General features: G+C 64.3%; 30 protein-coding genes (2 of these 30 running past the window's edge). 11 read left to right on the forward strand and 19 right to left on the reverse strand.

Features of this window, described 5'->3' with window-relative positions:
• The 5 genes from TRP66_RS02690 to TRP66_RS02710 all read right to left on the reverse strand — a co-directional run.
• Positions 1 to 6,136 carry the 5' portion of an amino acid adenylation domain-containing protein gene (locus TRP66_RS02690; RefSeq protein WP_333399771.1) on the reverse strand. It extends 2,540 nt beyond the left edge of the window, so the window shows 6,136 of its 8,676 coding nt (coding positions 1-6,136); its start codon is at positions 6,134 to 6,136; its stop codon lies off the left edge, out of view.
• A gap of 1 nt (position 6,137) precedes the next feature.
• Positions 6,138 to 12,614, reverse strand: a complete 6,477-nt coding sequence (locus TRP66_RS02695) for an amino acid adenylation domain-containing protein (RefSeq protein WP_333399772.1) — start codon at positions 12,612 to 12,614, stop codon at positions 6,138 to 6,140.
• A gap of 14 nt (positions 12,615 to 12,628) precedes the next feature.
• Positions 12,629 to 20,446, reverse strand: a complete 7,818-nt coding sequence (locus tag TRP66_RS02700; RefSeq protein ID WP_333399773.1) for an amino acid adenylation domain-containing protein — start codon at positions 20,444 to 20,446, stop codon at positions 12,629 to 12,631.
• On the reverse strand, positions 20,443 to 23,835 hold the full coding sequence (locus tag TRP66_RS02705) for an amino acid adenylation domain-containing protein (protein WP_333399774.1): 3,393 nt from the start codon (positions 23,833 to 23,835) through the stop codon (positions 20,443 to 20,445). Before TRP66_RS02705 ends, TRP66_RS02700 begins: the two co-directional genes overlap by 4 nt.
• A 201-nt stretch (positions 23,836 to 24,036) precedes the next feature.
• Positions 24,037 to 25,020, reverse strand: a complete 984-nt coding sequence (locus tag TRP66_RS02710; protein WP_333399775.1) for a TauD/TfdA family dioxygenase — start codon at positions 25,018 to 25,020, stop codon at positions 24,037 to 24,039.
• Between the two features lie 320 nt (positions 25,021 to 25,340).
• Here TRP66_RS02710 and TRP66_RS02715 point away from each other — a divergent pair, with 320 nt between their 5' ends.
• The 9 genes from TRP66_RS02715 to TRP66_RS02755 all read left to right on the forward strand — a co-directional run bounded on the left by TRP66_RS02715 (position 25,341) and on the right by TRP66_RS02755 (position 32,187).
• The gene (locus tag TRP66_RS02715) at positions 25,341 to 26,552 is read left to right on the forward strand and encodes a PepSY-associated TM helix domain-containing protein (protein ID WP_333399776.1); all 1,212 of its coding nucleotides are present in this window, start codon (positions 25,341 to 25,343) and stop codon (positions 26,550 to 26,552) included.
• Positions 26,549 to 27,091 carry a thiamine pyrophosphate-binding protein gene (locus TRP66_RS02720; RefSeq protein ID WP_333399777.1) on the forward strand — a complete coding sequence of 181 codons (543 nt, stop codon included), beginning with the start codon at positions 26,549 to 26,551 and terminating at the stop codon, positions 27,089 to 27,091. The genes TRP66_RS02715 and TRP66_RS02720 overlap by 4 nt, the downstream gene beginning before the upstream one ends.
• On the forward strand, positions 27,088 to 27,426 hold the full coding sequence (locus TRP66_RS02725) for a hypothetical protein (protein ID WP_333399778.1): 339 nt from the start codon (positions 27,088 to 27,090) through the stop codon (positions 27,424 to 27,426). The genes TRP66_RS02720 and TRP66_RS02725 overlap by 4 nt, the downstream gene beginning before the upstream one ends.
• Positions 27,423 to 27,995 (forward strand): DUF6162 family protein, encoded by a 573-nt coding sequence (locus TRP66_RS02730; protein ID WP_333399779.1) that lies wholly within the window; start codon positions 27,423 to 27,425, stop codon positions 27,993 to 27,995. The genes TRP66_RS02725 and TRP66_RS02730 overlap by 4 nt, the downstream gene beginning before the upstream one ends.
• Before the next feature lie 30 nt (positions 27,996 to 28,025).
• Complete coding sequence (locus tag TRP66_RS02735; protein ID WP_333399780.1) at positions 28,026 to 28,955, forward strand: metal ABC transporter substrate-binding protein; 930 nt, start codon at positions 28,026 to 28,028, stop codon at positions 28,953 to 28,955.
• Positions 28,952 to 29,716: a metal ABC transporter ATP-binding protein gene (locus TRP66_RS02740; protein WP_333399781.1), complete on the forward strand. Its 765-nt coding sequence runs from the start codon at positions 28,952 to 28,954 to the stop codon at positions 29,714 to 29,716. Before TRP66_RS02735 ends, TRP66_RS02740 begins: the two co-directional genes overlap by 4 nt.
• Positions 29,716 to 30,615 (forward strand): metal ABC transporter permease, encoded by a 900-nt coding sequence (locus TRP66_RS02745; protein WP_333399782.1) that lies wholly within the window; start codon positions 29,716 to 29,718, stop codon positions 30,613 to 30,615. Before TRP66_RS02740 ends, TRP66_RS02745 begins: the two co-directional genes overlap by 1 nt.
• Positions 30,616 to 31,530, forward strand: a complete 915-nt coding sequence (locus tag TRP66_RS02750) for a metal ABC transporter substrate-binding protein (protein WP_333399783.1) — start codon at positions 30,616 to 30,618, stop codon at positions 31,528 to 31,530.
• A gap of 198 nt (positions 31,531 to 31,728) precedes the next feature.
• Positions 31,729 to 32,187, forward strand: coding sequence for an REP-associated tyrosine transposase (locus tag TRP66_RS02755; RefSeq protein WP_333399784.1), 459 nt, complete (start codon positions 31,729 to 31,731; stop codon positions 32,185 to 32,187).
• A 170-nt stretch (positions 32,188 to 32,357) separates the two neighbouring features.
• Here TRP66_RS02755 and TRP66_RS02760 read toward each other — a convergent pair whose 3' ends face one another.
• The 4 genes from TRP66_RS02760 to TRP66_RS02775 all read right to left on the reverse strand — a co-directional run bounded on the left by TRP66_RS02760 (position 32,358) and on the right by TRP66_RS02775 (position 48,022).
• Positions 32,358 to 32,579 (reverse strand): MbtH family protein, encoded by a 222-nt coding sequence (locus TRP66_RS02760; protein ID WP_333399785.1) that lies wholly within the window; start codon positions 32,577 to 32,579, stop codon positions 32,358 to 32,360.
• Between the two features lie 63 nt (positions 32,580 to 32,642).
• Complete coding sequence (locus TRP66_RS02765) at positions 32,643 to 34,055, reverse strand: aspartate aminotransferase family protein (protein WP_333399786.1); 1,413 nt, start codon at positions 34,053 to 34,055, stop codon at positions 32,643 to 32,645.
• A 144-nt stretch (positions 34,056 to 34,199) separates the two neighbouring features.
• Entirely contained in the window at positions 34,200 to 47,177 is a 12,978-nt protein-coding gene (locus tag TRP66_RS02770; RefSeq protein ID WP_333399787.1) for a non-ribosomal peptide synthetase, read from the reverse strand.
• A gap of 86 nt (positions 47,178 to 47,263) precedes the next feature.
• The gene (locus tag TRP66_RS02775; RefSeq protein ID WP_333399788.1) at positions 47,264 to 48,022 is read right to left on the reverse strand and encodes a thioesterase II family protein; all 759 of its coding nucleotides are present in this window, start codon (positions 48,020 to 48,022) and stop codon (positions 47,264 to 47,266) included.
• A gap of 317 nt (positions 48,023 to 48,339) precedes the next feature.
• Here TRP66_RS02775 and TRP66_RS02780 point away from each other — a divergent pair, with 317 nt between their 5' ends.
• A complete protein-coding gene (locus tag TRP66_RS02780; RefSeq protein WP_333399789.1) occupies positions 48,340 to 48,870 on the forward strand; it encodes an RNA polymerase factor sigma-70 in 531 nt (176 codons plus the stop codon).
• A 9-nt stretch (positions 48,871 to 48,879) separates the two neighbouring features.
• Here the strand turns inward: TRP66_RS02780 and TRP66_RS02785 are convergent, their stop codons facing one another.
• Together TRP66_RS02785 and dusA are read right to left on the reverse strand one after the other, a co-directional pair.
• Positions 48,880 to 49,311, reverse strand: a complete 432-nt coding sequence (locus TRP66_RS02785; RefSeq protein WP_333399790.1) for a universal stress protein — start codon at positions 49,309 to 49,311, stop codon at positions 48,880 to 48,882.
• A 104-nt stretch (positions 49,312 to 49,415) separates the two neighbouring features.
• A complete protein-coding gene (dusA, locus tag TRP66_RS02790; protein WP_333399791.1) occupies positions 49,416 to 50,426 on the reverse strand; it encodes a tRNA dihydrouridine(20/20a) synthase DusA in 1,011 nt (336 codons plus the stop codon).
• A 97-nt stretch (positions 50,427 to 50,523) separates the two neighbouring features.
• On the opposite strand from dusA, the gene TRP66_RS02795 reads away from it, so the two are divergent.
• Positions 50,524 to 51,624, forward strand: coding sequence for a tyrosine-type recombinase/integrase (locus TRP66_RS02795; RefSeq protein ID WP_333399792.1), 1,101 nt, complete (start codon positions 50,524 to 50,526; stop codon positions 51,622 to 51,624).
• A 123-nt stretch (positions 51,625 to 51,747) separates the two neighbouring features.
• Here the strand turns inward: TRP66_RS02795 and TRP66_RS02800 are convergent, their stop codons facing one another.
• The 8 genes from TRP66_RS02800 to TRP66_RS02835 form a co-directional block, all read right to left on the reverse strand.
• On the reverse strand, positions 51,748 to 52,041 hold the full coding sequence (locus tag TRP66_RS02800) for a hypothetical protein (protein ID WP_333399793.1): 294 nt from the start codon (positions 52,039 to 52,041) through the stop codon (positions 51,748 to 51,750).
• A 54-nt stretch (positions 52,042 to 52,095) separates the two neighbouring features.
• On the reverse strand, positions 52,096 to 52,620 hold the full coding sequence (locus TRP66_RS02805; protein ID WP_333399794.1) for a DUF2514 family protein: 525 nt from the start codon (positions 52,618 to 52,620) through the stop codon (positions 52,096 to 52,098).
• Positions 52,617 to 53,105, reverse strand: coding sequence for a glycoside hydrolase family 24 protein (locus TRP66_RS02810; RefSeq protein WP_333399795.1), 489 nt, complete (start codon positions 53,103 to 53,105; stop codon positions 52,617 to 52,619). Before TRP66_RS02810 ends, TRP66_RS02805 begins: the two co-directional genes overlap by 4 nt.
• A gap of 58 nt (positions 53,106 to 53,163) precedes the next feature.
• Positions 53,164 to 53,442 carry a tail fiber assembly protein gene (locus tag TRP66_RS02815; RefSeq protein WP_333399796.1) on the reverse strand — a complete coding sequence of 93 codons (279 nt, stop codon included), beginning with the start codon at positions 53,440 to 53,442 and terminating at the stop codon, positions 53,164 to 53,166.
• Positions 53,435 to 53,791, reverse strand: coding sequence for a hypothetical protein (locus TRP66_RS02820; RefSeq protein WP_333399797.1), 357 nt, complete (start codon positions 53,789 to 53,791; stop codon positions 53,435 to 53,437). Before TRP66_RS02820 ends, TRP66_RS02815 begins: the two co-directional genes overlap by 8 nt.
• Positions 53,791 to 54,903 carry a phage tail protein gene (locus TRP66_RS02825; RefSeq protein ID WP_333399798.1) on the reverse strand — a complete coding sequence of 371 codons (1,113 nt, stop codon included), beginning with the start codon at positions 54,901 to 54,903 and terminating at the stop codon, positions 53,791 to 53,793. Before TRP66_RS02825 ends, TRP66_RS02820 begins: the two co-directional genes overlap by 1 nt.
• A gap of 36 nt (positions 54,904 to 54,939) precedes the next feature.
• On the reverse strand, positions 54,940 to 55,605 hold the full coding sequence (locus TRP66_RS02830) for a hypothetical protein (RefSeq protein ID WP_333399799.1): 666 nt from the start codon (positions 55,603 to 55,605) through the stop codon (positions 54,940 to 54,942).
• 319 nt (positions 55,606 to 55,924) lie between these two features.
• A protein-coding gene (locus tag TRP66_RS02835; RefSeq protein ID WP_333399800.1) for a phage tail protein crosses the window boundary here: on the reverse strand, positions 55,925 to 57,671 show its end. The gene runs 1,862 nt beyond the window's last position; only the last 1,747 of its 3,609 coding nucleotides appear in the window; the start codon falls outside the window, past its right edge; the stop codon is at positions 55,925 to 55,927.

Here is a 57,671-nt window from a genome sequence, read left to right on the forward strand (position 1 = left end):
CGTCCGGGCCGACGCCGGCGGCACGCAGCCCATGGGCAAGCCTGTTGGCGCGGGCGTTCAACTGACAGTAACTCAGCGACGCATTGCCGAACACCAGGGCGGGCGCGTCCGGCGTCGCTCGCACCTGATCCTCGATGAGGCTATGGATGCTCCGGTCGTCCGGGAAAGCGGCCTCGGTGTCGTTCCAGTCGTCGAGCAGCCGCTTTTCCTGGGCCGGTTCCAGCATCCCCAGCTCGCCGATGGCTGCATTGGAGTCCTGGACCATTGCGTGCAACAGCGTCTGGAAGTGCCCGGCCAGCCGGGCGATGACGTCCTGGTCATAGCATTGGCGGTCATAGCTCAAGCGCAGCGACAGGGCCTCGCCCAGATTGACCACCACGGTCAGCGGATAGTGAGTCTGCTCCCGGTTCTCCAACGCGCCGAACACCACACCTTGCGGGGCCGTCTGGCGCAAGGCGTCGGACACCGGATAGTTCTCGAACACCAGAATGTTGTCGAACAGCGCTTCGCCCGCGCTGCCGGCCCAGCGTTGAATCTCGTACAGGGGCGTGTGTTCGTGCTCGCGCAGGGCCACGTTGAGCGCCTGCACCTGTTGTACCCACTCGGCCACCGACTGCTCGACCCGCGGGCTGGCGATGACCGGCAAGGTGTTAATGAACAGCCCCAGTTGTTCCTCGATGCCCGGCAGATCCGCCGGCCGCCCCGCCACCGTGGCGCCGAAGGCCACGCTGGCCTGACCGGTGCAACGTTGCAACAGCAACAGCCAGGCGGACTGCACCAGCGTGTTGACGGTTACCCGCTGTTCGCGGGCGAACTCGCCAAGCTGTCGGGTCAGGGTCGCGTCGAGGGTATGCAGGTGTTCGCCATGCCCCGGCTGGCCGACGCTCCTGAAGGCCTGCGCCAGCCGGGTCGGCGCATCGAGCGCGGCCAGTTGCCCGCGCCATAAGGCTTCGCTGGCGCCTGCGTCTCTGCCTTGCAGCCATTCGATGTAGTCGCGATAGCGGCCGCCGCGCTGCGCCGGCGTCTCCCCGCTGTAGCGTTGCAGTACCTCGCCCAACAGGCGCGAACTGCTCCAGCCGTCCATGAGGATGTGATGACTGGTGTAGATCACTTGATGCGTTTGTTCCCCGGTCCGCAACACGGTCAGCCGCAGCAAAGGCGCGCTGGACAGGTCGAAGCCGCGCTCGCGTTCGGTCCGTGCGGAGTCATCCAGCCACTGGCGTGACTGGCCACGGGCATCCCGCTCCGCGAACGGCAGCGCCACCTGGCGCAACACCACTTGCAGCGGCGGTTGCAGGTCGCTGACGAACACGCTGCGCAGCACCGGGTGAGCGTCCAGCGTGGCCTGCCAGGCGGCGCGGAATCCGGCGACATCCAGGCCGCTGACGTCAATGCGCAGCTGGTTGACGTAATCCCCGGCCTCCTGCTTGGCGAGGCTATGGAAGAGCATGCCCTGCTGCATGGGCGACAGCGGGTAGACATCCTCGATGTCTTGAGCCGGAATCGGCAAGCGGTCCAGCTGGACCTGGGTGACGCGTGCCAGCGGAAAGTCCGATGGCGTGACGCCCCAGACGTCTTCCCGGACGCAATGGGCGATCAGCCCGCGCAGTTCCTGGGCATAGTCGTCCGCCAGGCGTTGCAGGGTCGCACGCTCGAACACCGCGCCGCTGAAGGTCCAGGTCAGGTTCAGCTCACCGCCGAACACTTGACCGTTGATGCTGATCGGTGCCGCCAGCGGGGCTTCGTCGCTCTGCGCCGATCCGCTGCTCTCACCGGACGGTGCGAACAAGGCATCGCTGTCACTGAAGCTGGCGTCGAACTGCCCCAGATAGTTGAACACCACGCTGCCTTGCGCCAGACGCTGCAAGGTCGCGCGGGCGGTCGGACTGCCCAGATAGCGCAGCAGGCCATAGCCCAGACCTTTTTCCGGCACTGCGCGCAGTTGTTCCTTGATCGCCATGATCGACTCGGCCAGCGCGGGCTGGGGCATCAGGCGCACCGGATACAGATTGCTGAACCAGCCCACCGTGCGGCTGATGTCCAGATCATCGAACAAATCTTCACGGCCGTGGCCTTCCAGACGCACCAGCGCGTCGGACTGCCCCGTCCAGCGGCACAGCACCCGCGCCAGCGCCGTGAGCAACAGATCGTTGATCTGGGTGCGGTAGGCGGCCGGCGCCTGTTGCAGCAGCTGTCGAGTCAGCTCGGGGTCCAGCCGGGTAGAAACGGTCAGCGCCTCTTTCATCCGTTGCGCGCCTTCGGGATGATCCAGCGGCAGGGTGTCGCTGGCATCCCGCAGCTGCGCTTCCCACCAGCCGAGTTCGGCTTGCAACGCAGGGGTTTGGGCGTAGGCATGCAGGCGCTCGGCCCAGGTCTTGAGGGAGGCGGTCCTGGCCGGCAGCGTCAAGGCACGGCCCGACACTGCCGCCTGATACGCCTGTTGCAGATCTTCCAGCAGCACCCGCCAGGACACGCCGTCCACCGCCAAGTGGTGGATGACCAGCAGCAGGCGCTGCTCGCCCTGAGGAAGATTGATCAACACGGCGCGCAGCGGCGGCCCGTTGGACAGATCCAGACTGCGCTGGGCTTCGTCCGCCAGCTCGTTCAGGCGGGCGGCGTCTTCCAGATCATGGGTCCACAACACGTCTTGAGACTTGAGCGGGCCGAAGCTGGCCTGCCACTGGCCGTCCAGCTGGCTGAAGGTCAGGCGCAGTGCATCATGCTGCTCGATCAACGCGTTGAGCGCCGCATTGAGCGGCGCGGTTTGCAACGCCGTTGCCGGCTTGAGCAGCACCGACTGGTTCCAGTGCTGACGCTGGGGGATGTCCAGCTCGAAGAAGCGCGCCATGACCGGCAACAGCGGCAGGCAACCGCTGACTTGCTCCACAGGTGCCGCCGCTTTGCTCTGGATGACTTTGGCGACTGGTGCCAGCTGGGCGATGGTCTGCTTTTCGAACAGCTGCTTGGGGCTCAGTTTCAAGCCCTGGCGCTTGGCGCGGGCAATGATCTGCAAACTGAGGATCGAATCGCCGCCCAGCTCGAAGAAGTTGTCGGTGGTGCCGACCCGTTCCAGCTTGAGCACGTCGGCCCAGACCCGGGCCAGGATTTCTTCCACCTCGTTGGCCGGCGCCGTATAGCGCTGCACCACCGCGCCGGGCTTGGGCAAGGCGCGCTTGTCCAGTTTGCCGTTGGCGGTCAGCGGCAGACGGTCGAGCAGCAGGATCTGCGCCGGCACCAGATAATCCGGCAGGCGCGCCGCCAGACATTCGCGCAGGCTGTCCGCGCTCAGGGTCACGCCGGGCGCGGCCACGCACCAGGCCACCAGTTGCAGACGGCTGTCGTCGCTGTCCAGCGGCTGGGCGAGCACGACCGCATCCGCCACGCCCTCCAGCGTCTTGAGCAATTGCCCGATCTCTCCGGGCTCCACCCGATAGCCCCTGATCTTGACCTGATCGTCGGCCCGCCCCAGGTATTCCAGTACCCCACCTACCAGCCGGGCCCGGTCGCCAGCGCGATACAGGCGCTCGCCACGCCCCTGCGGGTCGGGCACGAAACGTTCGGCGGTCAGCGCCGGGCGCTGAAGATAACCCTGCGCCAGGCCCTGGCCGCCCAGGTACAACTCGCCTGCCACGCCCTGCGCGACCGGGTTCAGCCAGCCATCCAGAACGCTGGCCTTGCCATTGGCCAGCGGCAGGCCGACCGGCACGCCGCGCCCATCTTCACGGCTTTCGCCGACGTCGTGGGTCAGTATCCCGACCGTGGTCTCCGTCGGGCCGTAATGGTTGAGGACCCGGCAACCGGGCTTCAGCGCCCTGACCTGCTCAACCAGCGCCCAGGAGCTGGCTTCGCCGCCAAGGATCAGCAAACCCTCGGGCAGGACATCCGCCGGACGGGCGGCCTGCAACAGCCCTTGCAAATGGCTGGGAACGATCTTCAGCACATCGACACGATGCGCGGCCATATACCCGGCGAACGCGTCCGGATCGAAAGCCTGTGCATGGTTGAGCAAATGCAAGGTGCGGCCCGAAGCCAGGGCGCCGAACAGCAGGGTGTGGCCCAGATCGGCGGCGACGGTGGAGACCATCGCCATGCTGGCGTCGCCGTCCAGCGCCAGCCGGTCGAGCACCGCTTGCAGATAGTTGGCGAGAGCGCCGTGACTGATCACCACGCCCTTGGGGTGCCCGGTGGAACCGGAGGTGTAAATGATGTACGCCGGGTGCTGCGCCGACACGCGAACCTCCAGCGCAGCGTCATCGAGCCCGGCACCGAGCGCATCCTCCCAGGCCAGCGCCGCGCAGACGCCGAGGCTTGCGGCCTGAGCATCCCCGCGCTCATGAATCAGCAGGGACGCCTGGCTGTCCTTGAGCAGTTGTTGCAGGCGCTCGGCCGGCTGGCGGATATCCAGCGGCAGATACACCGCGCCCGCTTTCAGCACGGCCAGCAGGCTCACCACCCATTCGACCGAACGGTCGTAGCCCAGGGCCACGGTTGCGCCCGGCTTCACGCCCTCGTTGCGCAGATAGCGTGCAAGCCGGTTGGAGCGACGCTCAAGCTCGTCGAAGCTGAGCGCCTGCTCGCCGGCACGCACGGCGATCTTGTCGTTTCCGGCACGCGGCCTTCGCTGCCACAGGTCAAGGAAGGTGTCGCAGGCGAAGCGCTCGCAAGGCCCGGCCGGCACGGGCGCAAAGCTCGACGGATGATCCGCCAGCCGTTCAGCGCCGTGGGCGGCCAGTGCCTGCAATGTCTGGTGCAGGGCATCGGCGATGCGCTCGATGGTCGCCCGCTCGAAAAGATCGGTGGCATAGGTGAAATAACCGCGCAGCCCATCCGGGGTATCGGTGAAGTCAAAGGCCAGATCGAAGCGCGCATCCTGGGCATCGGTGGCGAACTCCGCGACGCTCAGGCCGGCGAGTCCCTGTCGGGCATCGGCGGTCTGCCGCGCCGAGTAGACGTGCTGATTGATCTTGAACTGGAACAGCGGGTTATGGCTGGAACTGCGCTCCGGCAGCAGGGCATCCACCAGATGCTCGAACGGCAGCTCCTGGTGAGACTGGGCACCAGTCACCACTTCCTTGACCTGATCCAGCAGCTCGGCAAAGGTCTGGCGCTCGTCCACCTGCACCCGCAGCACCTGGGTGTTGACGAAAAAGCCGATCAATCCTTCCAGCTCGGAGCGGGTGCGCCCGGCATTCGGCGCGCCGATGCGGATCTCGCTCTGCCCGCTGAAACGCGACAGCACCAGCGCCAGCGCGGCGACGGTCAGCATAAACAGGGTCTGGCCGTTGTTGCGCGCCAGGGTCTTCAACCGGGCGCTGAGCATTTCCGGAACATCCAGATTTACCCTGGCGCCGCGCTGGCTAGGGTGCAACGGACGCTCATGGTCCAGCGGCAACGCCAGCACCGGGTGTTCGTCGCCCAGCTGGCGCTGCCAGTATTCCAGTTGACGCTCGCCCTCCCCGGCCTCCAGCCAGGCCCGTTGCCAGATCGCGTAATCGGCGTACTGCACTGGCAGGCGCGGCAGTTGCGGGTCGATGCCTTTGACCTCGGCCTGATAAAGCTGAACGAATTCACGGATCAGCAACTCGCCGGACCAACCGTCCGACACGATGTGATGCAGGCACAGGGTCAGCACATGCTCGGTGTCCGACAGCCTGAACAGGCAGACCCGCAGCAGCTCGCCGCTGAGCAGGTCGAACGGCGTCTGCAGCTCGTCGCGCACCCGCGCTTCTAGCTGCGCCGGTTCGACCGCGCAGACGTTCAGGGTCACCCCGGCGTCGGCCAGGATCTCCTGATGAAACTCGCCGTCCACCGACACGAACCGGGTGCGCAGGGTTTCGTGACGCTGGATCAGCGCTTGCAGCGCGCGGGCCAGCGCGTCCTGATCCACCGTGCCCTGCAGCCGCACCGCCAGCGGCACGTTGTAGGCGACATTGCCCGGCTCCAGTTGCCAGAGGAACAGCATGCGCTGCTGGGCATACGACAGCGGAATGCGCGTCTGCTCAGGCGCGGTGCGGGCGATGGGCAACAAGCGAAAGCTCTGGCCGGTTTCGCGCATCTTGTCGAGGATCTGCCGACGCTGCTCCACCGGCAGGCCGATGAAGCGTTGGGCGATACGTTCAGCTGCAGACTTGTCCATGTCAGATCCCCGCCATTTCATTCATCATTTTTTCGATATCGGACAGGCCGTCCTCGGTCAGCGACAGGCTTGCACCCGCCAGCGCCTGGATGAACTCGCCCAGTTGCGGCTTTTCGAAGACCAGACGCAGCGGCACATCCAGGCCCAGGCTTGCCTGGATACGCGAAACCAATTGCGCGGCGAGCAGCGAATGGCCGCCCAGCTCGAAGAAGTCGTCGTTCAGACCGACCCGCTCGACATGCAGCACCTGCGCCCAGAGCGCGGCCAATTGCCGTTCCTGTTCGGTGACCGGCGCGACATGGCGGCGTTGCAGTTCGCTCGCGTCGGGCGCGGGCAACGCCTTGCGGTCCAGCTTGCCGTTGGGCGTGAGCGGCATGGCACTGAGCCAGACGAAGTGCTGCGGCACCATGTACTCCGGCAGCGCTGCCTTGAGCTGCGCTCTGAGCCTGCCGCGCAACTCATCGGCAACCTGAACGCCTTCCGCGGCCACCAGATACGCTACCAGCTGCTTGCCCAACGGGCCGTCGACGTCGATGACCGCGGCGTCCCGAACCTCGGGGCTTTCCAGCAGCACCGCCTGGATTTCGCCCAGCTCGATACGGAAACCGCGAATTTTCACCTGATGGTCCAGCCGGCCGAGATAGTCCAGCACGCCGTCCGGGCGATAGCGGGTCAGGTCACCGGTGCGGTACAGGCGGCTGCCATCCGCGGCGAAGGGATCGGGAACGAACCGCTCGGCGGTGAGCGCGGCCCGGTTGTGGTAACCACGGGCCAGGCCGTCGCCACCGATCAGCAGCTCGCCCGGCGCACCGATCGGCGCCAGCTCAAGATCGGCACCCAGTACGTGCAGCCGGGTGTTGCCCAACGGGCGACCGAGGCGCACGTCGTCGCTGTCGCCAAGGCGATGACGGGCGGACCAGATGGTGGTTTCGGTCGGGCCATAGAGGTTCCAGACGTGCCCGGCCTGCTCGATCAGCCGCTGGGCCAACTCGACGCTCAAGGCTTCGCCGCCGCACAACAGGGTCTTGCCGCGCAGCGCGCCCTCGGGCGCCACGTCCAGCAGCATGCGCCAGGTGGAAGGCGTCGCCTGGATCAGACTCACCGCCTGACGCTCGATCACCTCCAGCAGCGCACGTGGATCCTTGTTGGCCTCCGGCTCCAGCAGCACGATCGAAGCGCCGCGCATCAGCGGCAGCCAGAGTTCCAGCCCGGCGATATCGAACGACAATGACGTGAGCGACAGCACCCGATCCGACGCCTGTAGCCCCGGTTCCGCGGCCATGCTGCCCAGGAAGTTGACCAGCGCATGCCGTGGCACCCCGACCCCCTTGGGCTGCCCGGTGGAGCCTGACGTGTAGATTACGTAGGCCAGATGCCGCGCCATCGCCTGCCCCGGCAGGTTATCGGCGCTGTACTGCGCCAGCGCGTCCTGCGCGCGGTCGAGGCACATACTCTGTACCTGGTCGGGAACCGAGAGTTTTGCAAGCACTGCGGAGTGGGTGAGCAACAGGCGCAGGCCGCTGTTCTGCATCATGTAGGCCAGCCGTTCCGGCGGGAAATCGGGGTCCAGCGGCACATAGGCGCCACCGGCCTTGAGGATTGCCAGCAGGCCGACGACCATGTCGATACCGCGCGCAACGGCCACGCCGACCAGCACGTCCGGGCCGACCCCGCATTCGCGCAGTCGGTGCGCCAGCCGGTTAGCCTGGGCATTGAGCGCCTGATAAGTGAGCTGCCGATCACCGAACCTCAATGCGATAGCCTGCGGTGCGACCTGGACCTGCGCTTCGATCAGCGCTGTCAGGCAGGCCGGCGTCGGCAGCGGCATGGCGCTGGCGTTCCAGTCTTCCAGCAACCGGGTGCGTTCGGCGTCGCTGTGCAGCGGCAGACCGGCGACGCGCTGGCGAACGTCGGCGCAGATGCCGCGCAGCAAGGCTTTCCAGTGCTCGGCCAGCCGCTCGACGGTCGTGGCATCAAACAGCGCGGTGGCATAGGTGAAGGCTGCGCTCAGGCCGCCTTCGTACTCGGTGGTGTTGAGCGTCAGGTCGAACTGCGCCGCGTGGCTGTCCGGCTCCAGCGGCTCGACCTTGAGCCCGCCCACTTCGCGAATCTCGGCCGAGGCCTGGATCTGGTGGTTGAACATGACCTGGAACAGCGGGCTGTGACTCAGGCTGCGTTGCGGCTGGAGCGCTTCGACCAATTGTTCGAACGGTAGCTCCTGATGCGCCTGGGCCCCAAGCGCCGCGTTGCGGACCTGATCCAGAAGCTCGCCGAAGGTGGTGTGCAGATCGAATTCGGCGCGCAGCACCTGAGTGTTGACGAAAAAGCCGATCAGCCGCTCGGTCTCGGCGCGGGTCCGGTTGGCGATGGGCACGCCGACGCGGATGTCGCTCTGCCCCGAATGCCGGTGCAGCAGGCTCTGGAACGAAGCCAGCAACAGCATGAACAGCGTCACGCCCTGTTGACGGGCTACCTGCCGGAGCCCGGCGACCAGCGCTTCGTCCAGCTCGACCGGCAAGCGCGCGCCCGCATGACTCTGCACGGCGAGGCGCGGGCGATCGGTCGGCAATTCGAGCACCGGTTGCTCGTCCCCCAGCTGGCGCTTCCAGTAGTCGAGCTGCCGGGCCTGCTCGCCGGCGGCCATCCAGGTCCGCTGCCAGAGCGCGTAATCGGCGTACTGGATTGGCAGTTCGGCAAGCTCGCTCTCGTGGCCCTGACTGAAGCCCTGATACAGGCGCACCAGTTCCTCGACCATGATCGGCATCGACCAGCCGTCGGAAACGATATGGTGTTGAGTCAGGATCAGCACATGTTCGTCGACACCCAGGTGAATCAGCTTCACCCGCAACAGCGGCCCCCGCTCCAGATCGAAGGCGCGGCGGATTTCCCGCTCGATGACCGATTCCAGGGATTCACCGACCGGCAGCGACTCCACGGCCAGCACGAACGGCCGAGGCGGATGAATGATCTGCACCGCCTGCTCCCCTTGCTGGCGGAAGGTGGTGCGCAAAGTTTCGTGACGGGCGATCAGCGCCGTCAAGCTCTGCTCCAGCGCCTCGATCGCCAGGCCGCCGGTCAGGCGCAAGGCAGCCGGCATGTTCCAGGCACTGCTCTCAGGCTCCAGTTGCCAGAGAAACCACTGGCGCTGCTGGGCATAGGACAAGCCTAGCGGCTGCTCGCGATCGGCGCGGACCAGCGCTGGCGTCCCGGTCGGCTCCGGCGCGGTCTGCCCGGCCATGGCGGCGAATGCAGCCAGATCGCGAGCTTCGAACAGATTGCGCAGGTTGAGCGCCACATTCAGATGCTGACGAATCCTGGAAATCACCTGGGTGGCCAGCAGCGAGTGGCCGCCCAGCTCGAAGAAGTTGTCGTGGAGCCCGACCTGTTCGACTTTCAGCACTTCTGCCCAGATCGCCGCCAGTTCCTGTTGCAGCGGGGTTTCGGGCGCTACGAACGCAGCCTGCAGCTGGCTGGCGTCGGGTGCCGGCAAGGCCTTGCGGTCCAGTTTGCCGTTGCCGGTCAGCGGGAAGCTGTCGAGCAGGATCAGGTGGGCCGGGACCATGTAGTCCGGCAGGGTGGATTTGAGGTGGTCGCGGAGAGCGGTGCGCAGCTCTGCCTCGGCGGTCGGCATCGATCCTTCGCGGCTGAAGCCGCTCCTACGGACTGTGTACGCGATCAGTTGGTTGTCCCGGGCGAGGACTACGGCGTCCTGCACTTGGGGATGGGTCTTGAGGCGGGCTTCGATTTCGCCCAGCTCGATGCGAAAGCCGCGGATCTTGACTTGGTGGTCGATGCGGCCGGCGTAGTCGATCAGGCCTTCGCGCCAGCGCGCCAGGTCTCCGGTGCGGTATAGGCGACCGCCGTCGCCAAACGGGTCGGGCACGAAGCGCTCGGCGGTCAGTGCCGCACGGTTGTGATAACCCCGCGCGAGTCCCGCGTGGCCAATGTGCAGCTCGCCGCTGCAACCCTGGGCCACCGGGTTGAAGTCGGCGTCCAGCACGTACCAGGACAGGTCCGGAATCGCCACTCCGATGGGGCTGTCGCTATCGAAGGTATCGGCCAGGGTAATCGGCCGGTAGCTGACATGCACCGTGGTTTCGGTGATGCCGTACATGTTGACCAGTTGCGGCGTCTGGTCGCCGAAGCGCTCGAACCAGGGCCGCAGGCCCGGCACGTCCAGCGCTTCGCCGCCAAATACCACGCGGCGCAGCGCCAGTTCGGCGGGCGACGCGCAGGCCACCGGAATCAGCTGGCGGAAGGCCGACGGCGTCTGGTTGAGCACCGTGACCTGTTCGTCGACCAGCAACTGGTGGAAGTCATCCGGCGAGCGGCTGACCTCCCGCGGCACGATCACCAGTCGCCCGCCATGCAGGAGCGCGCCGAAGATCTCCCACACCGAGAAATCGAAGGCATAGGAATGGAACAGGGTCCAGACGTCCTGCTCGCCAAAGCCGAACCAGTCCTCGGTCGCGGCGAACAGGCGCATCAGGTTGTGATGAGTGAGCAAAGTGCCCTTGGGCCGGCCGGTGGAGCCAGAGGTGTAGATGACGTAGGCCAGCTGCGCCGGCGTACTGAAACTGAGTGGATCGGCTTCGCTGTAACCGCTGAGGTCGGCGTCGAGCATCAGCACCGGTAGTGATTCAGACAGCGGCAGGCGCTCCACCAGCGCCGGCTGGGTCAGCAGCAAGGCGATGCCGCTGTCGTCCAGCAGATACGCCAGCCGCTCGGCCGGGGATTCGGGATCGAGCGGCACGTAGGCGCCGCCGGCCTTGAGGATCGCCAGCAGGCCGACGATCATCTCGAAGCCGCGCTGCACCGCCAGCCCGACCCGCACCTCCGGCCCGACGCCCTGCTCGCGCAGCCGATGGGCGAGCCGGTTGGCGCGCAGGTTGAGTTCGCCGTAGCTCAGGGACTCGCCCTCGAAGCGCAGGGCAATGGCCTCGGGACGCCGGGCGGCCTGGGCTTCGATAAGCTGGTGGGCGCAGTGCCGGCTGGGAAACTTGCGAACGTGCGGGTTCCAGTCGCGCAGCGTGCGCTGCCGCTCTTCGTCGCCCACCATCGCCAGTTCGGCGATGCGCTGTCGGGCATCGCCGCACATGGCTCGCAGCAGGTTGCGCCAGTGACGCCCCATGCGTTCGACGGTTTCTGCGTTGAACAAGGACGTGGCGTAGATCAACGAGGCGTCCAGACCATCGGCCCGCTCGCAGGTATCGAGGGTCAGGTCGAACTGCGCGGTGTGCTTGTCCGGATGCAGATGCTCCAGGCGCAGCCCCGGTATGTGCCGGACTTCGGCAAGACTCTGCGCCTGATGGTTGTAGGCCGCCTGGAACAGCGGATTGCGGCTCGAATCGCGCTGCACGTGCAACGCTTCGACCAGCTGCTCGAACGGCAGGTCTTGATGCGCTTGCGCCTGTACCGCGGTCTGCCTGACCTGTTGCAGCAATGCAGCCACGGTCAGTTGGTCATCGAATTGCGCGTCGAGCACCTGGGTATTGACGAAGAAGCCGATCAGCCCTTCGGTTTCCGGACGGTTGCGGTTGGCGACCGGGACGCCGACCCGGATATCGTCCTGGGCGCTGTAGCGATGCAAGAGGATTTGCCACGAGGCCAGCAACAGCATGAACAGGGTCACGCCCTGCTCCCTTGCCAGACTCTTGAGCTGCGCCAGCGACTCGCCATCGAGCTGCATGGTCACCCGCGCGCCGTGATGGTCGGCCACCGGTGAACGTGGCCGGTCGGTGGGCAGTTCCAGCACCGGCTGTTCGCCGCCGAGCCGGTCGGTCCAGTATTCAAGCTGACGGGCCTGCTCGCCCATTTCCAGCCAGTTGCGTTGCCAGATCGCATAGTCGGCGTACTGGACCGGCAGCGGCGCCCGCTCGATCGGCCGGCCCTGACTCGCGGCTTCATAGCCTTGCAGCAACTCGTCGATCATGACCGGCATCGACCAGCCATCGGACAGGATGTGGTGCTGGGTGAGCAGCAATACATGCTCGTCCGGCGCGGTTTCAAGCAGCCGGACCCGCAACAGCGGCCCCTGCTCCAGATCGAATGGCTGGCTTGCCTCACGGTCGATCAGCGCCTGAACCGGCGTTGCCGCGGCTGGCCGTTCCACGTCGAGACGAAATTCCCCTGCCGGGTGGACGACTTGCAAGGCTTGCTCGCCGTCCTGGCGGAAGGTCGTGCGCAGGCTTTCGTGGCGCGCGATCAGCGTCTGGAAGCTCAGGCGCAGCGCCTCAACATTCAGTTCGCCCCGCAGGCGCAGCGCCAGCGGAATGTTGTACGCGGCGCTGTGCGGTTCGAGCTGCCAGAGAATCCACTGACGCTGTTGCGCGAACGAGAGTACCGCAGCCTCCTGCGGCTCCCTGGGCAACATCGGCGTGACACCGTAAAGATTCACCCCCTGACGCTTGAGCAAAACTGCCAGCGCCTTGCGTTCACGGGCCGACAGCGATTTTACGGAGTCAAGCAACTGTTGCACGGGGGTCTCTCCTGTCAGGCGATCAAGTTGTCAATTTCCTCCGCTGATAAACGTTTGAGAGCCTCCAGAGATTTAGTCAATTCGTCCTGCGCCAGGTCGATGACGCCGGTTTTTTTCTCCACTGCCGCGCAGAACGCCGCCAGGGTCGGTTGCTCGAACAGGTCACTCAGGCCGATTTCGTGCTGCAGGCGTTCGCGCACCCTTGCCAGCAACTGCACCGCCAGCAACGAGTGCCCGCCCAGCTCGAAGAAGTTGTCGTGCAGCCCGACCCGTTCCACCTTCAGCACTTCGGCCCAGATCGCCGCCAGCTCTTGTTGCAGCGGGGTTTCGGGCGGTACGAAGACGGTCTGCCACTGGCTCGCGTCCGGTGCCGGCAGTGCCTTGCGGTCCAGCTTGCCGTTGCCGGTCAGCGGGAAGGCGTCGAGCAGGATCAGGTGGGCCGGGATCATGTAGTCCGGCAGGGTGGATTTGAGGTGGTCGCGGATGTGGGGGGGGAGGGCGGCATCGTTATCGCGGATGAATCCGCTCCTACAGGCTGCATATGCAACCAATTGGCCGTCCAGCGCTATTACCACCGCGTCCCGGACTGCCGGATGGGTTTTCAGGCAGGCTTCGATTTCGCCCAGTTCGATGCGGAAGCCGCGGATCTTGACCTGATGGTCGATGCGCCCGGCATAGTCGATCAGGCCTTCGCCGCGCCAGCGCGCCAGGTCGCCGGTGCGGTACAGGCGACCGCCGTCGCCGAACGGGTCGGGCACGAAGCGCTCGGCGGTCAGTGCCGCGCGGTTGTGATAACCCCGCGCCAGTCCTGCGTGGCCGATGTGCAGCTCGCCGCTGCAGCCCTGGGCCACCGGATTGAAGTCTGCGTCCAGCACGTACCAGGACAGGTCCGGAATCGCCACGCCGATGGGGCTGGCGCTGTCGAAGGTGTCGGCCAGAGTGATCGGCCGGTAGCTGACGTGCACCGTGGTCTCGGTGATGCCGTACATGTTGACCAGCTGCGGTGTCTGGTCACCGAAGCGTTCGAACCAGGGTCGCAGCCCCGGCACGTCCAGCGCTTCGCCGCCGAACACGACCCGGCGCAGCGCCAGCTCGGCGCTTGACGCGCAGGCCACCGGAATCAGCTGGCGGAAGGCCGACGGCGTCTGGTTGAGCACCGTGACCTGTTCGTCGATCAGCAGCCGGTGGAAATCCTCCGGCGAGCGGCTGACCTCCCGAGGCACGATCACCAGCCGCCCGCCATGCAGCAGCGCGCCGAAGATCTCCCACACCGAGAAGTCGAAGGCATAGGAGTGGAACAGAGTCCAGACGTCCTGCTCGCCAAAGCCGAACCAGTCTTCGGTCGCGGCGAACAGGCGCATCAGGTTGTGGTGGGTCAGCAAGGTACCCTTGGGCTGGCCGGTGGAGCCGGAGGTGTAGATGACGTAGGCCAGTTGCGCTGGCGTACTGAAACTGAGCGGATCGGCGGCGCTGTAGCCGCTCAGGTCAGCGTCGAGCATCAGCACCGGCAGCGACTCAGGCAGCGGCAGGCGCTCTATCAACACTGGCTGGGTCAGCAGCAAGGCGATGCCGCTGTCGTCCAGCAAATACGCCAGCCGCTCGGCCGGGGAATCGGGATCGAGCGGCACGTAGGCGCCACCGGCCTTGAGGATCGCCAGCAGGCCGACGATCATCTCGAAGCCGCGCTGCACCGCCAGCCCGACCCGTACTTCCGGCCCGATGCCCTGCTCGCGCAGGCAGTGGGCGAGCCGGTTGGCGCGCCGGTTGAGTTCGCCGTAGCTCAGGGACTCGCCCTCGAAGCGCAAGGCAATGGCCTCGGGATACCGGGCGGCCTGGACTTCGATCAATTGATGAGCGCACTGCCCGGTCGGAAACGCCACGGGACTCTGCTCGCAAGCCGAGGGCAGCGCCAGTTCGCCAAGCGTGGCGTCCGGCGCGGCGGCCATGGCCTGGAGCAGAAAGTCCAGATGACTGGCCAATTGCGCGATGCTCTCGGCACTGAAATGCCTGCGGTCATAGCTCAAGCGCACCGACAGCGTCGCCCCCGCTTCGACCACCAGCGTCAGCGGGTAATGCGCCTGTTCCTGGTTATGCAAGCCACTGAAGGTCAGCCCTTCCGGAGCGCGTTGCAGCGCTTCGGAAACCGGATAGTTCTCGAACACCAACAAGGTGTCGAACAGCGCACCGCCGTTGCCGCCCGCCCAGCGCTGCATGTCGTAAAGCGGCGTATGTTCGTGCTCGCGCAGGCTGAGGTTTTTCGCCTGGATCTGCCGCACCCAGTCGGCAACCCGCTGCTCCGGGCGAGGCTCGTCGATGACCGGCAAGGTATTGATGAACAACCCCAGTTGCTCTTCGACACCGGGCAGATCGGCAGGCCGCCCCGCCACAGTGGCACCGAAAGCCACGCTCGACTGGCCGGTGTAGCGCTGCAGCAGCATCAGCCACGCAGACTGGACCAGCGTGTTGAGGGTGACCCGCTGCGCGCGGGCAAAGTCGTTCAGGCGAGCGGTGCCGGTCGCGTCGATCAGGTGCAGGAAATCGCCGTAGCCCGGCTCGGCAACCGGAGCCTTGAGCGCCTGCGCAAGGCGAGTCGGCTCGTCGAGTCGGGCCAGCTCGGCGCGCCAGAAGGCTTCGCCGGCTTCGGGATTCTGGCGCTGCAGCCACTGGATGTAATCGCGGTAACGCCCCGCCTGCCCGGCCGGCGCCTGCCCGCTGTAGCGTTGCAGGACCTCGCCCAGCAGACGCGAGCTGCTCCAGCCGTCCATCAGGATATGGTGGCCGGTGTACAGCAGATGATGGCTGCGCTCGTCGGTGCGCAACAGCGTCACCCGCAGCAACGGCCCCTGCGCCAGATCGAAGCCTTCACGCAAATCCGCCTCGGCCTGTTCGTCCAGCCAGGCGCCATCGTGCTGACGGGCGTCCCGTTCGACGAACCGCAAGGCCGCCTGCCGCAGAACGACCTGCAACGACTGCTCGCCCTGGGTGACGAACACGCTGCGCAGTATCTCATGATGGTCCACGCAGGCTTGCCACGCCGCCTGGAAGCGCGGGACGTCGAAGCCCTGCACGTCGACCCGCAACTGGTTGATGTAATCGCCGCTGTGCCTTTCGAAAAGACTGTGGAACAGCATGCCCTGCTGCATGGGCGCCAGCGGATAAATGTCCTCGATATTGCCGGCGTTGATCGGCAGGCGGTCCAGCCGCGACTGGGTCAGAGCCGCCAGCGGGAAGTCCGAAGGTGTGACGCCCCGATGTCCTTGGGCGCAATGTTCGATCAGTGCCGTCAGCGCCTGCTCGTACTGACGCGCCAGAGCTTCGATGGTGTCGCTGTGGTACTGCTCGCGGCTGTAGGTCCAGTCGAGCTGCAAACGGCCGGCGAATACCTGGCCGTTGATGCTCAGGTCGTTGGTCAGCGGGCCGTCCGGGTCCAGCGCGGCACCGGAGTGCTCGCCGGCCGGGGTGAACAACGCGCCTTCCTGCGCATCGAAACTGGCATCGAACTGCCCCAGATAGTTGAAAGTCACCGAAGGCCCCGGCATAGGCGCCAGACGCTCGGCCAGAACGGGCTCGCCCAGGTAACGCAGCACGCCATAGCCAATCCCCTTGTTCGGAACGCCGCGCAGCTGCTCCTTGATGGCGCACAGGCTCGCGCCGGGTTCATCGCCCGGCGTCAGGCGCACCGGGAACAGGCTGCTGAACCAGCCGACCGTGCGGCTCAGGTCGAGGTCTTCGAACAGGTCCTCGCGACCGTGGCCTTCCAGCTGAATCAGTACCGATGGTTGCCCGCTCCACCGGCACAGCACCTGAGCCAGCGCGGTCAAGAGCAGATCGTTGACCTGGGTGCGGTAAGCCGCGGGAGCGACCTTGAGCAGCGCATGGGTCAGCTCTTCGCTCAGCCAGGATTGCGCATGGGCCGCGTCGCGGTTGCGTTGCGTACCTTCAGGACAGTCGCGCGGCAAGCTCGGCTCACCGCTCTGTAGCACCCTCAGCCAGTAATCGCGTTCAGAGGTCAGCGCAGCGCTGGTCGCGTGATCGCGCAAGCGCTCGGCCCAGGTCTTGAGCGAGGCGGTCCTGGCCGGCAGCGTCAAGGCACTGCCCGATACCGCCGCCTGATACGCCTGCTGCAGGTCTTCCAGCAGCACCCGCCAGGACACGCCGTCCACCGCCAGGTGATGGATCACCAGCAGCAGGCGCTGTTCGCCTTGCGGCAGATTGATCAATACCGCGCGCAACAGAGGGCCGTTGGCCAGATCCAGACTGCGCTGGGCTTCGTCAGCCAGATCGGTCAAGCGAGCGGCATCCTCCAGATCGTGGGTCCAGAGTACCTCCTGAGACTTGCGCGGGCCGAAGCTGGCCTGCCACTGGCCGTCCAGCTGGCTGAAGGTCAGGCGCAGTGCATCATGCTGCTCGATCAATGCATTGAGCGCCGCATGCAGCGGCGCGGCCTGCAACGCCGTGGCCGGCTTGAGCAGCACCGACTGGTTCCAGTGCCGACGCTGGGGGATGTCCAGCTCGAAGAAGCGAGCCATGATCGGCAACAGCGGCAGACTGCCGCTGACCTGCTCCACGGGCGCCGCCGCTTTGCTCTGGATGACTTTGGCAACCGGCGCCAACTGGGCGATGGTCTGTTTTTCGAACAACTGCTTGGGGCTCAGCTTCAGGCCCTGGCGCTTGGCGCGGGCAATGATCTGCAAGCTGAGGATCGAATCGCCGCCCAGCTCGAAAAAGTTGTCGGTGGTGCCGACGCGTTCCAGCTTGAGCACATCGGCCCAGACCCGGGCCAGAATCTCCTCCACCTCGTTGCCCGGCGCCGTATAGCGCTGCACCGCCGCGCCGGGCTTGGGCAAGGCGCGCTTGTCCAGTTTGCCGTTGGCGGTCAGCGGCAGACGGTCCAGCAGCAGGATCTGCGCCGGCACCAGATAATCCGGCAGGCGCGCCGCCAGGCATTCGCGCAGGCTGTCGGCGCTCAGGGTCACGCCGGGCGCGGCCACGCACCAGGCCACCAGTTGCAGGCGGCTGTCGTCGCCTTCCACCGGCAGCGCCAGCACGCAGGCTTCGGCCACCGACGCCTGATCGAGCAGCGCCCGAGTCACCTCGGCGGGCTCGATGCGATAACCCCGCACCTTGACCTGATCATCGGCGCGACCAAGAAATTCCAGCAGATCCTGGTGATTGCGCCGCATCCGGTCGCCGCTGCGATAGACCCGCGCACCGCCGTCAGCGAACGGATCGGGCACGAAGCGCTCGGCGGTCAGCCCCGGCTGGTTCAGATAACCGAGCGCCAGGCTGGCCCCGCCGATATACAGCTCTCCGGCCACCTGTCGGTCGGCGGGATTCAGCACATCGTCCAGCACGTATACATGAGCACCGGACAGCGGCACGCCGACAGGCACCGGACCAGCCTGCTCCGGGTCGCGCACTTCGTAAGTGAGCACGCCGACCGTGGTTTCGCTGGGACCGTAATGGTTGATGATCCGGCAGTCCGGCCGGTACTGCCGGACCTGCTCGATCAGTTTCGGCGAGCAGGCTTCGCCGCCGAGGATCAGCGACTGGGAGGGCAGTACATCGGCAGGGTTCGCGGCCTGTAACAAGGCGGCAAGGTGGCCAGGCACGATTTTCAGGATTCCGACCCGATGCGTCGCCATGTAGTCGGCAAACCCATCGGGATCAAAACCCAGGGCTTCAGGCAGTACGTGCAGCTTGCGGCCGGCACACAGCGCACCGAAAAGCACGGTGTGCCCCAGATCCGCCGCAATCGTGGACACCAGCGCCATGCTTGCGTCGGGAGCAGGATTCAGGCGTTCCAGCAGGCCACTCACATAACTGGCCAGCGCCTCGTGGCTGACCAGAACACCCTTGGGCTGGCCGGTGGAGCCCGAGGTATGGATGACGTAGGCCGGCATCCGGGGCGCGGCGATGTCCGCGGGGCTTTCGACCGACTGTTCGCGCCATCGCTCGGCATCGAAGGCCAGCGCCTTGCAGCTGTCGCTTGTCAGCGAATCAAGCCGCGCATCTCCATTGGCGCACAACAGCACAGCGGCGCTCGCGTTGTCGAGCATCTGCCTGAGTCGGGCCTGCGGCGCCTTGACGTCCAGCGGCATGTAGACCGCGCCCGCCTTGAAGATCGCCAGCACCGCTGTCAGCCAGTCGAGGGAGCGTTCCATCAGCACGCCGACCGGCCGATCCGGTCCGGCGGCCATGGTTCGCAAATGATGAGCGAGACGATTGGCCGCCTGATCCAGTTCGCGATACGTCAGGGTGCGGTCGAGACAGCGCGCGGCCAGGGCGTCCGGCTGGCTGTCCACCTGCCGCTGCCATTGTTCCAGGACCAGAGCCGGCGGCTTGCACGGCGACCGCGCCGGTTCGGGAGCGACCACTCCCAGACTCGCCAGTGGCGCCTCGGGCGCGCTGAGCAAGGTGTCCAGCAATGCCAGCATTTGCGGTACGAAGCCTTCGACCGTCGCGCGTCGGTACAGGTCGCTGGCGAAGCTCAGGTCGCCATGAATCAGCGTACCGTCGTCCGTGATATCCAGCGCCAGATCGAAATGCGCGCCGTCCTTGCGCAATGGGTATTCGCTGACGGTCAGCCCCGGCAGCTCGAACACCAGACGCGGCTTGAGCACCACGTTCTGGTTGAACTTGGCCTGGAACAGCGGGTTATGCCCCAGGCTGCGCTCCGGCGCCAGCTCATCCACCAGTTGTTCGAAGGGCACATCCTGATGGGCCTGGGCGCCGAACGACGCTTCGCGAATGCGCGCCAGCAAGTCGAGAAAGCTGGCCCGCTCGTCTATCCGGCAACGCAGCACCTGGGTGTTGATGAAAAAGCCGATCAGCCCCTCGGTTTCCGAGCGACCGCGGTTGGCGTTGGGCACGCCGACACGGATATCCCGCTGCCCGGCCTTGCGCGACAGCAACAGCGAAAAGCCGGCCAACACCAGCATGAACAGGCTCACGCCATGAGCGCGGCCGAAGGCGCCGAGTCGCGCGGACAGCCCGGCACCGAAGTCGAAACCCACGTGTTCGCCCTTGAAGCTCTGGACCGGCGGCCTGGGAAAATCATGGGCGGCGTCCAGCAAGGGCTGTTCGTCACCCAGTTGCGTGCGCCAGTACTGCAATTGACGCTCGCCCTCGCCGGCTTCCAGCCAGGCGCGCTGCCAGATCGCGTAATCGGCGTATTGCAGGGGCAGCTCGGGCAATTGCGGCGAGAATCCGGCGCAGAACGCCTGATAGCACTGGACGAATTCCTGAATCATCACGTCCATGGACCAGCCATCGGACACGATGTGATGCATGCACACCGCCAGTACCTGTTCATCGGTCGCCAGACGCAGCAGCTGGACCCGCAACAGCGGCCCCTCGCGCAGATCGAACGGCTGGGCGGTAAACCGCGCCACCTGGGCGCTCAGCTCGGCTTCACGTCGTTCTTCAGGCACATCGCCCAGGTCGACCCGCTCCAGCGCGACCGACTGGTTCTGCAATACGATCTGAACCTGCTGCGCGCCCTCGGTGCGGAACACGGTTCGAAGGGTTTCGTGGCGTTCGATCAGCTGATCCAGCGCAGCGATCAGCGCGGTTTCGTTCAGCTCGCCACGCATGCGCAGCCCGGCCGCCATCTTGTACGCATCGCTGGTCGGGTCCAGCTGCCAGAGAAACAGCAAACGCTGCTGGGCAAACGACAGCGGAATGTCGCTCACGTCATGACGACTGACCGGGATCGGCAGCAGACTGAAATCCTTGCCTTCCTGGCGCAGCCGGTCGAGGAACTGGCGGCGCTGTTCTCGGGACAGGCCGATGAAGCGTTTCGCGATGCGTGCAGCAGTGGTCCCGGTCATGCGCCAGACTCCTCCAGTGAATCCATGAACTGGTCCATGTCGTCCCAATCGTCGTTGGCCGCGCCGGTCAGCGCGGCGGCTTCGGCGGCCAGTTCGGCCAGCAGCGGTTTTTCGAACACCAGACGCAACGGCAGGCTGATGCCCAGCCGGGTCTTGAGCCGCGCGATGACCTGAGCCGCCAGCAGCGAATGGCCGCCCAGCTCGAAGAAATGGTCGTCCAGACCGACCCGCTCGACCCGCAGCACCTCCTTCCAGATCTCGGCAAGGCGGATTTCCGTTTCCGTTTCTGGGGCGCGGTAAGCGGCCTGCAACTGGGCCGCGTTGGGGACCGGCAGCGCCTTGCGGTCGAGCTTGCCGCTGGGGGTCAGGGGCAGCTTTTCCAACAAAATCAGATGCGCCGGGACCATGTAGTCCGGGAGGGTGGACTTCAGGTGATTTCGGAGTGCCTGACGGATTTCGGCGTGATCGCGGATGAATCCGCTCCTACAGGCGGTGTACGCGACCAGTTGGCCATCCAGCGCCAGCACCACTGCGTCCCGGACCGCAGGATAATTTTTCAGGCAACCTTCGATCTCGCCCAGCTCGATGCGGAAACCGCGGATCTTCACCTGATGGTCGACCCGCCCGATGTATTCCAGCGCGCCATCGGCGGCGATGCGGACCCGGTCTCCAGTGCGATACAGGCGCTCGCCGGCCACGAAGGGGTCAGGAATGAAACGTTCGGCACTCAGCACCGGCTGACGGTGGTAACCGCGCGCCAGCCCTGCTCCGCCGATGTACAGCTCGCCGATCGCGCCTTGCGGCAACGGCGCCAGCTGGTCGTCGAGCACGTACAGGCGTCGGCCGGCGAGCGCCCGGCCGATGGGCACCCCGCGCCAGCTCACGGCCTGAGGCAAAAGGCCGGTGCAGTCGTAAATGCTCGACACCACAGTCGCTTCGGTCGGCCCATAGGTGTTGAGCAGACGTACATGGCCCAGCCCGGCCTCGCGGAACAGGCGCAACCCGTCGACCGCCATGGCTTCGCCGCCGACGTGGATCTGCCGCAACGCGCCGTAATGGGCCGGGCGGTTGGCGGCGAAATCCTGCACCAGAGTCAACCAGTAGGCGGCTGGCAGATCGGCGACCGTTATTCCATGCTCGATCAGCATCTGATGGAAAGTGGCGCTGTCCCACAGCCGGTCGTCGCGCATCACCACGCACGCACCGCGGCACAGCGGCGGGTAGAACTGCTCGACGAATCCGTCGAAACCCTGGGTAGCGAATTGCAGCACGTGATCGGTTTCGCGCAGCTCGCTGTATCGGGCACCCAGCTCGACGAACTCGGCCAGGGCTTCGTGACTGATCGCCACGCCTTTGGGCCGGCCGGTGGAGCCGGAGGTGTAGATGACGTAGGCGAGATTCGCGGGGGCCGGCGTTATCTCCAGATCCTGCTCGTCTTCCGGTCCGGCCTCGTCAGGCTGATCGACGTGCAGCCGCTCGACGTCGCTTGTCAGCGGCAGCGGCAGGGCTTGCCGGCTGTGTGTCAGGAGCACCCGCAGGCCGCTGTCGTCCAGCACATGCTGCAAACGTTCGGCGGGCATATTGAGGTCCAGCGGCACATAGGCGCCACCTGCCTTGAGCACGGCCAGCAGCGCAATCGCCATGTCCAGTGAACGGTCCAGCGCGATACCGACCAGCGTGTCCGGCGCTACACCCAGGCGGCGCAAACGGTGAGCGAGCCGGTTGCTGCTCTGGTTCAATTGCGCATAGGTCAGCCGCGGCGCGTCGCCCTGTCCGACGAGTATCAGCGCGGTAGCGTCCGGCGTCCGACGCGCCTGAGCCTCGAAGCGACGATGGGCCAGGGTCGATGAGTCCGCAGGCGCGATCGCGTGGGTGTCCAGCAACAACTCGCGCTCTTCACGACCGAGCATGGACAGTTCGCCAACCGGCTGTGTCGGGTCGGCACACACTGCCATCAGCAGGTTGCGCCAGTGTCCGGCCATGCGCGCGATGGTCGTCGGGTCGAACAATTCGGTCGCGTAGATGAAGGCCGCCTTGAGTTCATCGCCCTCGCCGCTGGTTGCCAGCATCAGATCGCTGGCTGCCGCGTGGGAACGACCGGCTGCTTCCTGCTGCGCGGTCGGCAGGTTGGTGACCCGCAGGCCGCAGGCCAGATGCTTGTCCAGCAGGTCGGTGACCAGCGGCTGATGGTTGAACATGACCTGGAACAAAGGCGTGTGGCTTTGACTGCGCTCGGGTTGCAGCGCATCGAGAATGGCGTCGAAGGGCAGGTCTTGATGCGCCTGAGCGCCGGTGGACGCTTCGCGCACGGCCTGCATCACCTCGACGAAGCGTGTGCGGGCAGTGACTTCGGTGCGCAGCACTTGGGTATTGATGAAGCAGCCGATCAGCCTTTCGGTCTCGGCGCGGGTCCGGTTGGCGATGAGCCCGCCGACGCGAATGTCGGTCTGGCCGGTGTAGCGATGCAGCAGGCACTCGAAGGATGCCAACAACACCACGAACAGCGAGACGCCCTGACCTTGGGCCAGGGCTTTGAGACTGCGGCGCAGATCGAGCGGCAAGTCGATCTCGAAACGCTCGCCCTCATGATCAGGCAGCGCGGGACGCGGTCGGTCGGTGGGCAGCTCCAGCACAGGATGCTCGTTACCCAGATGGGCGCGCCAATAGTCGAGCTGCCGCTGCTGCTCCCCCGCCTCCAGCCAGCTGCGCTGCCACAACGCGTAATCCCGGTAGTGCACGGCAAGGGGTTCGAAGGGCAATGGCCGCTCGGCGATCAGCGCGTCATAGGCCTGCAGCCATTCGTCGATCAGCACGTTCATCGACCAGCCGTCGGTGATCATGTGATGCATGTTCAACAGCAGCAGATGCTCGTTCTCGGTAGAGCGCAGGATGCGTACCGTGAACAGTGGCCCGCGTTGCAGATCGAAGGCCTGCGCCGATTGCTCGGCCATTGCCTGCCGGGCCTGGTTCCAGCGCTGCGCTTCAGGCAGATCGTCGAGCCGGGTCAAGGCGATATTGACGGGCGCGGGTTCGGCCACCCGCTGGAACACCCGGTCGCCGTCCTGGCCGAAGGTGGTACGCAGGCTTTCATGACGGGCCACCAGCGCGCTCAATGCCTGCTCCAGCACCGGCAGATTCAGATCGCCGCTCAGGCAGACCGACATCGGCAGGTTGTACGCAGCGCTCTGCGGGTCCAGCTGCCAGAGAAACCACATGCGCAATTGTGCATAGGACAGCCCTTCCCGCTCGGCCAGCCCTTCGCACGAAGGGATGGGTAACAACGCAAAGTCGATCTCCTCCCGGCGCATGCCGTCGAGGAACAGCCGACGCTTCTCAAGAGGCAGCTCGACGAAGCGACGAGCGAGTTTCTGGGCGTGTTCGGGAATCATGAGGGAGTCCTTGCTGATGCGCCTGACCAGGAGGCTGAGTCGTATCAACAAGAACGAATGGAGGCGGAAATATTTAGCATCGAATCGAGGTGGGCCGGCGTCCCCGTGGGAGCCAGCTTGCTGGCGATGCGTGCATTGCCGATAGCGTTTGGCACGCCGCATCGCCAGCAAGCTGGCTCCTACGGGGCGTGAGGTGCGCTATCAGACGTTCTTTTCGGAATGCCCTTGGGCCATTGCCACCACGACCTTGCGCGGTCCGGTGAACGGCGAGCGGGAGTGCGCCGCCAGCATGTTGTCGAGCATCAGCACATCGTTTTCCAGCCAGGGGAATTTGACCGTGCATTCATCGAGCACGCCGCGCACGTCGTCCAGCAGACTTTCTTCGATGGCCGAGCCGTCACCGTAGTACACGTTGCGCGGCAGATCCTCTTCGTCCACCACGTCCAGCAGCGTCTCGCGCACTTCCGGTTGCAGGTTGGAGATATGAAACAGATGCGCCTGGTTGAACCACACATCCTCGCCAGTGACCGGATGCCGCGCGACGGCCTGACAGATCTGACGGGTGCGCAGCTCGCCGTCGTCCTTCCACTGACACTCGATGGCGTGCGCCCGGCAATAGGCCTCCACCACACTCTCGTCCTCGGTGTTGAACACCTGGCTCCAGTCGACGTCCAGCCCATTGCCGTAGTTGCGCACGTACATCAGTTTCTTCTCGATGAACCGCTCGCGAATCCGCGCAGGAACGCGCCGGTAGATCTCCCGACTGTCGGCAATGGGTGTCTCACCGCCGGTCTGAGCTGCGATCATGCTGTAGAACCAGATCTTCATCGGCCATTCGAGGGTGTAGGCCTGTTCATTGTGCAGGGGGATGCTCTGGTGAGCCGGGTATTCGGTGGACGTGTAGACGCCCTTGGTCACGTTGCTGCGCGGCGTCGAACCGAACTCGTAGTTGAGCAAGGGGTCGCCGAAACCTGCGGCGAACTGGCGGAATGCTTCCGGGCCGCCAACCTCGAAGCCGCGGAACAGGATGCCGCCACTGCGGTAAAGATGCTCGCCGACCAGCGGCTTGAGCTCGCCCAGGGCCTCCATCAAGTCCAGACCCGGCTCCGGGGCCTGTACCAGCATGGGCAGCGTGCCCGAGCCGGCCAGCAAGGGCCGGATATCCAAACTCAACGCGTGACTCATGAAATGTCTCCATTGACGACAGCGCCAGGCCCCGATGGCGTGACGCAAACAAACCTTGTCAATGGACGCGGGCCAAGCCGGAAAAATTAGCGGGTGTCAAACATGACGGGGCAGTCACACACATCCCGAAACACTTTTCAAAAAGTAAATGCAAAATATTATTGCGGGTATTTCGTTCTCATTCGTCTTTAGGTATATGCATCTGTTGCGCACGCATTTTTTCTTTCGAGCCGTTTCGGCGCTTCGAACGCTGCGTCCGATATTTCTGTAACGCACCGCTGATGCCCAGGCTCAGTGTCGTGAATCGAGACCGTTCAACCATGTCCAAAAAGTCGCGTTCAAAAATCTGGTTTCTTGTCCACAGCTGGCTCGCCCTGCCAATCTGGTTCTTTGTGCTGATCGTGTGCGTGACCGGCATGCTGGCGGTGGTAAGCAAGGAGATCATGTGGCTCGCCAATCCGGAAATGCGCGAGAACAAGCCGTCCGACGATGCGACGCGCATGAGCTTCGAGCAGATCCGCGCGACCATCGAACGCAACGAACCGGACCTGATCGTCGGCACCATCATGCAGCCCGATGGCGACTACTTTGCCCTGAGCGTGTTCATCACCTACCCCGACGGCCGCTCGGTGCCCGCCTACGTGAACCCTTATACCGGCGTGATCCAGGGCGTCACCCCCTCCTTCGATTTCCGCCGTTTCACCCGCGCCCTGCACGGCTGGTGGCTGGTGCCGTTCACCAACGGCTATTCCTGGGGCTGGTACCTGGTCTCGTTGCTCGGCCTGCCGTTGCTGGCGTCGCTGGTCACCGGCCTGGTGGTCTACAAGAAGTTCTGGAAAGGCTTCTTCAAACCGGTACGGTTCAGCCAGGGCCCGCGGATTTTCTGGGGCGACCTGCACCGCCTGACCGGCGTCTGGTCAATCTGGTTCATCGCCGTCATTTCCATCACCGGCACCTGGTTCCTGATTCAGGCGATTCTGGGTGACAACCAGATCAGCATTTCCAGCCGCTCGGCCGCCACGGCGATCATTCCCCATAGCGCGGTTCCGCTGACCGCCGACGGCAGCCCGGCCCCCACCATCAGCCTGGACAAGGCCATCGAAGTGGCCCGCCAGCGTATTCCGGGCCTGGATGCCAGCTTCATCACGCCGCCGTTCAATGCCTACAGCAACATGCAGGTGGGTGGTCGCAGCTGGTATCCGCTGATGTACCAGACCGCCGAAATCAACCCGTACAGCGGCGAACTGGTGTCCTCGCATCTGTTGTCGGACCGCAACAAGCTGGAATTCGTCACCGAGTCTATGCGCCCTCTGCACACCGGTGACTTCGGCGGGCTGTGGATCAAGTTGATCTGGGCCTTCTTCGGCCTGTTGCTGAGCATGATGGTGCTCAGCGGCCTGCTGGTCTGGAGCAAACGCACCGCGCTGGCGACTCTCAACGCGTTCAAGCGTGAAAACCGGGTCCGTCCGCCCGCCAATCAATCCGCCGCGCGGCCCTCGCTCGCGACCGGCACTCCGGAGAACACGCTGTGAGCAAGGCCGCTGTCGTTCAACCCGCTTCGTCCTTCGGCCGCCTGTGGCACAAGTGGCGGTTCCACATCAACGTGCTGCTGTTGCTGATCCCGCTGGGTTTCATGCCCAAGTACTTCGCCGATGTGGCGCTGGACCGCGGCGACCAGGGCCTCGGTCAGCGTGACGTGGGGACTATCCAGGTGGGCCCGTGGAGCATGCGCATGGCCGAAGAGCGCAACGAAGCGCCGCAACTGTCCGGCCCGTCCGGCTACATGAAAAGCTTCAATGCCTCGCTGTGCGCCGAATGCATCGACCGGGTCAAGGCCACCTATCTGAAGATCGGCAAGCCGCGCAGCCTGCGCACCGCCGGCGTCATTTTCTTCGGCGGCGGCTACCGCATGAGCGCCTTCATGCAGATCACGCCCGATACCAAGCCCGATTCCGACCTCTGGATCACCATGGAGGGCTGGGACGGTTCCGTGCATCAGACCTCCATTCCCTTGCAACAGGCCTCGCCGGCCACCGTTGCCTGGCTGAAAAAACAAGGAGCCAAACCATGACCATTCATTCTTCCCTCCGCCGGCTGGCAGTCGGCGCCGCCTGCGTGATGAGCCTGGGCCTGAGCGGCAATGCACTGGCGCATAACCCGATGTGCGAGTGCAAGCAAGTCGACAACGAGCAGATCAAGTGCACCGGCGGCTTTTCCGATGGCAGCGGCGCGCCGGGCGTGACCCTGGACGTGATCGGCTATGACGAAACCATTCTGGTGCCGGGCAAGCTGGGCGAGGATTCCACCGTGACCTTCAAGCGCCCCGCTTCGGAATTCTATGTACTGTTCGACGCGGGCCCCGGCCACGTGGTCGAAATCGATCAGGCGGACATCCAGGCCCCATGAGCGCACCGACCCGACAGATCGTGCGCCCGGCGGGCGCCGGCCATGAAACACTTTACGTATTGCTGTTGTGCCTGCTGATCCTGGCGGTCGCCGCCGGGATCGTCGGTCTGCATGGCGAAACCCATGAAGTCGATGACGTCGCCAGTCATCAGTTGGACGCCCGTCGCGACCTGACCGCCGCTGAGCAGGGAATCTACGCCGACCTGCGCGTGACCCTCGACGAAATCCGTCTGCTGGGCCAGGAACAGGACACGCCGGTCACGCCGGAGCAGCTGGCCGACGAGGGCTTCGCGCCCTTTGCCCAGGATGCCAGCTCGGTCAGCCGTGGCGGCCATGCCTGGCAGATGATCGGCGCATCCTACGTGGGCATCAGTCAGTCCCCGGAGGTTGCAGGTTCGTTCCTGCTGCGCCGCGGCGCCGGCAACGAAGGCACCCCGGACATCTGGATCAACCGCAAGGCCGGCATCACCCCCGCCAGCGATCTGAGCGACCAGACCCTGATCGATTCCGGCTGGCAGCAAGTCGTCGCGCAGTTCGACGCGGGCGTCACGCGCCAGCATCGCCACTGAATTCACGCATCTATCTGAAAGAGCCCATTCATGCCCATTTCGCTGAAACGCCGTCCACTGCTGGGCGTCATCCTGGCCGGACTGTTCGCTGCCCTGCTCACGCCCCAGGCCTTCGCCGAACCGGCCAAGCGCCTGCGCATCGGCATCACCCTGCACCCGTACTACAGCTACGTGAGCAATATCGTCGGCGACAAGGCCGAAGTGGTTCCGCTGATTCCGGCCGGTTTCAACCCGCATGCCTACGAGCCGCGCGCCGAAGACATCAAGCGCATCGGCACGCTGGACGTGGTGGTGCTCAACGGCGTCGGCCATGACGACTTTGCCGACCGGATGATCGAGGCCAGCGAAAAGCCCGATATCAAGACCATCGAAGCCAACGCCGACGTGCCCCTGCTCGCGGCCACCGGCATCGCCGCCCGCGGCGCGGGCAAGGTGGTGAACCCGCACACTTTCCTGTCGATCAGCGCCTCGATCGCGCAGGTCAACAACATTGCCCGTGAACTGGGCAAGCTCGATCCCGACAACGCCAAGACCTACACCTCCAATGCCCGCGCCTACGGCAAGCGTCTGCGCCAGATGCGCGCCGATGCGCTGGCCAAGCTGACCAAGGCACCGAATGCCGACCTGCGCGTCGCGACGGTCCACGCCGCCTATGACTACCTGCTGCGCGAGTTCGGCCTGGAAGTCACCGCGGTGGTGGAACCGGCCCACGGCATCGAGCCGAGCCCGAGCCAGCTGAAAAAGACCATCGATCAGTTGCGCGAGCTGGACGTGAAAGTGATCTTCTCGGAGATGGATTTCCCGTCCACCTACGTCGAAACCATCCAGCGCGAGTCCGGGGTCAAGCTGTACCCGCTGTCGCACATTTCCTACGGCGAGTACACCGCCGACAAGTACGAGAAGGAGATGGCCGGCAACCTCGATACCGTCGTGCGCGCCATTCAGGAGGCCGGGGCATGACCGCCGCGCAGTCCATCGCATCTAAAGGCCAGGGTCCGGGGGTCGAATTCTCCGACGTCAGCCTGACCCTTGGACGCACCACCATTCTGGATCATGTCAATTTCAAGGTCCGCCCGGGCAGCGTGCACGCGCTGGTAGGCCCGAATGGCGGCGGCAAGAGTTCGCTGATCAAGACCATGCTCGGCCAGATGCCGCACCAGGGCAAGCTGACCCTGGAATGGGCCGGCGCGCCCGGCGTGATCGGCTATGTGCCGCAGGCGCTGGAGTTCGATCGCGGCCTGCCCATGACCGTCGATGACTTCATGGCCGCCATGTGCCAGCGTCGCCCGGCGTTCCTCGGCCTGTCGCGCCACTACAGCAAAGCAATCGGCGATGCGCTTGAGCGGGTTGGCATGCAGGACAAGCGCAAGCGGCGCATGGGCGCCCTGTCCGGCGGCGAACGCCAGCGCGTGCTGCTGGCGCAGGGTCTGATCCCCGCCCCGCAACTGCTGGTGCTCGACGAACCCATGTCGGCGCTGGACGAGGCCGGTATTCAGGTGTTCGAGCGCTTGCTCGGCGCCTGGCGTCAGTCGGGCATCACCGTGCTGTGGATCGAGCACGATCTGGAGGCGGTCAAGCGTCTGGCCGACAACGTGACCGGGCTCAGCCGTCGCGTGCTGTTCGACGAGCCGGCGGCGACGGCGCTCACCCCCGAGCGCCTGCTGACGCTGTTTTCCGCTCACCCGCGCGCCGCGGATCTGGACTCCGGGAGTGCCGCCTGATGGATTACGAAAGTTTCCGCCTGTTCATCCAGGGTCTGGCGACTTCAGGCTATCTGCCCGAAGCCCTGGCCTACGGTTTCGTGGTCAACGCCTTGCTGGCCGGTCTGCTGATCGGCCCGGTGCTGGGCGGTCTCGGCACCCTGGTGGTGGTCAAGCGCTTCGCGTTCTTTTCCGAAGCCGTGGGCCACGCCGCCCTGACCGGCGTCGCTATCGGCATTCTGGTGGGTGAGCCTTATACCGGCCCCTACGGCAGCCTGTTCGGTTACTGCCTGCTGTTCGGCATCGTGCTCAACTACCTACGCAACCGTACCGGACTGGCGCCGGACACGCTGATCGGCGTGTTCCTGTCCGTCTCTCTCGCGCTAGGCGCAAGCCTGCTGCTGGTGCTGGCCGGCAAGATCAACATACACATTCTGGAAAACGTGCTGTTCGGCTCGGTACTTACTGTCAACGGCAGCGACTTGCTGGTGCTGCTGGTGGTTGGCGCGCTGGTCATGGGCCTGGCCCTGCCGCTGTACAACCGCATCATGCTCGCCAGTTTCAATCCGCAACTGGCCGCCGTGCGCGGCGTTGCGGTCAAGGCGCTGGATTACCTGTTCGTGGTACTGGTGACGCTGATCACCGTGGCCGCCGTGAAAGTCATCGGCGCGATTCTGGTCGGCGCCCTGCTGGTGATCCCGGCTGCGGCGGCCCGACTGCTCAGCCAGTCGCTCAAGGGTTTTTTCTGGGTATCGGTAGGGCTGGCCACGGTCAGCACCCTGTGCGGCATTCTGCTGCCAATCGTCTTCGACCTGCCGGTGCCGTCCGGCGCGGCGATCATTCTGGTCGCGGGAGTCGGCTTCGCCCTGGCTGCCATCGCGCGCGGCGTAGTGCCCAGCCTCAAAGGGAATATCGGATAAATGCTCACTCTACGTAGCTTGACCCTGGCGTTGGCAATCGCCGGTGCCTTCAGCAACAGCCTGCAGGCCGCCGAGCCTGCCACGGCCAAACCGGCGCAGGTTCGCGTGCTGGCCAGCCTGCCGATCACTTACGGGCTTGCCGAGGTCCTGCTCAAGGACAGCGGCGTGGTCCTGGAGCGCGCCGCGGCCGCCAACCTGCCGGGCTCACGGCAGACCGCGTACTTCACGGGACGCGGTGCCGAAGCCCTGCGCGGGATGTCGGTCAAGTCCGATGCGGTGATCGGCCTGCGCTCGTTGTGGGCCGATGACCCGCTCTACCCCAACGCGCGGCGCGGCAATATCCGTATCGTCGAAATCGACGCGGCCCGTCCAGTGGACGGCAGCCTGCCGGGCATTGCGGTGCAACCGGGCCAGGGCATCGACGGGTTGAACAGCCAGCCGTGGTTGTCGAGCAACAACATGGGACGCATGGCGGACGTCATTGCCGCTGACCTTGTACGGTTGGCGCCGGCAGCCAAACCGGCCATCGAAGCCAACCTCGCCTCGCTCAAGCAGCGTCTGCTGAAACTCAGCGCGGCCAGCGAAGCCAGCCTGGCGAGCGCCGACAACCTGAGCGTGGTGAGCCTGTCGGACCGTTTCGGCTACCTGATCAGCGGGCTGAACCTGGAATTGATCGACACCCAGGCGCTCACCGACGAGCAATGGACGCCGCAAGCCATCGAAAAACTGTCTTCGACCCTCAAGGACAACGACGTCGCCGTGGTCCTCGACCATCGCCAACCGCCCGAGCCGGTCAAGGCCGCCATCGAGGCCGCGGGCAGCAAGCTGCTGGTGCTGGGCATCGACGGCGCCGACCCGGTGGTCGAGCTGGAGGGGGATATCGAGCAGATTATCGGGGCGCTCAAGGCGCACTGACCCGCCGAATCGCGGCTAAAGCGGAACGCCGCCCGGCCGCTCCTACACGAGTTTGACAATATCCCCCGTAGGAGCGGCTTCAGCCGCGATGCGCCAACTCCAGCATCACGAATCCCCATATCCTGAAACCAATAACCGCTCGCAGACCCCGCACAACCGCTAGCTTTCAGACTCACACAAGAGTTTCGGAGTAATGGAATGCTGACGAAAGGCGCGGGGAATCGTTTACGCACAGGACGCCATTCAGCGACCGGTCAAATCTACATGGTGACGACCGTGGTAGGTAGGCGAGAGCCTGTGTTCGGAGAACTGGCGGTGGGACGGTTGCTCGTCCGGGAAATGATGCGATGTGAACACGACTTGCTGTTGACGTCGCTGGCTTGGGTGGTCATGCCTGATCATCTTCACTGGTTGTTCGAACTACGGTCTGACTGCCTCTCCAAGGTGATGCGTTTTTTAAAAGCGCGGAGCTCCATCGCGATCAGCCGACACCTATCGCGCTCAGGACCCCTTTGGCAAGCGGGCTACCATGATCACGCGGTCCGCAGAGAGCAGGACCTGGTGCCGCTGGCCCGATATATCGTCGCCAATCCCCTGCGGGCTGGCCTGGTAACGCGGGTGGGTGATTACCCGTTGTGGGATGCCGTATGGCTTTAGTCATTCAGGGTCTGGCAAACCGCATCGCGGATAAATCCGCTCCTACACACCCCGTAGGAGCGGCTTCAGCCGCGAAGTGCCGGCATGGCCGCAGATGCGCACCAGTCTTGCGGAGCCCTCGCGGATGAATCCGCTCCTACGCACGCAAACGGTCCTGGCGGGTCGCGATATCACCCCGCCAGTTGCGCATCCATCTGTTGGCGCAGGCTCAGGGGACGCATGTCGGTCCAGACTTCTTCGATGTAGGCCAGGCATTCTTTCTTGAAGCCGCTTTTGCCCACGGTGCGCCAGCCGTTGGGGACGGTTTTGTAGTCGGGCCAGATGGAATATTGCTCTTCATGGTTGACCACGACTTGAAAGACGATGTCGTCCCGGTCGAATACTGAAGTCATTGCTGTTCTCCGTGATAGGGGTAGTTCTGCTGTAACTGATGAACGAATCCGCCCGGCTGAAAATTACAGCCCGGCGACGGCGGCCTTGAGGGCGCGACCGAAGATATCTGCCACTTCATCCACCTGTTCGGCGGTGATGATCAGCGGCGGCAGGAAGCGCACGACGCTGCCGTGGCGTCCGCCCAATTCAAGGATCAACCCCCGCTTGAGGCATTCGCGCTGTACCAGCGGCGCCAGCCGCGCGAAGAACGGCGGATGGCCCTGGGCGTCCGGCGCGCCGCTGGGATCGACCAGTTCCACGCCCAGCATCAGGCCGCGCCCGCGCACGTCGCCGATTTGCGGAAAATCCCGTTGCAGCTGACGCAGGTGCGCGGTCAAGCGCTCCCCCATTGCAGTGGCGTGGGCGCAGATATCGTGCTCAACGAGAAAGCTCATGACCGCGGAGCCGGCTGCCATCGCCATCTGGTTGCCGCGGAAGGTTCCGGCATGCGCGCCGGGCTGCCAGGTGTCGAGCCAATCGCAATAGACCACCACCGCCAGCGGCAGGCTGCCGCCGATGGCCTTGGACAGCACCACCACGTCCGGGAGGATACCGGCATGCTCGAAGGCGAACATCTTGCCGGTGCGGGCGAAGCCGCTCTGTACTTCGTCGACGATCAGCGCCACGCCGGCCCGTTCGGTGATCCGGCGCACGCCGCGCAGCCAGTCGAGGTCGGCGGGAATCACCCCGCCCTCGCCCTGCACCACTTCGACGATCACCGCTGCGGGCAATTGCACCCCGGCCTCCGGATCGTCGAGCAGGTTCTGCAGATAGTGCAGGCCGGCCTTCACGCCCTGCTCGCCGCCCAGACCGAACGGGCAGCGATAGTCATAAGGGAACGGCATGAACTGCACGCCACTGGACAGCAAGGCGCCGAGCGGTTTCTTCGGCCCCAGGCTGCCCATCAGGCTCAGAGCGCCCTGGCTCATGCCGTGATAACCGCCCTGGAACGACAGCACCGTGCTGCGACCGGTGGCGGTGCGCACCAGTTTCAGCGCCGCCTCCACCGCGTCGGTTCCGGTCGGGCCGCAGAACTGGATCTTCGCCTCGGCGGCCAGCGCTCGGGGCAGCAGGCCGAACAGCTCCTGGACGAAGCGATCCTTGACCGGGGTGGTGAGATCCAGAGTATGCAATGGCAGTTCATCGCCGATCACCTGGCGGATCGCGTCGATCACCACCGGATGGTTATGCCCCAGCGCCAGCGTGCCAGCGCCGGCCAGGCAGTCGATGAAGCGCCGCCCTTCCACGTCCTCGACATGAATGCCGCGAGCGCGCTTGAGCGCCAGCGGAATGCGCCGCGGATAGCTGCGCGCATTGGACTCCTGACGATTCTGCCGGGCCAGCAACGGCGACTCATCGAACTGGTAAAGCGTTTCCACCGGCGTCGGCTCGACGCGGGCCAGTTGTTCATCGTTGAACCTGGTAGCGACTGACATCTCTGAACCCTCAAAACGCTATGACGAAAGCCTGATCCATGCCGGTTCGCGCGGGTCAGGCAACGATTGTCTTTCTTCAACAGCAAACGCGCAGGAGCGCCGCGGATTTACAGGTCCAACGGCGTTTCCGCATCTTTCTCTGAGTCAGAGCCCTTCAAGCTCGGCCATCAGATCTTCGAGCCGGTCGAATTTCTGCTCGTCGGCCTCCGGCCCGCCGAGCCCCTCAAGATGTCGGGCCAGATCCTGAACGGTGTTGAATTCGAACATCGCCCGTAGCGGCACGTTGCGCTTGAGCAATTGCTGGGCGCGAGTCACCACTTGGGTGGCGAGCAACGAATGCCCGCCCAGCTCGAAGAAACCGTCGGTGATACCTACTCGTTCGAGCTTCAACACCTCGGCCCAGATTTCGGCCAACTGCCGCTCCAGTTCGGTCTGTGGCGCGACGTAAACCTGCCGAAGCAGCTCGACGTCCGGTGCCGGCAACGCCTTGCGGTCCAGCTTGCCGTTCGGGGTCCGGGGCATGGCGTCCAGCAACACGAGATGGGTCGGAACCATGTAGTCCGGCAAGGACTGTTTCAGGTGCGCTTTAAGCTGATCCCGAACGAGTTGCGAATCATGCTCGGACAGGATCGCGCTTCCGAGGCATACATAAGCGACCAGTTGGCCGTCCAGCGCCGTCACGACGCTGTCCTGAACCCCGGAGTGCCTGAGCAAGGCTGCTTCGATTTCGCCCAGCTCGATCCGATAGCCACGAATCTTGACCTGATAATCCGTGCGCCCCACGTACTCCACCACCCCGTCGGCGCGACGCCGCGCCAGGTCGCCGGTGCGATACAGGCGCTCGCCGGGGGCTCCGAACGGATCGGGCACGAAGACCGGCACCGAGCGACGCGGGTCGCCCACGTAGCCACGCCCTACCCCGGTCCCGGCTACGCAGAGTTCGCCCACTGCGCCAATCGGCACCAGTTCCAGCGAGTCGTCCAGCACATACAAGCGGTTGTTGTCGGTGGGTGTGCCAATGGGCAGGTAGGCGCCGTGGGTGGACGCTGGGTCGACCCGGAAGAACGCCACATCGTCGGAACACTCTGCCGGGCCGTAGGCATTGACCAGCCCGACTCGCGGATAGCGTTCAAGCCACTGGCGGGCAAGCTCGGGCGGCATCGCCTCGCCGGTCGGCAGCATCCAGCGCAGTCCGTCCAGACTGGCAGTGTCCTCGGCCAGCAGTCCGGTGATCAGCGAAGGCACGCTTTCCAGCACCGTGATGCCCTGCTCGCGGACATGATCAAGCAGTGCGCGCGGATCGCGAGCGATGTCGTTGGGGACGATGTCCACCCGCGCGCCGAACAGCGGCGCGGCGAGGAACTGCCAGACGGAAATGTCGAAGCTCTGCGACGCGGTCTGGGCGATGACGTCCTGCTCGGTCAGGTCCAGATACGGCACTTTGCTCAGCTGGTTGTTGAGCATGCCGCGCTGCTCGACCATCACGCCCTTGGGCTGCCCGGTGGAGCCGGAGGTGAAGATCACGTAGGCCAGGTTGTCCGGCGCACTGTAGCGCTGCGGATTGTCATCGCCATGCTCACCCCGCTGAACGTCCTCCCAGACCAACAGTTGCGGCCGCACCGCCATGTCGATCGATGCCAGCAGTTTTTCGGCCTGGGCGAGACAGGCAATCTCGCAGACCAGCACCGGCGCCCGGCTCTGGACGATCACCCCGCTGAGCCGTGCATCGGGCAGCGCCGGGTCCAGCGGCAGGTAACCGGCACCGGCCTTGAAGGCGCCAACGATCATGCCCAACAGGTCGAGCCCGCGTTCGGCCAGGAGCGCGACCGGCTGATCGAAGCCCACGCCTGCGTCGATCAGCGCATGGCCCAGACGATTGGCGGCCTTGTTCAGTTCGGCATAGCTGCAACGACTCGTCTGGCAAGTCGCAACGATACGCTGCGGATGGGCTGCCACCTGTGCCTCGAACTGCTCCACGTAGCTGGTGTGCAGCGGATAGTCCCGGGCGCTACGGTTGCAGTCTTCGGTCAGGAACCGGCGCTCGTCGGCGTCCAGCAGCGGCAGCTCGGCCATCTCGCCCTGGAAGCCGTCCACCAGCGCCAGCAGCAGGCGCTTGAACTCACCCAGCATGCGCTGCACGGTGCTCTCGTCAAAATATCGCTGATCGTAGGACAGGTGCAGACCCAGCTCGTCTCCGGGGTAGCAGACCGCCGTCAGCGGATAGTTGGTGTGGGTGCGGCCCGAATCCGAGGTGGCATTGAGGCTTTGCGCGCGATCCAGTACCGACAGTTCCACCGGCGCGTTCTCGAACACGAACAGGCTGTCGAACAAAGGTGTGCCCTTGGGCACTTCGCTGTGTTCCTGAATGCTCACCAGCGGCAGGTACTCGTACTCGCGCAGTTCCATATTGCTTTCCAGCAGGCGGGTCAGCCACTGGCGAACGCTGCAACGCTGGTCATCGCCGGGCGGCGCAATGCGCAGGGCAATGGTGTTGATGAACAGGCCGACCGTGCGCTGCATGTCCGGCATGTCCACCGGACGGCCGGCGACGGTCACGCCGAACACCACGTCCTTGTCACCGCTCAGGCGGCGCAGGGTCAGCGCCCATGCCGCCTGGGCGAAGGTATTGACGGTCAACTGGTGCTGCTGCGCCAGCTCGCGCAGGCGCGTGCCGTCTTCAGGGTTCAGACGGGTATGGCAGTCGCCGACCAGCATGCCGCCGCTGTCACCGGCGTGTTCGCGCAGGAACGGCCGGTCGCTGGGAATCGGCGTCGGGCGCTCGAAACCCCGCAGGTTGTGCCGCCACCAGTCGCGGGCCTCGTTCAAGCCGCGATGTTGCAGCCAGGCAATGTAGTCGCGGTAGCGCGGCGCCGGCGCGAGTCGCGCTTCGCGCCCTTCGCCCATGGCCATATAGATATCGAAGAAATCGTTCATCAGCAGCGAGCGGCACCAGGCATCGATCAGGATGTGGTGATTGCTCATCATGAACCAGTAGCGCGCTTCGGCCACGCGGATCAGTCGCAGATGAAACGGCGGCTGCGTCAGCAGTTCGAAGCCGGCTTCGCGCTCGCGCTTGAGCAGCGCCTGAAGCTGCGGTTCCTGCTGCTCCGGCGCCACGTCGCGCCAGTCCAGGTAGTCGAACGAGGTGCCACCCGGCTTGTGGATCACTTGCAGCATGGTCGCACCGATATCCCAGCAAAAGGACGCACGCAAGGCTTCGTGACGGGCGATGACCGCCTGCCAGGCCGCGGCGAAGCGCTGCGGGTCCAGATCACTGTCGATGCGGTAGCGGTCCTGCATGTAGTACAGACCAGTGCCGGGCTCCAGCAGGGTATGCAGCAACATGCCCTCCTGCATCGGGGTCAGCGGGTAAACGTCATCGATCTGCGCGGCGGGCACCGGCAGGCTGTCCAGCTGCGTCTGGTCGAGACCGGCCAGCGGGAAATCCGATGGCGTCAGGCCGCCGTTGCCGTCCGCCAGGCAATGTTCGATCAGGCTCTGCAACTGGACGATATAGGCCTGGGCCAGTTCGTCGATGGCGCTGGAATCATGGCGCTCGGCGCTGAAGGTGAAGCGCAGCACCAGCTCGCCGCCGTAGACCTGGCCGTCGATGCTCAGCTCATTGGGCAGCGGCGCCCGCGGGTCGTGGGCCTCCCCCGCTAACTCCTCCAGCGGATGGAACAGCGCGTCCTGACCGAAACTCTGGTCAAACTGGCCCAGGTAGTTGAAGGTCACCGGCGCCGCCGGCAGCGCCTGCATCGCGGCGCGACTGGACGCGTCGGCCAGATAACGCAGCACGCCGTAGCCAAGCCCTTTGTGCGGTACCTGACGCAATTGCTCCTTGATGGCTTTGATGGACGCGCCAGCGTCGGACAGATCGAGCGCCGGCGTCAGACGCAACGGATAGGCGCTGGTGAACCAGCCGACGCTGCGCGTCAGGTCGATCTCTTCGAATAGCGTCTCGCGACCATGCCCTTCCAGCTGAATTAGCGCCGATGGCTGTCCGCTCCAGCGGCATAGGACCTGCGCCAGGGCCGTGAGCAGCAAATCGTTGACTTGCGTGCGGTACGCGGAGGGTGCGACTTGCAACAGTTGCTGAGTAAGGGTGGTATTAAGTCGCACGCTCAGGGTCTTGGCATGCCGATGCTCACGACCGCCCTCATGCCGGACGCCCCGCAGCACGGCCTCGGGGCCTTGCAGCTGGCGCTGCCACCAGCCGAGCTCTTCGCGCAGCGATTCGCTGCCGGCATAGGCCTGCAAGCGCGCCGCCCAGTCGCGCAGTGCGCTGGTCTTGGCCGGCAAGGCCGGCTTCTGGCCGTTGCACAGCTGTCGATAGACCGCTTGCAGATCCTCCAGCAGCACACGCCATGACACGCCGTCGATCACCAGATGATGAACGACGATCAGCAGCCGGCGGGCTTCCTGCGGCCCGCTGACAAGCAAAGCGCGCAGCAACGGCCCGTGCTCCAGCGCCAGACTTTGCTGCGCTTCGGTATAGAGCGCCGCGCATTCGTCCATGTGCGCAACGGTGGCTTGCGCGAGCACGCTCGTCTGGTCGACGTCCCGGAAATGTGCCTGCCATCCGCCTTCGTGCATGCCGAAGCTCAGGCGCAACGCGTCGTGATGCTCGAGCACCGCGTGCAACGCCTGCTCCAGGCACGCCGCGTCGAGAGGCTCGGCAGGTTCCAAGACCACCGCCTGATTCCAGTGATGTCGCCGAGGCACTTCAGTTTCGAAGAACCAGTGCTGAATCGGCGTCAGCGCCGAGTCGCCTTCGAGCAGGCCCTGTTCCACCCGGACCTGCTCGGTGGTCGTCGCCACCGCCGCCAGGGCTCGCACGGTCTGATGCTGGAACAGGTCGCGCGGCGTGAAATGGATGCCGGCCTGTCGCGCCCGGCTTACGACCTGGATCGACAGGATCGAATCACCGCCCAGCTCGAAGAAGTTGTCGTCGACGCCAGGGTTCTCGACGTTGAGGACCGCGCTCCAGATCGCGGCCAGCGTCTGCTCCAGCGCGCCGCTCGGTGCCGCGTACTGCTCGCGGTTAAGGTCCGGCGCCGGCAGCGCACGGCGGTCCAGCTTGCCATTGCTGGTCAGTGGCATGCTGTCGAGCAGGATCAGGTGCGCAGGGACCATGTACTCAGGCAATTGCGACGCCAGGCGTGCCTTGATCGACTCGCGCAGCGCCGTGGCATCGCAAGAATCGGTGACCAGCCAGGCCGCCAGCTGTTTGCCCGAAGGCGCGTCCAGCGCCAGGACCACGGCTTCGCGAACCGCCTCGTGCTCCAGCAAGCGGGTTTCGATTTCTCCCAGCTCGATGCGGAAACCACGGATCTTGACCTGATGGTCGATCCTGCCCAGATACTCGACCTGCCCATCCGCGCCTTGGCGAACCAGATCGCCGGTGCGATACAGGCGGCCCCCGTCGGCAGCGAACGGATCGGGCACGAAGCGCTCGGCGGTCAGCCCGGGGCGCTGGTGATAACCCTGAGCCAGTCCCGGCCCACCTACATGCAGTTCGCCCCCGGTGCCCTGCGGCAACAGCGTGAGGTCGGCGTCCAGCACATAGGCACGGCGGGCACCCACGACGCGGCCGATCGGCACACTGGCTTCGCCCTGCTCCAGGCGTTGAGGCGCCAGACTCGCCAGCGGCATGACCACGGTTTCGGTCGGCCCGTAGGCGTTGAAAAACGCTTCGGGCCGGAAGGCTTCGCGGATGCGCTGCAGATGCTCGCCGGTCAGCGCTTCGCCGCCGGTGATGCACATGCGCACCGGCAGGGTTCGCGCCTGGCTGGCCAGCCACTGCGCCAGCTGGCTGCCGTAACCGGGGGTGAAGCCGAGCACGTTGACCTGCTGTTCACGGATCAGCTCGCATATCTGTTCAGCATCCCATTGTCCTTGGGCACGCAGCACGACACGCGCGCCGGCCAGCAACGGCACCAGCAGACGTTCGGTGGCGGCGTCGAAGTTGATCGAATAAAAGTGCAGCTCGCAGTCGTCAGGGCGCATGTCGAAACGCCGGATCACTGCCTGGCAGTGCATGGCGATTTCGCCGTGGGACACCACCACGCCCTTGGGTTTGCCGGTGGAGCCGGAGGTATAGATCAGATACGCCTGATACTGCGGCAAGGTCATCACCCCCGGTTCCTCGGCCGGATAGTTCGACAGCGCCAAGGCGTCGTCTTCCACGCACCAGCGACCGACGCCTTGCGGCAACTCGCCCAGCGCATCGAGCAAGCTGGCGTGACTGAGCAGCAGCGCGATGCCGCTGTCCTCGATCATGTAGCGCAGACGTTCGAGCGGGTACTCCGGGTCCAGCGGCACATAGGCGCCGCCGGCCTTGAGGATCCCCAGCAGGCCGACCACCATGTCCAGCGAGCGCTCCAGCGCCAGCCCCACGCGCACCTGCGGGCCGACGCCGCGTTCGCGCAGCATCCAGGCCAGACGATTGGCGCGCTGGTCCAGTTCGGTGTAGCTGAGTGTCTGCCCTGCGAAGGTCAGGGCCGGCGCCTGCCCGCGCAGTCGTGCCTGCTCGGCGAACAGGCCATGGATCGTCTGGTCGAGCCGGTGAATGCCCGGTTCCTCGCCCAGGCTTTCCAGCAGCGCTTGACGCTCTTGCGCCTGCAATAGCGGCAGTTCGCTCAGAGCGCGGTCCGGCTCGACCAGCAGCGCTTCGAGCAGATTCAGCCAGTGCTGCGCCATCCGGGCAATGCGTGGCTCGTCGAACAAGTCGCGGCTGTAGGTCAGGCAGCAACCGAGCCGGTGATCCAGTTCAGTCACTTCCAGGTTGAGGTCGAACTTGGTGGCTCGGGCATCGTTGACCAGATAATCGACGGTCATGCCCGCCAGCGTCCGGCTTTGCTGGAATTCCCAGCGCTGCACGTTGCACATCACCTGGAACAGCGGGTTGTAGGCCGCGCTGCGCGGCGGCTGCAAGGCCTCGACCAACTGATCGAACGGCAAGTCCTGGTGCGACTGCCCTTCGATAACGGTGTGCCGCACCTGCTCCAGCAACTGTGCGACGCTCATCTGACCATCGAGCCGCACGCGCAGCACCTGGGTGTTGAGAAACGCGCCGATCAGCCCTTCGCTTTCCGGGCGGATGCGGTTGGCGACCGGCGCGCCGATGCGCAGGTCTGTCTGGCCACTGTACCGATACAGCAAGGTCGCCAGCGTGGCGGTCATGGTCATGAACAGGGTCAGCCCGTTGCGGCTGTTGAACGCACGCACTCGGGCGGCCAGTTCCGGGCTCAGGTCGAAGCGGTACAGCCCGCCTTCGTGGGACTGCACCGGCGGACGCGGCCGGTCGGCCGGCAACTCCAGCAGCGGATGCTCGTCACCCAACTGAGCGGTCCAGTAATCCAGCTGGCGCTGGCGCTCCCCGGCTTCCATCCATTGTCGCTGCCAGACGCTGTAATCGAGATACTGCACGGCCAGAGGTTCGAGCGGCGAAGGCCGGCCCGCCACGAAGGCTTCGTAAAGCAGGCCCAGTTCGCGGGCGAAAATATCCATCGCCCAGCCTTCGGTGACGATGTGGTGCAGGGTCAGGACGAAATAGTGTTCCTGCTCTTCGGTGCGCACCAGACAGGCGCGCAGCAAAGGACCGGTTTCCAGATCAAAGGGGCGATGCGCCTCGCTGTCGGCCAGCGCATGCAGCCGCTGTTCGCGCACCTCGGGGGCAAGCGCGCTGAAATCCTGCCATTCGATACGCAGGTCGCTGTGCTCGCGGACCTGCTGGCAGGCGACGCCGTCGATGCTGGGGAACACCGTGCGCAGGGTTTCGTGACGTTGGATCACCGCCTGCAACGCAGCTTCGAATGCTTCGATGTGCAACTCGCCCCGCAGGCGCGCCATGCCGCCGACGTTATAAGCCGGGCTGTCGGGCTCCATCTGCCAGAGAAACCACATGCGCTGCTGCGAATAGGACAGCGGCACCGGCAGGCTGCGGTCGATCCGCTCGATGGGTTGCTGACCGCCGCCGAGGCCCGACGCATGAATCTTCTCGACCTCAGCGACGAACGCGCCCAGCTCGCTGGCTTCGAACAACACCCGTAACGGCAGGTCCAGATCACAGGCCTGCCGCACCCGGGAGACGATGCGGGTCGCCAACAGCGAGTGGCCGCCCAGCTCGAAGAAGTCGTCGTGCAGGCCGACCCGCGGCACGCCCAGCACGTCGCGCCAGATCGCCGCGATCTGCTGCTGCAAGGCGCTGTGCGGCTCGACATGTTCACGGTGCCGCCAGACCGGCTCGGGCAGCGCCCGGCGATCCAGTTTGCCGCTGGGCCCCAGTGGCATGTTGTCGAGGCGTACCAGTTGCGCGGGGACCATGTATTCCGGCAGTTCGCGGGTCAGCGCGGCCTTGATCTCTTCGCTGTGCCCGGTTGTGGCGGAGTGCGCCGCGGTCGTCGTGTAATAGCCGATCAATTGCGGCCCGGCCACAGTGTCACGTACCACCACCGCCGCTTGCGCCACGTCCGGCTGCGCCAGCAGGCAGGCTTCGATTTCCTGGGGCTCGACCCGGAAGCCGCGCACTTTGACTTGCTGGTCGAGTCGACCCAGATATTCCAGCGTGCCGTCGGCTGCCCAGCGCACCCGGTCTCCGGTCCGGTACAGACGGGCTCCCGGCTCACCTGCGGGATCGGCGACGAAGCGCTCGGCGCTCAGGCCCGGCCGCCCCAGATAACCACGCGCCAGGCCAATGCCGCCGATGCACAGCTCGCCCGCCACGCCCCGTGGCACGACATTCAGGCCGGCGTCCAGCACCCGGCACAGCACGTTGCTCAACGGGCGGCCGATCGGCGAGCGCTCGCCGTCCGTGACTGCGCATTGCCAGTGGGTCACGTTGATCGCCGTTTCGGTGGGGCCGTAGCGATTGTGCAGCCGTACTTGCGGCAGTTGTTGAAGCACCCGGTCACGCAGGGCTGCGGGCAGAGCCTCACCGCCCGAGAACACTCGACGCAGACTGGTGCACCCGGCCGCCAGAGGTTCGTCGATGAACACTTGCAACAGAGGCGGCACGAAATGCAGCGTGGTCACCCCGTGATCCTGAACCAGCTGCGCGATACGCCGCGGGTCCCGGTGCTCGCCCGGTCCGGCCAGCACCAGCCGGCAGCCGGTGATCAACGGCCAGAAGCACTCCCACACCGACACGTCGAAACTGATCGGTGCCTTCTGCATCAGTACATCGGACTGATCGAGCGCATAAGTGGCCTGCATCCATTGCAAGCGTTCGGCCAGCGCGGCGTGGGTATTGCCGACGCCCTTGGGCTGCCCGGTGGAACCGGAGGTGTAGATGACATAGGCGAGGTTGTCGCCCTGCAGATGCAGACCGGGCGCGCTGCTCGGCCAGCCATCCAGATTAAGGGTATCCATGGCGATGACGCTGACGCCTTCGACGGCGGGCAGATGGCCGAGCAGCGCACTCTGGGTCAGCAGCAATTCGGCGCCACTGTCGGCGAGCATGAACGCCAGGCGTTCGCGGGGATAGTCCGGGTCGAGCGGGACGTAGGCACCCCCGGCCTTGAGAATCGCCAGCAGACCGACCAGCAATTGCGGCGAACGCTGCGCGGCGATCGCCACCGGAACATCGGGGCCTACGCCCTTGTCGCGCAGATAGTGCGCGAGTCGGTTGGCGCGAGCATGCAGGCCGGCGTAGTCAAGGCTGCCCTCCTCCCAGACCAGCGCGGTCAGGTGCGGGCTTTGTCGCGCCTGATGATCGAGCAGCTCCGGCAGCCAGACACGGGCCGGCGCGCAGGCGGCCGAGCCCCATTGCGCCTGTTCGGCCAGCTCGCCGGTTTCCAGCAAGCGGACGTCGCCCAGTACGGTTTCCGGCCGACGGCAGACCTGTGTCAGCAGGTTCACGTAGTGCCGGGCCAGACGCACGATGCTGTCCCGTTCGAACAGTTCGTCGGCGTAATCGAACGACAACCCGATCCGCCCGTTGCGATCCTCTTCGGTGTGCAGTTGCAGGTCGAACTTGGCCTCACGGCTGTGCCAGGGCAGCTCGTCGGCCAACAGGCCGGGCAGCCGGCGCAGTGCGCTGTGGTCTCGCTGCTGGTGGTTGAACATGATCTGGAACAGGCCCTGCTCGCGCGCCTCGGGAAAGGCCTCGACGAGTCGGTCGAACGGCAGGTCCTGATGGGCCTGGGCATCCAGCGCGGTCTGACGGGCTTGCGCCAGCAGCTCGGTGAACGGCTGGCGCGAATCGATTTCAGCCTTGAGCACCAGCGTGTTGATGAAAAAGCCCACCAGCCCCCCGGTTTCGCTGCGCGGCCGGTTCGCGCCGGGCACGCCGATGCGGATGTCGCGCTGGCCGCTGTAGCGATGCAGCAGCCCCTGAAAACCGGCCAGCAGCAGCATGAACGGCGTCGACTGCCATGCCTGGGCCGCGCCGCGTATGGCGGCGCTCAGTTCAGCGTCCAGACGCAGACTGTAGCGTGAAGCACTGTGCTGTCGGGCCGACCCGCGCCCATGGTCGGTGGCCAGAGACAGTACAGGATGCTCGTCGCCGAGCTGTCGTTTCCAGTAATCGAGCTGGCGCTCGGCTTCGCCTTGCGCCAGCCACTGGCGTTGCCACTGGCCGTAGTCGGCATAGCGCACCGGCAGCGGCGCCAGATCGACGGGCTGCTGCTGGACGGCGGCGGCATACAGGCGAGCGAACTCGTCGAGGAGAATATTCAGTGACCAGCCATCGGCGATGATGTGGTGCAGGGTCACCAGCAACTGGTGCTCCTGCTCGTCCAGACGCGCCAGCGCGACGCGCAGCAGCGGGCCTTTTTGCAGATCGAACGGCAGGCGCGCCTGTTTTTCGCGTAATTCCAGCGCACGCGCCTGACGCTGCTCCTGTGGCAGGTCCGAAAGGTCATGCAGCTCCAGGTTCAGCGGCGCGGGGGCGTCGATGTGCTGGAGCGCCACCCCGTCACGCTCCTCGAAACGGGTGCGCAGCGACGCGTGGCGCTCGATCAGTTGCTGGAAAGCGGCGCGCAGGGCGGACTCATCCAGCTCGCCACGCAGGTGCAGGCCGCCCGGAATGTTGTAGGCGCAACTCTGCGGGTCCATCTGCCAGAGGAACCACAAGCGGTTCTGCGCCAGCGACTGAGGCAGATCCCGATCCCCCGCGAGTCGCTCGATGCCGGAGGTTCTTTCACCGCTCGCCACCAGCTGTTCCAGGCGTGCCACGAAGGCCGCCAGCGTCGGCGCTTCGAACAGCACGCGCAGGTTCAACTCGATACCAAGCGCATCTTTCAGACTGGCGACCACTTGAGTCGCGGCGATGGAATTGCCGCCAAGCAGGAAGAAGTGATCGTCCGCCGCCACCTGCTCTACATCAAGAAACTCGCGCCACACCTGCGCCACCCGCGCCTGCAATCCGCTGCCCGACGGCTCTGGCGTCTGACTGCCGCCGGCCTCGCTGTCCGGAAACACCGCGTAAGCGTCCAGGCTGCCGTCGGCCAGCCGGGAGCGGCATGCCGAGCGCTGCAGTTTGCCGCTGGAGGTCTTGGGCAGCGCGCCTGGATTGAGCAAGACCACCACGCTCGGCGCCTCCTGGAAGGCTTCGGCGACGGCCTGGCGAATCGCGTCGATCAAACTGGCGGCCGGCAGGATCTTCTGCACGCTGCGCCCGACTTCGGCGGCGATACCGATGCCCTCGCCGCCATCGTGGGCAACCGCGAACGCGGCCACTCGCCCCTTGCGGACCACATCGACTTCCCGCTCCACCACCTTCTCGATGTCCTGCGGATAGAGGTTCTGACCACGCAGGATCAGCATGTCCTTGAGTCGCCCGGTGATGTACAGCTCGCCATGGCGCTGAAAACCCAGATCGCCGGTGCGCAGCCAGGTATGGCCCTGATGCTCGATAAAAGTCCTGGCGCTGGCCTCGGGGTTGCGCCAGTAGCCTTTGGCAATGCTCGGGCCGCAGGCCCAGACCTCGCCGACCCGGTTGTCTCCCAGCACTTCGAGGCTGTGCGGGTCGGCGATCAGCACGGCGTGGCCTGGCTGGGCGGTGCCGCAGCTCATGACCGGACTGCCCTGCCCCGGCTCGACGAGGTTACGTCCCAAGGCCTGCTCGTCCAGGCGCAACGAGGGGATGCCCTTGCCACGCCGGCCGCCGGCGACGAACAGCGTGGCCTCGGCCAGACCATAGGAGGCGAAGAAACAGTCCGGCGTGAAGCCGCAGCTGGCGAACTTCTCGGCGAAGCTGTCGAGGCTGTCCTGACGGATCGGCTCGGAGCCGGAATACGCCACTCGCCAATGGCTCAGGTCGAGACGTTCCAGCGCGGAGTCGCTGACGCGTGACGCGCAGAGCTGATAGGCGAAGTCCGGTCCGCCGCTGATGGTGCCGCGATAACGGCTGATCGCTTCGAGCCAGCGCAGCGGCCGGGTCAGAAAATAAGCCGGCGCCATCAGCACGCAAGGCACGCCGCTGAAGATCGGCTGCAGCAACCCGCCGATCAGCCCCATGTCATGGTAGAGCGGCAGCCAGCTGACGATGACGTCATCGGGATTGAGGTCGATGCCGAACCCGCGACGAATGAGCAGTTCGTTGGCAACCAGATTGCCGTGGGTCACCTGCACGCCCTTGGGCAGCGCGGTGGACCCGGAGGTGTATTGCAGAAAGGCAATGTCGTCGCCGTGCAGCGCCGGACCTTGCCAGCCCTCGCCCAGCGTCTCGTCCAGCTCGTCGACACAAAGCAGCGGCGGCGTTTCCGTGCCCTCCGGATCGTCCAGCTCCAGCAAGGCCTCCCGCAACCCGGACGCGGTCAGCAGCAGGCGCGGTTCGGCGTCTGCGACGATCGACAGCAAGCGCTCCTGATGATGCCGGCGGTTGGACTCCGGCGGGTAGGCCGGGACTGCGATCACTCCGGCATAGAGGCAGGCGAAGAATGCGGCGACGTAGTCCGGGCCGCTGTGGAACAGCAGGATCGCCCGGTCGCCGGGTTCGGCCCGCTGCTGCAAGGCCGCCGCGATGACTCGCGCGCGCCGGTCCAGATCACGGTAGGTCAGCACCTGCCCCTCGTCGTTTTCCTCGGTGAGGAACCGCAGCGCCAGGTGCGCCGGGGTCTGCGCGGCGCGTCGTTGCAGCGCATCGGCCAGAGTGAGGGGAAGTTCAAACGCATCCATGATGAGGTTCCTGCTGTATTCGGCTTGCCAGATGAAGTCTGGGGTTCTAAAGCATCAGGCCCTTGCCGGGCCGTTCGGGCGCGGCGTCAGCTGGCGGCCTGGACAGGCTCGCGGTTCACTCGGTTGCGCCAGCGGATCAGATGCTGTTCGACGTAGCGACGCAGTTGGCGCAGCAATGGCGCCTGCTGCTCGACGAGGTAGAAGTGATGCCCCTCGAACATGTCCAGCGAGAAGCCGCTGCTGGTTTCCTCCTGCCAGTCCAGAAGCTGCTCGACCGTCACACTGTCCTGTTTACCGCCGAACACATGCACGGGCACGTCCAGCGGCTGGCGTCCGCCATGGACGAAACTGCCGCAGAGCAGGAAATCGGCCCGCAGGATCGGCAGCATCAGCTGCATGAGCTCGGCGTTGGCCAGCACGCTCTCGCTGGTGCCCTGCAATTCACGCAGGCGCTCGCGCAACTGCTCGTCGGTCTTTTCGACGGCGTAGTCGCTGACATCCCGGCGTGCAGGGCCAGCGGTCCCGGAGACGAACAACGCCAAGGGCGCGGGCAGCCCGCGGGCCTGCAGCGCATGGGCGAGTTCGAACACCAGCAGACCGCCCAGGCTGTGGCCGAACAAGGCATAAGGCGCGTCGGTCTCGGCGGCGATTTCATCAGCCAAGTGGCTGGCGAGCGACGCCATGTGGGTCTGCAACGGCTCGTTCATGCGCATGCCCCGGCCCGGCAGTTCGAGCGGCCGAACCCGCAGCCAGTCCGGCAGCGCTCGGCGCCACGGGCTGTAGCACATGGCGCTGGCGCCTGAGTAAGGGAGACAGAACAGGTTCAGGTTCGCCGACGGGTTCATAGCAGGCCTCGTTGCGGTGAGGCGCCGGTTCCGGCACGGCGATGCGGGCAATCGTGACCCATGATGTCCTCCTGATAAATGCGTGCAGCCTCGGCCGCGTGTCACCAGTGAGAACGGATGTCACCTGGAAATAATTAGTCGCATTTGCCGACGTACGCACGTCCGGAGTGCATGAATCAGCGCGCTGCCCTGCAAAGATGCAGTGATTGATCTTCGCATTTGACAATAATTATCATTACGACTAATTTATCGGCCCATCGGAGGGCGCGGCCGAACCGCTCGCGCTTCACTCATGGCTTCGTAGCAAGGTGAATTCAATGACGGATCAAGCATTCACAAAAACCTGCGACTCGCCTCTGCTGCAGGCGTTCGTCGATAACTATCTGCTGCTGGTCAAGATCGCCGCGCGCATCGTCGGTTGCCGGTCACGCGCCGAGGACGTGGTGCAGGACGCATTCTTCCGGCTGCGCTCGGCCCCTCAGGTCACGCTGTCGTTCAAGGCGCAGCTCAGCTACCTGTTCCAGATCGTGCGAAACCTGGCGATCGATCACTATCGCAAGCAGGCGCTGGAGCAGAAATACACCGGGCCTGAGGCCGAAGGGCTGAACGTGGTGATTCAGGGCGCGTCGCCGGAAGCCTCGCACATCAATTTCGCAAGCCTTGAGCAGATTGCCGATGCGCTGGCCGAACTGCCCGCGCGGACACGCTATGCCTTCGAGATGTATCGCCTGCACGGCGTGCCGCAGAAGGATATCGCCAAGGAACTGGGCGTTTCCCCGACGCTGGTCAACTTCATGATTCGCGACGCGCTGGTCCATTGCCGAAAGGTCAGCGCGACACAGGGTTGACCGGTTCGCTCACTTGATGAGGATGACCGGCACTGAAACGCCGTGCACTACACGGGTCGCGACTGAGCCCAGCAACAGTCCGCCGAAGTTGCCCAGCCCGCGGGTGCCCATGACCACGGTGTCGCAGCCCAGCTTGGTCACCGCCGCTGCGACCTGCTCGGCGACATTGCCCAGGTCGACGTGGGACTGGAAGTTGACGCCGGCCGCCGAAAGCCGCTCGACCGCCTTGGCCAGCACCCGGTTGGCTTCGTTGTACAGACCGGCCTGGACGCCTTCGATCATGTCGGGCGCCAGGTAGTCGCTGTAGACGATAGGGTTAGGCTGCACGTTGAAGATATGGACCTCAGGCGGCTCGGCAAGCTTGCCCGCCAGGCCGATCACATAATCCAGCGCCCGCCGTGAATGTTCCGAACCGTCGAAAGGAACCAGAACCTTGTGCATGACTGCTCTCCTTGAAGGGTATGCATTCAACATAGCCCCCAGCAAAGTCGTCAGCCACTGTCCCAGACGGCTTGTTTGACCCAGCTCAAGAAGAGCCCAGACATTCAGCGCTCGCCGAGAAAAGCCTGCGCCTGATCAAGGATCTGCAACGGGTTTTCGGCCTTGTGAATGTCTACCGACAAGAGCTGGCGGAAACGCCGCGCGCCGGGGAACCCCAACCCCAGGCCCAGCACGTGGCGGGTGATGTGATGCATGGTGCCGCCGCTCTGCACATGCGCCGCGATGTACGGGCGCAAGGCCTCGATGACTTCGGCGCGCCCCATGATCGGGGTGGCGGCACCGAACAGCTCGCGATCCACCTCGGCCAGCAGATAAGGATTGTGATAAGCCTCGCGACCCAGCATCACGCCGTCGAAGGTCTGAAGATGGGTCTTGCAGTCTTCCAGGGTCTTGATACCGCCATTGAGGACGATCTCCAGCGCCGGAAAATCAGCTTTCAACCGCGCCACCACGTCGTAACGCAGCGGCGGAATGTCACGGTTTTCCTTGGGCGACAGGCCTTCCAGAATCGCGATGCGCGCATGCACTGTAAAACTGTCGCACCCTGCTTCGTGCACGGTGCCGACGAAATCGCACAACTGCTCGTAACTGTCACGACCGTTGATGCCGATACGATGTTTGACCGTAACCGGGATGCTGACCGCATCGTTCATCGCCTTGACGCAATCGGCCACCAGTTGGGGATGCCCCATCAGGCAGGCGCCGATCATGTTGTTCTGCACCCGGTCGCTGGGACAGCCGACGTTCAGATTGACCTCGTCGTAACCCGCGTCCTGCGCCATGCGCGCACAGGCCGCAAGGTCCGCCGGATTGCTGCCGCCCAGCTGCAGCGCCAGCGGGTGCTCGGCTTCGTCATAGCGCAGGAAGCGCTCGCGATCCCCATGAATCAGCGCGCCGGTCGTGACCATCTCGGTATACAGCAGCGCATTTTTCGACAGCAGGCGCATGAAGAACCGGCAATGGCGATCGGTCCAGTCCATCATCGGCGCAACAGAAAACCTCCTGACTACCGGATTTGCTGGGGTTACGAGGTTTTCTGCGGTTTCCGCGTGCATTTACGTTTTACTCATTCTCTATTGTTTACTCCCGTTTTCGCCTATTCTCCGTCGCTCCTTGCTGAAATTCAGCAAATCGTTCGGAGGTTTCAGCAAAATGGGTTCTATCTCTGTCCGCAAGCGCCAGGACGGCAGCACGGCGTACCATGCCCAGATCAGGATCATGCGGAAGGGCAAAACAGTTTATCAGGAAACCCAAACCTTCGACCGTAAGACCGCCGCGCAGAACTGGATCAAGAAGCGCGAAACGGAAATGTCAGAGCCGGGCGCTATTGATAAGGCGAACCGGCAGGGCACCACAGTCAAAACGATGATCACGCGCTACCTGGACGAATACGAAAAGCTTCGGCCGCTGGGCAAGACCAAGCGCGCCACACTCACCGCCATCGGCGAGACCTGGCTCGGCAAGCTGGAAGACCGCGAGATCACCAGCCAGAAGCTGGTCGAGTACGCGCTCGACCGGATGGAATCGGCCGGCATCCAGCCGCAGACCGTGGGTAATGATCTGGCGCACCTCGGCGCGGTGCTGGCCGTCGCCCGCCCTGCGTGGGGTTATGAAATCGACCCGATGGCAATGCCCGACGCGCGCAAGGTGCTGAAGAAGATGGGCGCCGTCACGCGCAGCCGGGAAAGGGAGCGCCGCCCTACCCTGGGCGAGCTGCAGCGGATTCTCACCTACTTCGAGGAAATGCGGGACCGCCGAAAGCAACAGATCGACATGGTACGGGTGACGCTGTTCGCGCTGTTCTCCACTCGTCGACAGGAAGAGATCACGCGGATCCACTGGAACACCCTGGATGAATCGCGCCAGGCAGCGCTGATCACCGATATGAAGAACCCCGGCCAGAAATTCGGCAACGACATCTGGTGCCATATGCCGGATGAAGCGTGGCGGATTCTCCAGTCGATGCCGAAAGTGGCGGACGAGGTATTCCCGTACAACTCGCGGTCAATCTCGGCGTCCTTCACACGGGCGTGCAAATTCCTGGAGATCGATGACCTGCATTTCCATGACCTTCGCCATGATGGGGTGAGTCGATTGTTCGAAATGGGGTGGGATATCCCGAAAGTGGCCTCTGTTTCCGGCCACCGGGATTGGAACTCGATGAGGCGCTATACGCACCTGAGGGGAAACGGCGACCCCTATAAAGGGTGGCCGTGGGTGGAAAGGGTTATCAATGGGCCGGTGATTCGCTGACCGCCCGTCTTCCGGTTGTTGCTGGGACGCGCCCCGGAGCTATTACTTACAGGGCTGGGCTCCCTAGATGATCGCTCTCTACCCAGCTGGCCGGTCCGGCGCGTCCCTCGCCTGGCCGGCCATCTATTTCACGATCCAGGCCTTGCCGTTGGCGATCCGCACCTGGCCTGGCTCGTCCGGTTCCTTCTGCTGGGTGAACAGGCCGATATCCCATGCCTCTTCCTGCTCCGTCAGCCCCCATTCCTTGCCGGATTCGGCCAGCTCGAGCATGTCCTGGAGCTGGTCAGAACTGATCTCGCGCCGCCGGTGCATCGCATAGGCCATGTCGCACAGATCTGCGCAGCGCCCGTAGGGGTTGATGGCGAACTCGTTGTCTTTCTTGAACTCGCGAATCCATTCTTCCGGATATCCCTGCATGACGGCGCTCTGCGAAAACTGTACGTAGATACAGTATTCTGCTGTCGAGATCGGTCATCTGGCAATCGGCCCCGGACGGGATGCACTGAGCGCTTCGTAGGCTTTCTCACATGTGAGGCCAGCTATTCGACTTGCATCAGCAGCTGCCGCCAGCTCTCCCGCTCTCTCGTCAGCCCGGCGGCGCAGGTCGGCGAGCACAGTGGTGAGGTCTCGGATTGTCTGGCTTCCCTCGGCAACTCGGGAATCGCAGGTTCGGCGACCGGCCAGCAGCTTGTCGACTTGCTGCTGCAGGCTGTCAGCAGTAGAAGCGGCCAGAGCAGCATCAGCCGCCGCAGCTTTGATTTGATCTTGAGCATCGTTTCTCACCTGGTTGATTTCACGCTGGCGGCGCTGTTCCTCCGCGCGGGCTGCGTTGGCTGCCTCGGTCATTGCTGCCTCAACCGCAGACACGTACCGGACGTGATCGGCCCGGACGGCGGCCAGTTCCAGCGTCTGGTAGACCAGCGCACCGGCGAGCAGCACGATCAACAGCACGATCGCCCAGACCCACAGCGGCACGGCCTTGAACAGCGCTGTCATGCGAACGTCCCGCCGGCGGCGTCATAGAACGCCAGCAGCCGCTCCGCCTTGTGGGGGTTCTGGCCGTAGTCGTTACCGGGGAAGCTGGCCCAGATGTTGGAGCACTTGCGGATGGCGTCGGTGATCCGGCCAGCCTTGATGTCCTCCAGCGCCCGGCGCTCGCGGATCTGTTGCAGCGCGATCCGGTCCTGGTTCTCTGGGGTGTAACCGCCTTGCAGGCGCATGCTCACCCGGTACGCATCCCAATAGCGCTCGAGCAACTGGTACCGTCCGGCCGCCGTACTGGTGACCGGCTTGCCATTGATGGGAAAGGTCAGGCGCTGGCGCGGGTGATCCTGATAACCGTGGAACAGTCCGCCGCCGTACAGGACGTTGTACCCGTCGTCGCTCCCCTTCACGGTCGAGGTGCCTTCCGATTGGGCGATCATGTCCAGGAAGGCGAGCACGTTCGCGCCGCCGGCCATCTGTGCGGAAATTCTGGGCATTGCTTTTCTCCAGGCAAAAAAATACCCGCTCGATGGCGGGGTTCTTTGTTCGGTTAATTCAGGCCGGCATGGCGGGCCAGTCGATGGTAGTCGAGTACCCTGGCTGATCGGGCAATCGGTTCAGCGCAACTCGGTATTTTTTCCATGCCTTGAGCATGGCCACGTCAGCGTCGGTCGCATCATCGATATCCACGGCATCCTGCAATGGCGCGATAGCCGCGTCTGCGAGTGCGCGAAGTCTCGCAGTCTCCGCGACGACAGCGGCCAGCGCTTGCGCCGCGGCTGCCTGTTCTTTCATTTCCTTGGTGATCAATTGTGACCAGTCGATGTTACTCATCAGATGCTACCTCTTCGGCTGGGTCAGCGACTTCTTCGTTGTATCGCCCGGGCGGCAGCGGTGCCGGGAAAACGACAGGTCCATCCGGTAAGTTGACCAGATCGACGGGGAATGCTTGTTCTGGGCTGTAATTGGAAGGCAGCGGGAGAATCAGCGTCAGGCTAAGTTCACCGCCTATGTTGTCGACCTGACCAAAGAACCAGATTGATTGAATCGCACCAGCGGGAAGCGTGTCGCCATCCCTCATTCTTGAGAAATTAAATTCCTCGCCGTTTACTATTAGGATCGACCCAGAGCGGACCACTGAAAGGGTGTCGTCCCGTCGCTGTGGTGATAATTTGATAATCATTATTTCCACCTCCCTATTGCCAAGTAATCCACAGCGACTTGCTGGATCGGACGAGAGACTTGTGTGAACACAATCCCGTTGGGCCAACTGGTTGTGGACAGTAAAAGAGATGCTGCCCCAGCAAACCACGCCTCTCCCGTTTCCAATGTCGCGGTGATATTTATGGTTGGGGCTGCAATGAAGGCAGCAGGGAAGGCCTTTTCTCCCTCGGCCCCACCCCAGAATAAGGCGCCCGACGCCTGATTGAGTGTTTTAACGGTCCTTTCTTTCCTGCGGCAGATTTGTGTGCCATCAGCAAACTTTATGTAAGTGCCATTTGTATTTGTTGCGGTTTCAATAATAGCGCCAGAGGCTACCAGCCCTACTATATCCGCCACTGCCGCAGAGCCGAGGCCTAGACCTGATCTCGCAGTCGCTTGGGTATTGCCGCCAGTGCCGCCCGAACCGACCTGGATAGGGCTAGAGACCGCAATGGCCTGAACCGTCAGAAGTCCGTCATACGAATAGGTCATCGTCGGGCCGGTAGCGGTGTTGTTACCGTTCACTGACCTCCAGGTGAATCCGCCTGCGCCAGTGCCTCGGTTGCAAACGAAGTTGCCCGCACCATTCGGGGCTACCTCGCCGTTCCAGCTCATGTACATGCCCTGCGTGGTTACTTCTGGGCCGTATGGAGACGCTACCCCAAGACTATTGAAGATCGCCTTACCGTCTGGCCTGCCAGTGCCACCTTTGGCAATTGGGAGAATGCTTTCGGTTGCGGCGGCACCAAGGCCCAGCGAGGCACGAATACCGGCTTGCGTTCCAGTCGTACCAAGAACCGCCAGTACGGACCCGAACTGATTGACCAGCGAACGCAGCGCGTCAGCCGAGTCCTTCACGTAGCCCTGCATCGGCGCCAGTGCGTAGCTGCCGGCGCTGGCCGTGGCACCCTGATAAGCAGGGGAAATGGAAAGCACTGTGTCGCTGGCAACGTTGACGATTTCGTACCAGCGGCCGTCCGGTCCGCGAAAGGCATCGCCGACCCGCGTGTTGGCTGCGAATTGAGTGTTGGCACCTGTGACGGTGGCCGAATTGAGGACGACAGAGACCGTCCCTGACTTATACCAGCTCATGGATTTAATCCTTGGAAGAGTTTGTTATCAGATCGCCTACGCGACAATTTTTGCGAACACGGCGGGCAGCATGAAAGCTATTGGGTTGCTCAGGGCGCTTGTCGTGAACCAGAGCTCCGAGCGGGCAAAGTCGAATGTTATGCCGCAAGTTCTACCAACGTTGTCGCCCGCGAGCATTCTCATGGTCGCGTTATTGATCATCAGGTATTCGTCTGTTGATGGATTAAAAGGCGATGAGTACCAGTTCGTATAGAAACCTTGAGCGCCCTGAGTGGACATTACATATGTCCAGTTCTGAAAAAACCTTGAGAAAACTGCAGAGGTGGTCCCGCTATCGAAAATCAGGGTTCCTGAACCATCCCATAGCCTGAATCCGTAATGAGCTTTCGGAGAGGCCATAAAACCCCCAATGAAGTACTTCCCGGCAGGGCTATACCCTGTTTGCCCGATTACCGTGAAGGATGTCCAGTTCCCAGGCGTCCCGCCAAGCGAGCATCCGATGACAACCGTGGCGTTATTGTTGTCCGGCCTGACGAATATCAATGGCGGCTCTTGAGTGGCGATGGGCGCAGGAAATGTGACAGTTACGCTCTGACCCGAACCTGAATACCTTCCGGACACCAGTACGCTTAATCGGGCATACTCGGAGTCAATTGACACCACTCCTGAGTCGTTTATCGCAGCAAAACCGTAGGACGGCATCAGTACCACCTCATAACAATCAGTCTCATAGTGCTACGCGAGATATTGGGGCTGTCGAAACCGTTGATGAAATTCCGTACAAGGACGACCCCATCAGTCATTTCCGTTTCAAGTTGTCTATCGAGATCAGATGACGGGCCTATCGGAAGGGTCATCGCAACCGCGTTTGCCTTGTTGCATCCAGGTACGGAGAACTGTTGCGTAATCTTTTGCTGAACTCCAGAAAATGAAACGACCGTTGAAAGAACAATTCTCCATGTAGACGTATCAGTATTGAATTGGAGCTCACCGTTTTCTCCCCATATCCTTACTCCGTAACTCATACGTCAAGATTCCCCCACTGGTAGCGTTTCAGGCCATTTGCATCGAAAACCTTGCCGCCGTATCCGTTGATGGTTTGGCGGCCACCCCCGCCCAGCGGCGAGTTGATCTCAAACGTTCCATCAAAGAACAGCTTCCAGCCCTGCTGGCCGGGAACATAATTGTTCGACTGGATGTAATTGCCGATCTTCGCGTTGGTGATCGTGCCATCCTGGATGAAGGCCGAGTTGATGAAGACCTGGCCGTTCTGCACCGCAAACGGCACAGCGATCGCGCCGCCAGCCATGGAGCTGACCACCGCGAACCGATCTGCGCTCACCAGGAACTGACTCTGCAGGCCACCGGGGCCATTCTCGATGCCAAGCCCGATGCCGGCAGCTACATACTGACCATTGGCGTTGACCTGCATCTTCACCGACCACATCGTGTTCAGCTTGCCCGCCGTATCCGCGTAGGCCGTGGCCGTCTGCTGGATAGCTGCAGTGTTTTGCTGAATGGCAGATGAGTTTTGCTGGGTGACATCGTTCGTGCTGGCGACCGAAGCCGTGAGCTGCTGAATGGACGTCGCGGTCGAGGACTGGTTGGTGGTGACTACCTGGCGCAAGTCAGTCACCTGAGCCGCGTTGCTGTTGACCGTTGCGGTCAGCTGCGTGATCGTCCGCGCGGTGGCCTCATTCTGGGTGGCTCTGACCTTCGACTCGGTGACGATGCTGGCCGTGCTGTCCCATCCTTTGAGCGCATCAGCCAGCTCGCCCTCACCGTCATCCTCGCGATACGCAGCGCGCAGCGCCTGCATGGCCGAGGCCTGGGCGGTGACGAGACCGTTCAGTTCGGTCAGCTCAGTGGTGTGCGTCTCCACTTGCTGGGCCAGGCCATTGGCCGTCTCTAGCATATCGCCGACGTCCTCCCAGTAGGCGGCGTTCGGCGGCGGCGTGTTGGCTGGCACATCCTGCTGCGCCTGATAAATGCGCCCGTCGACCACCACCATCTGCCCCTTGGTGTAGGCGCCGTCAGGATTGTAGGCCTTGAGCCCATCCAGCGCGGCAATTTGCTCCTGCAGCACGTCGATCAGATTGATCTTGTCCTGCAGGTCCTGACCAAGTTCGGATTCGCCAACCTGGCCAGCAATCAGCTCAAGGATTGGCGCGGCATCGGATCCGGACTGCCCCATGACGCCAGAGCCGACCGGATACCACGGACCGATGTTGCCGGTCCGGTCGACCAGTCGCGCCCAGAAGAAGAACCGTACGCCAGCCAGCAGGCCCTGCATCACGTACTCGGACTGTGGGTAGGCCAGGTCGCTAAGCTTGGTGGCCGACTCCAACGAAGTATTCGGGCTGTACCAGATCTCGGTGCGCTGTGTGTCCTCCGCGCCAGGTGGGAAAGTCCAGTTCAGCCTGATACCGAAGATCAGCGACGAAGCGGTGAGGCTTGTCACTGCCGGCGGCAAGCCTTCCTTGCCCTTCAACTGCGTCAGGTTCGACGTGCGCCAGTTCGAGGAGATGTCGAAGGCGCTGACGGCTCGAACGCGCGCCAGGTAACCACCCGCGTAGATACCGGTCACATCGACGCTGGTCGCGCCGGTGCGCTGCACCTTGATCCAGTTGCCGTTGTCCTTACGCCACTCCACGTCGTAGGCGACGGCTCCGCTTACGGCAGGCCAGCTGATCGTCATGGTGGTGACGGCCAGGCCCTGAGCAATGGCGGTGGTCGAAGTCAGCGATACGCTGGCAGGCGCAGCAACG

This window comes from Pseudomonas sp. JDS28PS106, from assembly GCF_036706555.1.
Taxonomy (GTDB): Bacteria; Pseudomonadota; Gammaproteobacteria; order Pseudomonadales; family Pseudomonadaceae; genus Aquipseudomonas.

Excerpts from the sequence above, each read along its gene's own strand:
- TRP66_RS02700 (WP_333399773.1), bottom strand. The coding sequence starts at position 20,446 with ATGACCGGGACCACTGCTGCACGCATCGCGAAACGCTTCATCGGCCTG.
- TRP66_RS02705 (WP_333399774.1), bottom strand. The coding sequence starts at position 23,835 with ATGATTCCCGAACACGCCCAGAAACTCGCTCGTCGCTTCGTCGAGCTG.
- TRP66_RS02710 (WP_333399775.1), bottom strand. The coding sequence starts at position 25,020 with ATGAGTCACGCGTTGAGTTTGGATATCCGGCCCTTGCTGGCCGGCTCG.
- TRP66_RS02715 (WP_333399776.1), top strand. The coding sequence starts at position 25,341 with ATGTCCAAAAAGTCGCGTTCAAAAATCTGGTTTCTTGTCCACAGCTGG.
- TRP66_RS02725 (WP_333399778.1), top strand. The coding sequence starts at position 27,088 with ATGACCATTCATTCTTCCCTCCGCCGGCTGGCAGTCGGCGCCGCCTGC.
- TRP66_RS02730 (WP_333399779.1), top strand. The coding sequence starts at position 27,423 with ATGAGCGCACCGACCCGACAGATCGTGCGCCCGGCGGGCGCCGGCCAT.
- TRP66_RS02735 (WP_333399780.1), top strand. The coding sequence starts at position 28,026 with ATGCCCATTTCGCTGAAACGCCGTCCACTGCTGGGCGTCATCCTGGCC.
- TRP66_RS02740 (WP_333399781.1), top strand. The coding sequence starts at position 28,952 with ATGACCGCCGCGCAGTCCATCGCATCTAAAGGCCAGGGTCCGGGGGTC.
- TRP66_RS02745 (WP_333399782.1), top strand. The coding sequence starts at position 29,716 with ATGGATTACGAAAGTTTCCGCCTGTTCATCCAGGGTCTGGCGACTTCA.
- TRP66_RS02750 (WP_333399783.1), top strand. The coding sequence starts at position 30,616 with ATGCTCACTCTACGTAGCTTGACCCTGGCGTTGGCAATCGCCGGTGCC.
- TRP66_RS02755 (WP_333399784.1), top strand. The coding sequence starts at position 31,729 with ATGCTGACGAAAGGCGCGGGGAATCGTTTACGCACAGGACGCCATTCA.
- TRP66_RS02760 (WP_333399785.1), bottom strand. The coding sequence starts at position 32,579 with ATGACTTCAGTATTCGACCGGGACGACATCGTCTTTCAAGTCGTGGTC.
- TRP66_RS02765 (WP_333399786.1), bottom strand. The coding sequence starts at position 34,055 with ATGTCAGTCGCTACCAGGTTCAACGATGAACAACTGGCCCGCGTCGAG.
- TRP66_RS02770 (WP_333399787.1), bottom strand. The coding sequence starts at position 47,177 with ATGGATGCGTTTGAACTTCCCCTCACTCTGGCCGATGCGCTGCAACGA.
- TRP66_RS02775 (WP_333399788.1), bottom strand. The coding sequence starts at position 48,022 with ATGAACCCGTCGGCGAACCTGAACCTGTTCTGTCTCCCTTACTCAGGC.
- TRP66_RS02780 (WP_333399789.1), top strand. The coding sequence starts at position 48,340 with ATGACGGATCAAGCATTCACAAAAACCTGCGACTCGCCTCTGCTGCAG.
- TRP66_RS02785 (WP_333399790.1), bottom strand. The coding sequence starts at position 49,311 with ATGCACAAGGTTCTGGTTCCTTTCGACGGTTCGGAACATTCACGGCGG.
- dusA (WP_333399791.1), bottom strand. The coding sequence starts at position 50,426 with ATGCACGCGGAAACCGCAGAAAACCTCGTAACCCCAGCAAATCCGGTA.
- TRP66_RS02795 (WP_333399792.1), top strand. The coding sequence starts at position 50,524 with ATGGGTTCTATCTCTGTCCGCAAGCGCCAGGACGGCAGCACGGCGTAC.
- TRP66_RS02800 (WP_333399793.1), bottom strand. The coding sequence starts at position 52,041 with ATGCAGGGATATCCGGAAGAATGGATTCGCGAGTTCAAGAAAGACAAC.
- TRP66_RS02805 (WP_333399794.1), bottom strand. The coding sequence starts at position 52,620 with ATGACAGCGCTGTTCAAGGCCGTGCCGCTGTGGGTCTGGGCGATCGTG.
- TRP66_RS02810 (WP_333399795.1), bottom strand. The coding sequence starts at position 53,105 with ATGCCCAGAATTTCCGCACAGATGGCCGGCGGCGCGAACGTGCTCGCC.
- TRP66_RS02815 (WP_333399796.1), bottom strand. The coding sequence starts at position 53,442 with ATGAGTAACATCGACTGGTCACAATTGATCACCAAGGAAATGAAAGAA.
- TRP66_RS02820 (WP_333399797.1), bottom strand. The coding sequence starts at position 53,791 with ATGATTATCAAATTATCACCACAGCGACGGGACGACACCCTTTCAGTG.
- TRP66_RS02825 (WP_333399798.1), bottom strand. The coding sequence starts at position 54,903 with ATGAGCTGGTATAAGTCAGGGACGGTCTCTGTCGTCCTCAATTCGGCC.
- TRP66_RS02830 (WP_333399799.1), bottom strand. The coding sequence starts at position 55,605 with ATGCCGTCCTACGGTTTTGCTGCGATAAACGACTCAGGAGTGGTGTCA.